Origin of the sequence: Pantoea sp. B9002, assembly GCF_013385945.1 — a bacterium.
In the GTDB taxonomy this organism is placed as follows: domain Bacteria; phylum Pseudomonadota; class Gammaproteobacteria; order Enterobacterales; family Enterobacteriaceae; genus Pantoea.
The window spans coordinates 1-57,671 of sequence record NZ_JACAPA010000011.1 but is presented as its reverse complement, the minus strand read 5'-3'; the positions used below and the strand labels follow the sequence as shown (position 1 = coordinate 57,671).

At 56.1% G+C, this 57,671-nt stretch carries 54 protein-coding genes and 1 pseudogene (1 of these 55 running past the window's edge); 21 read left to right on the top strand and 34 right to left on the bottom strand.

Translation table 11 applies throughout. The features are described from left to right. Positions 1 to 209: the end of a cell envelope integrity TolA C-terminal domain-containing protein gene (locus tag HX773_RS08895; RefSeq protein WP_176971238.1), read on the top strand. It extends 211 nt beyond the left edge of the window; only the last 209 of its 420 coding nucleotides appear in the window; its start codon lies beyond the left edge, outside the window; it ends in the stop codon at positions 207 to 209. Here HX773_RS08895 and HX773_RS08890 read toward each other — a convergent pair. Together HX773_RS08890 and HX773_RS08885 are read right to left on the bottom strand one after the other, a co-directional pair. Then, the gene (locus HX773_RS08890; RefSeq protein WP_370463592.1) at positions 139 to 1,230 is read right to left on the bottom strand and encodes an AraC family transcriptional regulator; all 1,092 of its coding nucleotides are present in this window, start codon (positions 1,228 to 1,230) and stop codon (positions 139 to 141) included. The genes HX773_RS08895 and HX773_RS08890 overlap by 71 nt on opposite strands. 295 nt (positions 1,231 to 1,525) lie before the next feature. Beyond that, the gene (locus HX773_RS08885; protein WP_176971237.1) at positions 1,526 to 2,530 is read right to left on the bottom strand and encodes a phosphotransferase enzyme family protein; all 1,005 of its coding nucleotides are present in this window, start codon (positions 2,528 to 2,530) and stop codon (positions 1,526 to 1,528) included. 259 nt (positions 2,531 to 2,789) lie between these two features. Here HX773_RS08885 and eat point away from each other — a divergent pair, with 259 nt between their 5' ends. Beyond that, positions 2,790 to 4,154, top strand: a complete 1,365-nt coding sequence (gene eat / locus HX773_RS08880; protein WP_061717487.1) for an ethanolamine permease — start codon at positions 2,790 to 2,792, stop codon at positions 4,152 to 4,154. A gap of 221 nt (positions 4,155 to 4,375) precedes the next feature. Here eat and mak read toward each other — a convergent pair whose 3' ends face one another. Continuing rightward, positions 4,376 to 5,287, bottom strand: a complete 912-nt coding sequence (mak, locus tag HX773_RS08875; RefSeq protein ID WP_110867766.1) for a fructokinase — start codon at positions 5,285 to 5,287, stop codon at positions 4,376 to 4,378. A gap of 145 nt (positions 5,288 to 5,432) precedes the next feature. On the opposite strand from mak, the gene rdgC reads away from it, so the two are divergent. Further along, positions 5,433 to 6,344 (top strand): recombination-associated protein RdgC, encoded by a 912-nt coding sequence (rdgC, locus tag HX773_RS08870; protein ID WP_101762465.1) that lies wholly within the window; start codon positions 5,433 to 5,435, stop codon positions 6,342 to 6,344. A gap of 153 nt (positions 6,345 to 6,497) precedes the next feature. On the opposite strand, the gene ppnP is transcribed toward rdgC, so the two are convergent. The 7 genes from ppnP to aroL form a co-directional block, all read right to left on the bottom strand. After that, a complete protein-coding gene (ppnP, locus tag HX773_RS08865) occupies positions 6,498 to 6,782 on the bottom strand; it encodes a pyrimidine/purine nucleoside phosphorylase (protein WP_101762466.1) in 285 nt (94 codons plus the stop codon). Positions 6,783 to 6,886: 104 nt separating this feature from the next. After that, entirely contained in the window at positions 6,887 to 7,564 is a 678-nt protein-coding gene (locus HX773_RS08860) for an AroM family protein (protein ID WP_176971424.1), read from the bottom strand. 2 nt (positions 7,565 to 7,566) lie between these two features. Continuing rightward, positions 7,567 to 8,499: a DUF1177 domain-containing protein gene (locus HX773_RS08855; RefSeq protein ID WP_176971236.1), complete on the bottom strand. Its 933-nt coding sequence runs from the start codon at positions 8,497 to 8,499 to the stop codon at positions 7,567 to 7,569. Between the two features lie 15 nt (positions 8,500 to 8,514). Next, positions 8,515 to 10,074 carry an OPT/YSL family transporter gene (locus HX773_RS08850; protein WP_176971235.1) on the bottom strand — a complete coding sequence of 520 codons (1,560 nt, stop codon included), beginning with the start codon at positions 10,072 to 10,074 and terminating at the stop codon, positions 8,515 to 8,517. A gap of 189 nt (positions 10,075 to 10,263) precedes the next feature. Further along, positions 10,264 to 11,016, bottom strand: a complete 753-nt coding sequence (locus HX773_RS08845) for an IclR family transcriptional regulator (protein WP_176971234.1) — start codon at positions 11,014 to 11,016, stop codon at positions 10,264 to 10,266. 307 nt (positions 11,017 to 11,323) lie between these two features. Further along, positions 11,324 to 11,515, bottom strand: coding sequence for a YaiA family protein (locus HX773_RS08840; protein WP_061717492.1), 192 nt, complete (start codon positions 11,513 to 11,515; stop codon positions 11,324 to 11,326). Between the two features lie 108 nt (positions 11,516 to 11,623). After that, the gene (gene aroL / locus HX773_RS08835) at positions 11,624 to 12,148 is read right to left on the bottom strand and encodes a shikimate kinase AroL (protein WP_176971233.1); all 525 of its coding nucleotides are present in this window, start codon (positions 12,146 to 12,148) and stop codon (positions 11,624 to 11,626) included. Between the two features lie 283 nt (positions 12,149 to 12,431). Between aroL and HX773_RS08830 the strand changes: the two genes are divergently transcribed. After that, entirely contained in the window at positions 12,432 to 13,127 is a 696-nt protein-coding gene (locus HX773_RS08830; RefSeq protein ID WP_176971232.1) for a DUF2076 domain-containing protein, read from the top strand. Here HX773_RS08830 and HX773_RS08825 read toward each other — a convergent pair whose 3' ends face one another. Then, positions 13,128 to 13,571, bottom strand: coding sequence for a YaiI/YqxD family protein (locus HX773_RS08825; protein ID WP_176971231.1), 444 nt, complete (start codon positions 13,569 to 13,571; stop codon positions 13,128 to 13,130). Between the two features lie 147 nt (positions 13,572 to 13,718). Between HX773_RS08825 and proC the strand changes: the two genes are divergently transcribed. Beyond that, complete coding sequence (gene proC, locus HX773_RS08820) at positions 13,719 to 14,531, top strand: pyrroline-5-carboxylate reductase (RefSeq protein WP_064740399.1); 813 nt, start codon at positions 13,719 to 13,721, stop codon at positions 14,529 to 14,531. Between the two features lie 151 nt (positions 14,532 to 14,682). Here proC and HX773_RS08815 read toward each other — a convergent pair whose 3' ends face one another. From HX773_RS08815 to HX773_RS25780, 7 genes are all read right to left on the bottom strand, one after another. Beyond that, positions 14,683 to 16,212 (bottom strand): FAD-dependent oxidoreductase, encoded by a 1,530-nt coding sequence (locus HX773_RS08815; protein WP_176971230.1) that lies wholly within the window; start codon positions 16,210 to 16,212, stop codon positions 14,683 to 14,685. A gap of 125 nt (positions 16,213 to 16,337) precedes the next feature. Continuing rightward, positions 16,338 to 17,507 carry an N-acetylglucosamine-6-phosphate deacetylase gene (locus HX773_RS08810; protein WP_176971229.1) on the bottom strand — a complete coding sequence of 390 codons (1,170 nt, stop codon included), beginning with the start codon at positions 17,505 to 17,507 and terminating at the stop codon, positions 16,338 to 16,340. Then, positions 17,500 to 18,273, bottom strand: a complete 774-nt coding sequence (locus HX773_RS08805) for a 6-phosphogluconolactonase (protein ID WP_176971228.1) — start codon at positions 18,271 to 18,273, stop codon at positions 17,500 to 17,502. The genes HX773_RS08810 and HX773_RS08805 overlap by 8 nt, the downstream gene beginning before the upstream one ends. Position 18,274: 1 nt before the next feature. Continuing rightward, positions 18,275 to 19,798 carry a sodium:solute symporter family protein gene (locus HX773_RS08800; protein ID WP_176971227.1) on the bottom strand — a complete coding sequence of 508 codons (1,524 nt, stop codon included), beginning with the start codon at positions 19,796 to 19,798 and terminating at the stop codon, positions 18,275 to 18,277. 287 nt (positions 19,799 to 20,085) lie between these two features. After that, entirely contained in the window at positions 20,086 to 20,388 is a 303-nt protein-coding gene (locus tag HX773_RS08795) for a PsiF family protein (protein ID WP_176971226.1), read from the bottom strand. Positions 20,389 to 20,490: 102 nt separating this feature from the next. Then, positions 20,491 to 20,745, bottom strand: coding sequence for an anti-adapter protein IraP (gene iraP, locus HX773_RS08790; protein ID WP_176971225.1), 255 nt, complete (start codon positions 20,743 to 20,745; stop codon positions 20,491 to 20,493). Between the two features lie 210 nt (positions 20,746 to 20,955). Then, positions 20,956 to 21,099 (bottom strand): hypothetical protein, encoded by a 144-nt coding sequence (locus HX773_RS25780; protein WP_218168197.1) that lies wholly within the window; start codon positions 21,097 to 21,099, stop codon positions 20,956 to 20,958. Between the two features lie 253 nt (positions 21,100 to 21,352). Here HX773_RS25780 and HX773_RS08785 point away from each other — a divergent pair, with 253 nt between their 5' ends. Further along, positions 21,353 to 24,433: a beta-galactosidase gene (locus HX773_RS08785; protein ID WP_176971224.1), complete on the top strand. Its 3,081-nt coding sequence runs from the start codon at positions 21,353 to 21,355 to the stop codon at positions 24,431 to 24,433. Here HX773_RS08785 and HX773_RS08780 read toward each other — a convergent pair. Beyond that, positions 24,372 to 25,676, bottom strand: a complete 1,305-nt coding sequence (locus tag HX773_RS08780; protein WP_176971223.1) for a multidrug efflux MFS transporter — start codon at positions 25,674 to 25,676, stop codon at positions 24,372 to 24,374. The genes HX773_RS08785 and HX773_RS08780 overlap by 62 nt on opposite strands. A gap of 392 nt (positions 25,677 to 26,068) precedes the next feature. Between HX773_RS08780 and HX773_RS08775 the strand changes: the two genes are divergently transcribed. Next, entirely contained in the window at positions 26,069 to 26,320 is a 252-nt protein-coding gene (locus HX773_RS08775; protein ID WP_101762483.1) for a biofilm development regulator YmgB/AriR family protein, read from the top strand. Positions 26,321 to 26,332: 12 nt separating this feature from the next. Here the strand turns inward: HX773_RS08775 and HX773_RS08770 are convergent, their stop codons facing one another. The 3 genes from HX773_RS08770 to HX773_RS08760 all read right to left on the bottom strand — a co-directional run bounded on the left by HX773_RS08770 (position 26,333) and on the right by HX773_RS08760 (position 30,058). After that, complete coding sequence (locus tag HX773_RS08770; RefSeq protein ID WP_176971222.1) at positions 26,333 to 26,650, bottom strand: hypothetical protein; 318 nt, start codon at positions 26,648 to 26,650, stop codon at positions 26,333 to 26,335. Positions 26,651 to 26,821: 171 nt separating this feature from the next. Then, the gene (locus HX773_RS08765; RefSeq protein ID WP_176971221.1) at positions 26,822 to 27,121 is read right to left on the bottom strand and encodes an I78 family peptidase inhibitor; all 300 of its coding nucleotides are present in this window, start codon (positions 27,119 to 27,121) and stop codon (positions 26,822 to 26,824) included. A 348-nt stretch (positions 27,122 to 27,469) separates the two neighbouring features. Then, the gene (locus HX773_RS08760) at positions 27,470 to 30,058 is read right to left on the bottom strand and encodes an EAL domain-containing protein (RefSeq protein ID WP_176971220.1); all 2,589 of its coding nucleotides are present in this window, start codon (positions 30,056 to 30,058) and stop codon (positions 27,470 to 27,472) included. 219 nt (positions 30,059 to 30,277) lie between these two features. On the opposite strand from HX773_RS08760, the gene HX773_RS08755 reads away from it, so the two are divergent. After that, entirely contained in the window at positions 30,278 to 30,925 is a 648-nt protein-coding gene (locus HX773_RS08755; protein WP_101762487.1) for a CPBP family intramembrane glutamic endopeptidase, read from the top strand. 41 nt (positions 30,926 to 30,966) lie between these two features. Here HX773_RS08755 and HX773_RS08750 read toward each other — a convergent pair whose 3' ends face one another. After that, complete coding sequence (locus tag HX773_RS08750) at positions 30,967 to 31,698, bottom strand: SDR family NAD(P)-dependent oxidoreductase (protein WP_176971219.1); 732 nt, start codon at positions 31,696 to 31,698, stop codon at positions 30,967 to 30,969. A gap of 99 nt (positions 31,699 to 31,797) precedes the next feature. On the opposite strand from HX773_RS08750, the gene HX773_RS08745 reads away from it, so the two are divergent. Continuing rightward, positions 31,798 to 32,178: a helix-turn-helix domain-containing protein gene (locus HX773_RS08745; RefSeq protein ID WP_176971218.1), complete on the top strand. Its 381-nt coding sequence runs from the start codon at positions 31,798 to 31,800 to the stop codon at positions 32,176 to 32,178. A gap of 102 nt (positions 32,179 to 32,280) precedes the next feature. On the opposite strand, the gene HX773_RS08740 is transcribed toward HX773_RS08745, so the two are convergent. Then, the gene (locus HX773_RS08740) at positions 32,281 to 32,448 is read right to left on the bottom strand and encodes a hypothetical protein (protein WP_167391189.1); all 168 of its coding nucleotides are present in this window, start codon (positions 32,446 to 32,448) and stop codon (positions 32,281 to 32,283) included. 212 nt (positions 32,449 to 32,660) lie between these two features. Between HX773_RS08740 and HX773_RS08735 the strand changes: the two genes are divergently transcribed. Continuing rightward, entirely contained in the window at positions 32,661 to 32,831 is a 171-nt protein-coding gene (locus HX773_RS08735) for a hypothetical protein (RefSeq protein WP_007887091.1), read from the top strand. 111 nt (positions 32,832 to 32,942) lie between these two features. After that, positions 32,943 to 33,176 (top strand): hypothetical protein, encoded by a 234-nt coding sequence (locus HX773_RS08730; protein WP_176971217.1) that lies wholly within the window; start codon positions 32,943 to 32,945, stop codon positions 33,174 to 33,176. Positions 33,177 to 33,290: 114 nt separating this feature from the next. Here HX773_RS08730 and yniD read toward each other — a convergent pair whose 3' ends face one another. The 5 genes from yniD to HX773_RS08710 form a co-directional block, all read right to left on the bottom strand. After that, positions 33,291 to 33,398: a small membrane protein YniD gene (yniD, locus tag HX773_RS25895; RefSeq protein WP_021507251.1), complete on the bottom strand. Its 108-nt coding sequence runs from the start codon at positions 33,396 to 33,398 to the stop codon at positions 33,291 to 33,293. A gap of 79 nt (positions 33,399 to 33,477) precedes the next feature. Continuing rightward, entirely contained in the window at positions 33,478 to 33,906 is a 429-nt protein-coding gene (locus HX773_RS08725; protein ID WP_176971216.1) for an OsmC family protein, read from the bottom strand. Positions 33,907 to 33,968: 62 nt separating this feature from the next. Beyond that, the gene (lldD, locus tag HX773_RS08720; protein WP_176971215.1) at positions 33,969 to 35,159 is read right to left on the bottom strand and encodes an FMN-dependent L-lactate dehydrogenase LldD; all 1,191 of its coding nucleotides are present in this window, start codon (positions 35,157 to 35,159) and stop codon (positions 33,969 to 33,971) included. Between the two features lie 23 nt (positions 35,160 to 35,182). Continuing rightward, positions 35,183 to 35,926, bottom strand: a complete 744-nt coding sequence (gene lldR, locus HX773_RS08715; protein ID WP_176971214.1) for a transcriptional regulator LldR — start codon at positions 35,924 to 35,926, stop codon at positions 35,183 to 35,185. A gap of 176 nt (positions 35,927 to 36,102) precedes the next feature. Then, on the bottom strand, positions 36,103 to 37,275 hold the full coding sequence (locus HX773_RS08710; RefSeq protein WP_176971213.1) for a cyanate transporter: 1,173 nt from the start codon (positions 37,273 to 37,275) through the stop codon (positions 36,103 to 36,105). An 87-nt stretch (positions 37,276 to 37,362) separates the two neighbouring features. Between HX773_RS08710 and HX773_RS08705 the strand changes: the two genes are divergently transcribed. Beyond that, positions 37,363 to 38,223 (top strand): LysR family transcriptional regulator, encoded by an 861-nt coding sequence (locus HX773_RS08705; protein ID WP_176971423.1) that lies wholly within the window; start codon positions 37,363 to 37,365, stop codon positions 38,221 to 38,223. Positions 38,224 to 38,310: 87 nt separating this feature from the next. Continuing rightward, positions 38,311 to 39,672, top strand: coding sequence for an amidohydrolase family protein (locus HX773_RS08700; RefSeq protein WP_176971212.1), 1,362 nt, complete (start codon positions 38,311 to 38,313; stop codon positions 39,670 to 39,672). Between the two features lie 205 nt (positions 39,673 to 39,877). Here HX773_RS08700 and HX773_RS08695 read toward each other — a convergent pair whose 3' ends face one another. Further along, positions 39,878 to 40,075: a hypothetical protein gene (locus HX773_RS08695; protein ID WP_039333073.1), complete on the bottom strand. Its 198-nt coding sequence runs from the start codon at positions 40,073 to 40,075 to the stop codon at positions 39,878 to 39,880. A gap of 398 nt (positions 40,076 to 40,473) precedes the next feature. Here HX773_RS08695 and dbpA point away from each other — a divergent pair, with 398 nt between their 5' ends. The 3 genes and pseudogenes from dbpA to HX773_RS08680 all read left to right on the top strand — a co-directional run bounded on the left by dbpA (position 40,474) and on the right by HX773_RS08680 (position 44,981). Further along, the gene (gene dbpA, locus HX773_RS08690; RefSeq protein WP_008105991.1) at positions 40,474 to 41,853 is read left to right on the top strand and encodes an ATP-dependent RNA helicase DbpA; all 1,380 of its coding nucleotides are present in this window, start codon (positions 40,474 to 40,476) and stop codon (positions 41,851 to 41,853) included. Positions 41,854 to 41,993: 140 nt separating this feature from the next. Continuing rightward, a complete protein-coding gene (locus HX773_RS08685) occupies positions 41,994 to 42,956 on the top strand; it encodes a chemotaxis protein (protein ID WP_008105989.1) in 963 nt (320 codons plus the stop codon). 468 nt (positions 42,957 to 43,424) lie between these two features. After that, positions 43,425 to 44,981, top strand: a pseudogene (locus tag HX773_RS08680) (methyl-accepting chemotaxis protein). A 37-nt stretch (positions 44,982 to 45,018) separates the two neighbouring features. Here the strand turns inward: HX773_RS08680 and HX773_RS08675 are convergent. The 4 genes from HX773_RS08675 to HX773_RS08660 form a co-directional block, all read right to left on the bottom strand. Continuing rightward, positions 45,019 to 46,308: an HAAAP family serine/threonine permease gene (locus HX773_RS08675; protein WP_176971211.1), complete on the bottom strand. Its 1,290-nt coding sequence runs from the start codon at positions 46,306 to 46,308 to the stop codon at positions 45,019 to 45,021. A gap of 380 nt (positions 46,309 to 46,688) precedes the next feature. Further along, entirely contained in the window at positions 46,689 to 47,684 is a 996-nt protein-coding gene (locus HX773_RS08670; RefSeq protein WP_176971210.1) for a glycosyltransferase family A protein, read from the bottom strand. Then, on the bottom strand, positions 47,681 to 48,988 hold the full coding sequence (locus HX773_RS08665; protein ID WP_176971209.1) for an oligosaccharide flippase family protein: 1,308 nt from the start codon (positions 48,986 to 48,988) through the stop codon (positions 47,681 to 47,683). The genes HX773_RS08670 and HX773_RS08665 overlap by 4 nt, the downstream gene beginning before the upstream one ends. 16 nt (positions 48,989 to 49,004) lie before the next feature. Continuing rightward, positions 49,005 to 49,982, bottom strand: coding sequence for a glycosyltransferase family A protein (locus HX773_RS08660; RefSeq protein ID WP_176971208.1), 978 nt, complete (start codon positions 49,980 to 49,982; stop codon positions 49,005 to 49,007). A gap of 1,025 nt (positions 49,983 to 51,007) precedes the next feature. Here HX773_RS08660 and HX773_RS08655 point away from each other — a divergent pair. The 5 genes from HX773_RS08655 to HX773_RS08635 all read left to right on the top strand — a co-directional run bounded on the left by HX773_RS08655 (position 51,008) and on the right by HX773_RS08635 (position 57,497). Then, positions 51,008 to 52,648 carry a sensor histidine kinase gene (locus HX773_RS08655; protein ID WP_176971207.1) on the top strand — a complete coding sequence of 547 codons (1,641 nt, stop codon included), beginning with the start codon at positions 51,008 to 51,010 and terminating at the stop codon, positions 52,646 to 52,648. Continuing rightward, the gene (locus HX773_RS08650) at positions 52,641 to 53,333 is read left to right on the top strand and encodes a response regulator (protein WP_176971206.1); all 693 of its coding nucleotides are present in this window, start codon (positions 52,641 to 52,643) and stop codon (positions 53,331 to 53,333) included. The genes HX773_RS08655 and HX773_RS08650 overlap by 8 nt, the downstream gene beginning before the upstream one ends. A 170-nt stretch (positions 53,334 to 53,503) precedes the next feature. Further along, positions 53,504 to 54,592 (top strand): ABC transporter substrate-binding protein, encoded by a 1,089-nt coding sequence (locus HX773_RS08645; protein ID WP_176971205.1) that lies wholly within the window; start codon positions 53,504 to 53,506, stop codon positions 54,590 to 54,592. Between the two features lie 72 nt (positions 54,593 to 54,664). Then, on the top strand, positions 54,665 to 56,434 hold the full coding sequence (locus HX773_RS08640; protein ID WP_176971204.1) for an iron ABC transporter permease: 1,770 nt from the start codon (positions 54,665 to 54,667) through the stop codon (positions 56,432 to 56,434). Continuing rightward, positions 56,427 to 57,497, top strand: a complete 1,071-nt coding sequence (locus HX773_RS08635) for an ABC transporter ATP-binding protein (RefSeq protein ID WP_176971203.1) — start codon at positions 56,427 to 56,429, stop codon at positions 57,495 to 57,497. The genes HX773_RS08640 and HX773_RS08635 overlap by 8 nt, the downstream gene beginning before the upstream one ends. Positions 57,498 to 57,671: the final 174 nt, after the last annotated feature.

The window sequence follows — 57,671 nt, the reverse complement described above, 5'->3', positions numbered from 1 at the left end:
GTCAGCAATGTCTGGTGCGGCTTGAGTGGCAAAACAGCGGGCGCTACGCGGTGACGCAGACGCAAGGTGACGAAACGTTGTGCCTGCGCGCGTGGCAGTTGATTGGTCAAAGCAAAGATTTACCGCCGCCGCCGGACGTTAGCCAGCCAGCGTGGTTCGGTTTTGCCCCGGCGACGCCGATCCATCCTGACGCCACTGGCGCGGGCTGATGCCAAACCAGCGGCGGAAGGCGCGGGAGAAGGCGCTGACTTCGGAATAGCCGAGCAGCAGCGCCATCTCTGAGATCGGCAGCTGCTTCTGTTGCAGATAATGCGTCGCCATTTCACAGCGCACCTTGTCCACCAGCGCCGTGAAACTGATGCCCTCTTCGCGCAGCCGCCGTTGCAGCGACCAGCTCGACAGGCCCATTTTTTCGGCAATCTCTTCCAGCACCGGTTCGCCCTGCATCAGCGACAGATTGACCTGCGATCGCGCCTGTTCCACCACGCTTTGCAGGCTGGCACAACTGTTCAGGCGGCGGATGGCATCCTGCATCACCATCAGCAACATCGGATCTTGTTCCGGCATGCTGCGCAGCAGATCGCGTTTTGGGATCAGTAACGAGTTGAACGGTTGATCAAACCACACTGGCGCATCAAACACTTTGCAGTGCTCGTGCCACTGCTCCGGGCGCGGATGTTCGAAGTGCACTTCACGCGGTGCCCAGTTTTTGCCGGCAACGTGGCGGATCAAGTTGAGGAACATGCCGAGTGTCAGCTCCGCATCCTGACGTCTGGAGAGGATCGCGCCGTGGCGCACCTGATAATCGAGCCGCCAACACTCGCCTTTGTCCACCAGCCGCGTCAGCGTGTCGTGCTGATGCCACGGAAAGGCATTCACCACGTTGTGCAGCGCCTGCTCCAGCGTGGATGAACAGAGGCCGATATAGCCAATTAAGCCTAATGACTGCGGTTTGAACTGCTTGCCGTAATGCAAACCGAAGTTATCAAAACCGGAATGACGCGCCGCCTCTTCCATCACGCGGCAATAGTTTACCAAACCCAGGCTCAGCGTAGGGCTCGCCAGCAGTTCGGAATTGATGCCGCTGATGCCAAAAATACGATCGACATCGCCGCCTTTGTCAGTGATAAACCCGCTCAGTCCGGTGGCGGCCGCCGCCAAAACGCCGCGGTTGCTGGCGCTGACGGATAAGACGCTAAAGGCTTCAGTGGGTGTCATGAGTGATTGCATCGGAACCTCTGCGTGTGGCGCGAGTGAAACAGGTTGAGGATTCCAGCAATATTCGTACCAGGCGGGTAATGTGCGGATTTAAGGTCGCCATGAATGGCGTAAAGCCGATCAGTTAAGCGCCGTATCAAATAAGCGCAGCTTCCGTAGCGGCGCGATTTATCGCGCAATGAATTGCGCCGCTACAATGTGTGCTCTCGGTAATTAGAGGTTTTCATGTCTTAACTGACAAGTATTACGCCATTCATGGCGACCTTTGCTGCGCCGCGACAGCGCAAAGCTGCTCACTGCTGGTGCATCAAACGCCGACCGGCAGCTGATTGGTTTCCAGATAACGTCGGCAGAGGCGCACCGAGTGATCGGCCCAGCGCGGCCCGAGACTCAGCGCCATTTCCGTTTCCGCGTGCGATCCCATCCACGCGGTCATCTGAATGCGGCGCTGGATCAGCAGCGTCGGCACCAGCGCCATCTCTTCATCGCTGATGTGCGCCACTTTTTCGTAACCGAGGATCCAGTTATCCACCCATTCGGCAGCGCGTGGATGATGCTCGACGAAACTGATCGCCGCCGCCAGATCGTGCAGATACCAGCCGAGTCCGCAGTCATCAAAATCGATCACCCGCGTTTCGCCTTTATGCAGCAGCAGATTGGTCAGACGCAGATCGGCGTGGATCAAACCATAACGATCCGCCCCTTTGCCAAAGCTCTGCAGCTCCTGCCCGACGCGCGCCACCGCTTCGGCGACGATGCCGTGATCGCCCGGATTAAGGTTCGGCGCATCCTGCCAGCGTCCCCAATGGCTATGATCGCTGACCATGGTGTGATGATCCCAGATGATGCGCTGGAAACCGGCCGGTTTCTGCCAGCTGCGGCTGTGCTGATGCAAACGCGCGGTGATGTGACCAAGCTGCTGAAACGCTTTAGGATCGACATCGGTGGTGGGCATATCACCCTCGATCCAGTGGAACAACACGGCGTAGCGCTCTGCGCCGTTTGCCATCGGCAGCGTCAGCACGGTTGCGCCATCGCTGGCCGGGATCGCCTGCGGCACCATAATGCCGATGTCACGCAGCGCATCCAGCCACAGCAGCTCGCTCTGAATATCCGCTTTGCTGTGATAGTTAGGACGATGCAGACGCAGCGCGTAGCGTTTGCCCGCCGCCTGCAACAGGAAGGTGGCATTTTCCGACCGGCACAGCAGCTTCAGTTCGCCGCGCAGTGCCGCGGGATAACTGGCCAGCGCCTGATGCGCCAGCAGGGTGATTTCAGCATCGGTTAAGGTATCGGATTGTTCGGCACTCATTCATCAATCTCCAGCATCAAGCAAGTGGTATCAGCATGGGATGACGTCGTCCTGACTGCTTGACCGCAGACAACCCAAAGTTGACCGCAGCGTGCATCTGGCACTTTTCTTGCCTCTGAGTTGACCGTGGAGGACAAAACTCACTGCGCCCGCGTCAAGTTTTCCCGCGCCAGGCAGCGGCATTATCACTTCACTGTAGCGCAAAGATAAAAAAGCGCGGTGAAGCTGCCGCACCAACAATGACGACGGGGAGAAGACGATGACGAATAAGCTCAAACCCACGCTGGGCACCCTGCATTTGTGGGGCATTGCGGTTGGACTGGTGATTTCCGGGGAATATTTTGGCTGGAGTTACGGCTGGGGCGTGGCGGGCACGCTGGGATTTTTGATCACCACCGCGATGATCGCCACCATGTATACCTGCTTCATTTTCAGCTTTACCGAACTGACCACCGCGATTCCGCATGCGGGTGGCCCGTTTGCCTATAGCCGCCGCGCGTTCGGCGAAACCGGCGGCTTGATCGCGGGCCTCGCCACGCTGATTGAGTTCGTGTTCGCACCGCCGGCGATTGCCATGGCGATTGGCGCTTACCTCAACGTGCAATATCCCGATCTCAATCCGAAAACCGCCGCGGTCGGCGCCTATATCGTCTTCATGACGCTGAACATTCTCGGCGTCAAGCTGGCGGCGATGTTCGAATTGGTAGTCACGGTGCTGGCGGTTCTGGAGCTGCTGGTGTTTATGGGCGTGGTTTCGCCGGGCTTCAGCATCGCCAACTTTGCCGCTAACGGCTGGGCGGGCAGCGATCACTTCGGCATGCCAGCGATGTCTGGCATCTTCGCCGCGATTCCGTTCGCTATCTGGTTCTTCCTGGCAATTGAAGGCGCGGCGATGGCGGCCGAAGAGGCCAAAGATCCGAAGCGCACCATTCCTAAAGCCTATATCACCGGCATTTTGACGCTGGTGGTGCTGGCGATTGGCGTGATGCTGCTGGCCGGTGGCGCTGGCGACTGGCGCAAGCTGTCGGACATCAACGATCCGCTGCCGCAGGCGATGAAGATGATTGTGGGTGAAAACTCCAACTGGATGCACATGCTGGTGTGGATTGGTTTGTTTGGCCTGATTGCCAGCTTCCACGGCATTATTCTCGGCTATTCGCGCCAGTTCTTCGCCCTCGCCCGCGCCGGTTATCTGCCGCAAAGTCTGGCGAAGCTGTCGCGCTTCCAGACGCCGCACCGCGCGATTATCGCCGGCGGTTTGATTGGGATCGCCGCCATCTACAGCGATGGTTTCATTAATCTGCAAGGCATGACGCTGACCGCCGCGATGATCACCATGGCAGTGTTCGGCGCGATTGTGATGTATCTGATGAGTATGCTGAGCCTGTTTAAACTGCGTCGCACTGCGCCGGAGATGGAACGCAGCTTCCGTGCGCCTGGCTATCCGATTGTGCCGGGCATTGCGCTGGTGCTGTCGCTGGTGTGTCTGGTGGCGATGCTGTGGTTTAACCCGGTGATTGGCGGCTTGTTTGTGGCGATTATGGCGGTGGGATATGTCTACTTCCTGGCGACTAAAGCCCAGCGCGATAACGCGCCGCAGGATTCGATGTTAGTGGGTGAGTGAGTGGGTTAGTGCTGGCTGTCCCCCATCCCAGCCTTCCCCCGTAAACGGGGGAAGGAGACGCTGCCACATGCAGCTTCCAAACTCACATATAGCAGCATCTTCCTCCCCCATTTATGGGGGAGGACCGAGGAGGGGGACAGCGAGCACATACAGAGGTGCGGGACAGCGAGCACAAACCGAGGAGGGGGACAACGAGCACAAACCGAGGTGCGTGACAGAAACTACCCTTTCAACGGCCACAACCACGCGGCACCGCGCACACCGCTTGAATCTCCGTGAACCGCCTTCAGCACCGGCGTTTCACACTCGCGGCCAAACACCCACTGCTTCATCAGCGCCGGCACGGTTTGATACAGGCGATCGTTATTACTCATGCCGCCGCCCAGCACAATCACATCGGGATCCAGCAGATTCACCACCTGCGCCAGCGATTTCGCCAGACGCATTTCGTAGCGATTCATTGCCAGTTCCGCCACCGGATCCTGCTGCTCAATCAGCTTGATGATCTCCGCGCCTTTCAGCGCTTTACCGCTCAGACGCTGATAATCAATCGCAAAGCCGGTGCCCGACACAAAGGTCTCAATGCAGCCCTGCAAGCCGCAATAACAGGGCACTTCCGCGCGATGGCGCAGTTCATCTTCATCCATCCACGGCAGCGGATTGTGGCCCCACTCACCGGCATTGCCGTTACCGCCAATGCGCGACTCACCGCCAATCGCTACACCCGCGCCCGATCCGGTGCCGATAATCACCGCAAACACCAGCGGCTGACCCGCGCCGGCTCCATCCACCGCTTCGGAAACCGCCAGACAATTCGCGTCGTTGGCGATGCGCACGTCACGATTCAGCGCCTGGGCTAAATCTTTATCCAGCGGCTGACCGTTCAGCCAGGTGGAATTCGCATTCTTCACCCGCTGCGTGTAAGGCGAAATCGTGCCGGGAATGCCGATGCCAACCGTGCCCTGCTGGCCGGTTTTCTCCTCCGCCAGCAGCACTAAATCGACAATCGCCTGAACCGTGGCAGCGTAGTCGTCACGCGGCGTGTTAACGCGATGACGGAACAGCTCCTGACCCTGATCAGACAGTGCAATCACTTCAATTTTGGTCCCGCCTAAATCAATCCCGATACGCACGATTTATTCCTCATTATTCGTTCTGGTGACAAATACAGTAGAAGGCTGAATCGGGAAAGGCAATGAAACCAATCCGATGTTTCGCTATCATGCGCGCTGACTTTGAGACTTGTGCGCCCGATCGCACCCACGGTAAGGAATCCCGATGTTGTGGTTTAAAAATATGATGGTTTATCGTCTGAATCGTGACATTCCGCTGTCCGCAGACGATCTGGAAAAGCAGCTCGACGCCTTCACCTTTTCGCCGTGCGGCAGCCAGGATATGGCAAAAACCGGCTGGGTTTCACCGATGGGCAACCGCAGCGAAGCGCTGACGCATGAAATCAACGGTCAGATGGTGATTTGCGCGCGCACCGAGCAAAAGATTCTGCCGTCGCCGGTGGTGAAGCAGGCGCTGGAAGCCAAAATCGACAAGCTCGAAGCGGAACAGAGCCGCAAGCTGAAGAAGACCGAGAAAGACTCGCTGAAGGATGAAGTGCTGCACAGCCTGCTGCCACGCGCGTTTAGCCGTTTCAGCCAGACTTATATGTGGATCGACACCGTTAATAACCTGATCATCGTCGATTGCGCCAGCGCCAAGAAAGCCGAAGACACGCTGGCGCTGCTGCGCAAAAGCCTCGGTTCGCTGCCGGTGGTTCCGTTAACGCTGGAGAATCCGATCGAGCTGACGCTGACCGAATGGGTGCGTTCGGGTGAACTGCCCGCCGGTTTTGCCTTGATGGATGAAGCCGAACTGAAAGCGATGCTGGAAGATGGCGGCGTGATTCGCTGCAAGAAGCAGGATCTGATTTCCGACGAGATCGCCACGCACATTGAAGCCGGTAAAGTGGTCACCAAACTGGCGCTCGACTGGCAGGAACGCATTCAGTTCGTCATCGCTGATGATGCTTCAGTGAAGCGTTTGAAGTTCAGCGACACGCTGCGTGAGCAGAATGATGATATCGACCGCGATGATTTCGCCCAGCGTTTCGATGCCGATTTCATTCTGATGACCAGCGAACTGGCCGCGCTGATCGGCAATCTGGTCGAAGCGTTAGGCGGCGAAGCGAAGCGTTAATCCTCTCGATCCTGGTCGCCATTAATGGCGACCCTACGACAAACCTGCGCGGATTTTCGTAGGGTGCGCATTCATGCGCACCTATTGCTCAGCAATAAAAAAACCTGCGCTTCAAACAGAAGTCGCAGGTTTAAGATGTTCTAAAGCTTAAGTTTAGAGGTAGCGGCACAGATAAGAAGAAGGCTCTGCCACCTGCAGATGGAATTCGCTTTGGCCTGGCACGTTGAAGCTGGTGCCGGCTTCGTACCATTTCCACTCGGTTTCGCCCGGCAGCAGCACTTTCAGCGCGCCGCTCACCACCGTCATCTCTTCCGGTTGATTGGTGCCGAAGGTGTATTCACCTTCCGCCATCACGCCAACGCTGGCACGGCCAATGGTCACGCTGTCGAAACCAATGGATTTCACTTTTCCGTCGAAATACTCACTTGTATTGAGCATATTACTTCCTCACAGCACATTATCGTGACTGGCAGATTACTAAGGAACTCGCTGATCTGTCACGCGAATTAGCGCCACAGATCGTAACTTGTGATCTCTCTGCGTTAGACGATCAATTCTGCCGCCAGCTTGGCCACCAGCACGTTCGACAGCAGTACCGGAATGCCCAGCATTTTCTGCAGGAAATCGCGGTGCTTCTGGTGATAGCCGATGCAATCCAGCACCACCACATCCGCGCCCTGCTCCTGCAGCGACAATCCCGCTTCCACCAAATCGGCCTGCTCCGCCAGATAAGGACTGGCAACGGCAAAGCACGGCGGAGTGGTCAGATTGCGCCACTTGTTGGCCTGCTCGGCAATCTGCTCTTCCACCGGCACCACAATGCCGACTTTATGATCTTGCACAATCGCGCGTACCAGCGGCGGAATGATGCGATCGGGCTCCAGCAGCAAGGCGGATTGGGTTTTCAGCGCGCCAAACTCACCGGTGCACAGCAGCAAAATGGTGTCATAGCCCTGCTGCTCCAGCGCGTTGATCTTACGTTGCAGTCCCTGCTCCACTTTTGTTACTGACAGGCGCACCTGCTCGCCGCTGGTCATGCGCGACACCAGCACCTTGTCGCCTGGCGCGGGCGCATACTGCTGCTCAACTTCGGCCAGCGTCAGGCCGTCGAGTAAACCGGCATGCGCCACCTGATCGGCGGGCAGATGTTCCAGCAGCAGCGGTAGAATGTCGCTGCGCGGTGATTGACCAATCGTCAGTGTGACCAGGGAGATGTTCATCATCAGGCTTTCCGGGTACGCAGATGGCTGAGACTACCATACAAAGAGAGCAGCAGAGCGTACTCTTGCGGGTCGTAGAAGTGACAGGTTTCACGCCCGAACTCTTTCGCCACTTCCACCGCAAACTTCACCGCTAAGGCGATATCCACCTCGTGGCTCGCGCCGGTACCGCAGCCCGGCACCACCGATTCGGCGCAGATCGCCACGCCGACTACCGGCACATCCGTCGCGGTGGAAGGCTGCAAAATGCTGTTGAGGTGATAAACCCCGTTGCCATATGGCGTGATGTCCTGCGTGGTGATCGGGAAGGTGACCGCCGGTTTGCCGCTGGTCATCTCCATGATGCGTAACAGATCTTCTGACACGCGCAGGATGTAACCCTCTTTCACCGTCGGCGACAGCGCGTAGCCTTTGTGATTGAGGATGCGGTTACCTTTGGTGGTATCGATCGACAAAATCGCATCAACGCCAGCAATCACTTCGTTGTCATTCATGGTGATGTCGTCGCACGGCGAATCCATGAAATCGACCGGCTCGTGCGGACGGGTTGGCGCATCCGGGCAGATGTGGGTGGTGATGATCACATCACCGGCCAGCACGTCGCCTTTAGTCTGCATCTGCGCCAGCTTCAGCGCGCTGCTCACCGCCGCCACCGCGCCATCGGCGTCAGACACCATACCAATGCGCGTTGGACGCGCACCGATACCGCCGAGACGTCCAATAATGCCGAGCGTTGGCGCGTTGCCGCCGTTGCTTTTGCCCTGCGCGCCGGGGATGTCGATGCGAACGAAATCGGTCCGCCCTTTTGGCCCGCTGACGCGTTTGGTGCTGGCGGTAACGCCCGGATAGGCCGCGAACAGATCGACCACCTGTTGGCCATCAATGTAGGCGCTATCGAGTAACTCAAAGACCTGCAGTGTCTGCTGTAAACTCATAATGAATTCCCTGGATTATTTTTTAGTGCCGCTGGCAAAAAGTGAATGGAAGAAGCTGTAGAGCGCGTCGCCCGCGATAAATCCGGCGGCCATCACCTCCATCGGTGAACGTCCACGCTCGCCCCACACGCGCAGGATGATAATGCGCAGCGCGATGCCCACCATCACCGCCCAACCCGCAGCGGCGTTGTTAATCAATAAACCGGTCGCCAGCAGCACGCCAAGCTGACGCTTCGGTCCGCCGATCAACTGAATAATCGCGCCAGGAATCGCCCACATCAGCAGGTTTCCGGCGATCCCCGGCTCCGCACCGGCCTGAATGGTTTTGGCATAGACGCGCGCCACCGGCGGCAGCAGATTCTCGGCAAAGAAAATGGTGTGCGCGTACCACACCACGGGAATACAGATCACAAAGGCGATCATCGCGGCGATCAGCTGAATGCGGCGGCCCCACAGCTCTTGCTGCACATCGGCACCGTTGCCGCGCAGGATAAAGCCGGCTTTCAGGTCATAACCCATATCGGCAAACGCCGGACCGGTGGCGGCGGTAAAGCCGCACAGCAGGCACAACGCCAGCGGCGGGAAGCCGAGCAGAATACCAAGAATCAAGGTGATCAGCGCCACCGCAAAGGCCGGGAACCAGCCAGAATGCATGGCAGCGATACCGACTATCAGTTCATGTACGAAGGCAGCAAAGGCGGCGTAAAGGATAAACAGCACCAGCATCGGCAGGCCCATCTGGCTCCACAAACCGCCCGCCAGCGCCAGCAGCGTGGAGATGACGATGTAGCCCACGGTGCCGAAACCCAGCGAACGTTTGACTTCGCTGTCGCTGCGGCTGACGTTGACCTGATCATTGCGGCGGCTGCGAATCACCTGTACCACCTGAATTAACGCCACCAAACCGGCACCGACCATCACGCCGTGCGGAATATAGAGTGCGTTGATATCAATGCCAGCAACCGGTTGCGCGTAGGCACGCAGCAAGAAACCGATGCCGAGCATGCTGAGCGCCCAGATATTGCCGATAAACGCGGTACCAAATGCCGACATCGGGATCTTCAGCATCGAACCGACGATGCCGCCGACAATCCCCACCACCAGCAGCCATGCCTGACGACCGCCTTTATCACCGGCTTTGATCGCTTCGGCTGCCGCTACGCCCGGCGGCCACGCATTGCTGGCCGGGAAGACGCGCGTATCAAACAGACGATAGAGTAAATAAGCATCCAGCAGCATCGCCGCGCTGACGCCAACAAACAGCGGCAGCACCAATTGCGGTTCGCCCAGCGCCCACGGCACCGCGATCGGCATCAACAGGCTGTTGGCCGCACCGAAGGTGGCAGAGGAGATGGCAGTTTGCGCGAGGTTTTGTACTTCAATGGAGCGATAACGACGAAACCATTGCAATGGAATACGCGCCAGCAGCATGGCAAACAGCGCGCCGATAATAGAGGTATTGGGTGTTACCCCAATGGTGGTAATAAGTTGAACCCCAATGATAGCGCCTGCAACGGACAGCACAACCAGCATTAAGGCAACGCCAACGCTTTTTATTGGATTATTTTGACGCATAAGATCCCCGTATTTTCACCCTGTAGAAAACGCGTTAATTCGAAGCGCCCGACACGCGGGACATCAACGTTTTTATATTAATCGTTCCCTGATTATTGAAATAAGCAGGTCCGAAGACCTGCTATTTCCCTGGTGTGGCGCGAATAAACGCCTTCAAAACTAAAATAGGGTTTCCTGTTTTGGACAGGATTATGCGCCGTACTTTTCGGCCATCAGTGCAGCCGTTGCGCGTAGTTCGCTGAGCAGCATCTCTGGATATCCAGGCGCCGCTTCTTGCGATAAAAACGAGAGACAGAGCGCGGCACTTTCACCGCGATGTTTATTGGTTACCGCGACCGCCAGCGAACTGATGCCCGGCAGCGTCTCATTGCGCGCCAGAGCCCAGCCTTGCTGGCGAATTACCGCTAACTCTTTGCATAACGCATCGACGCTCAGCGGCGAATTCATCGAAGCCGCCTGCCAGTTGCTGGCAAAACGATCGCGAACCTCGTCATCACTGAGCTGCGCCAGCAGCACGCGTCCGGTCGAAGTGCCAGTCAATGAAACACGCGTGCCCGGCGGCGTCACCAGTTGGGTGAAGAAGCGGCCATGATACATACGCATCACCAGCACATCGTCGCCATCCAGCACCGAGATATAGCCCATGCAACCGCTGCTGGCTGCCAGACGCGCCATCGGTGCCGACGCGCTATCCACCAGCGGCGTCGACAGATAGTGCCCCGCTACCGACAGCAGCACGCGACCAATCTGGAAGCAGCGGCTCTCGGCGTCACGCTCAAGTAAGCCTTCACTTTCCATGGTCGCCAGCAGGCGCGATACCGTACTTTTCGGCAAGCCCAACGCATCCACCACCTCGGTAAAGGTCAAGCCGGGATGGCCCTGCGTCACGCCAAAGCGCTGAAATAGCTTCAGTACGGCGGATGCATTTTCGAGTGTGGTCATGGTGTCGGTTTCACTATATGGAACTGAGTTCCTCTATCAAGATCTCGAAAGTAAAACGGCCTGCTTTATGCGTCAAGCGCAAATTTTGATCCGGACAGATCTGAGGAGATTTAAGGCAGCATAAAATCAGGTTTAAATAGGGAATCAGATGACGTTATCAGGCGAGCTAAATATTCAGCAGGAAGGCGTGTAGTTTTATTGGCAGATAAACGATATTTCGCAGGAATTAAAAAAAGCATTTAGCGACGGGAAGTAACAATTGAGTGCTGGCATCCTTGCCAGCCGACATTAATCTTTTTCGAAACCGTCAGTCTTTATCGGCATCTTCGTAGCGCTCTTTGGCATCTTGCGCTTCGGCTTCGGTTTTATGTTCGCTAATTAACGTATCGGGTTTGGGATGGTCGGCACGTAATTCATACCAGGTGACGGTTTGATCCGCCGAACCTTTTTCAACGGCGACAATACGGGCGACTCGCGGATAGGGTGGTTTAGTTGGCATCGTTTTCCCTCTTCTCTCAGTTGTCCACAGACAGCGGTGATCCTCTGCCTAACGCTAAGTATAGACAACAGAGGATCGCTGCGAAAAAACAGAGAGAAATCTGAGGGTTTAGCTGGCGCGCGCCAGAGAGAGCGATTGCAGAATTTGCTCTACTACGCGATCGGGCGATTGCATCGCGTTGACTTCATGATGCGCGGTTTGACGATACAGATGAGCACGCTCACGCAGGATATCGCCCATCTCTTCGGCAATCGGGCGGCCGGTTAACGTGGGACGCTGCGCCGCTTCCGGCTGATGTTCCAGACGATCCGCCAGCACTTCTGAGGGCGCATTCAGCCAAATCACCTGACCGTGTTCGCGCATAAAGCGACAATTCACGTCAGCCAGCACCATGCCGCCGCCGGTGGCGATGACCGTATTCGGTGCGGTGACTGCGCGCAGCGATTCCGTTTCGCGGGCGCGGAAACTATCCCACCCTTCAGACGCCACAATCTCCGCCACGCTGCGTTGCGTAGTGAGTTGCAGATAGTGATCGGTATCGTTAAAGGCATAGCCCAGCGCTTGCGACAGCGCCTGGCCAACAGTGGTTTTACCGCAACCGCGTGCGCCGATCAGATAGATGGGTAATGACATCCGGGCTCATCCTCCGCCGTAATGTGCCGCACGGGCAACGTCATCAGGTCAATAATGCGTCGCATAATACCTGGATTTTATTTTATCAGCCACCCGCGAGGCACGATTTACGCGTATTTCAGTCACATCTTAAGCTAGTCGTTTGATTAAGCAGCGAAAAACAATGCATGAATCGTGCATCAGGCCAAATGTAACAGCGGCCAACATTTCCTTACCAGGCCGCTGATTTACTTTCTTTGGTCGCGCCCTCATATATGAGGCATACCTTAACGGAGGGTTCCCCATGCAAAGCGAAGAACAACAACTTATTGAAAACCTGTTCAGCCGACTGAAACAGGCTGAGACGCAAAGCGGTCCGCGTGATGCGGGCGCAGAGCAGTTAATCAAACAGCATTTACAGAATCAGCCCGGCGCGCCTTACTACATGTCGCAGGCGATCCTGATTCAGGAAGCGGCGCTGAAAAAGCTCAATGCGCAGGTTACGGATCTGGAAAATCGTCTGGCGCAGGCGCAGCAGCAACAGGCACCGCAGCAGAGCAGCGGCGGTTTTCTCTCCAGCCTGTTTGGTGGCGGATCGCGCCCGGCGGCGCAACAGCAGCCAGCGTGGGGGAATCCACCGCCGCAGCCACAACAGCAATATGCGCCACCACCACAGCAGCAATCTGCTGCGCCGGCAGCACGCGGCACCGGCTTCCTCGGCGGCGCGTTGCAGACGGCAGTTGGTGTGGCGGGTGGCGTGGTGATGGCGGATATGCTGACCAGCATGTTCCACCATTCACAGCCGGAAGAGATCGTTAACATCATCAACGAACCGGCGCTGCCGCAGGTGGATAACAGCCTCGACACCTTTAACGGCAACGACAGCAACAATGCGTTCCTGAATGATAACTCGGGCTGGGATAACAACCTGGCGGACAACAATGATTTCGGTGACTTTGGCAGTGGTGGCGACTTTGACGACGATGACAGCTTCGTCTGATTAGCGCTGACGTAACCACTTATCCAGTTCGTTGGCGAACAGTTGGCGGTCGCGTTGGCTTAAGGTCGACGGGCCGCCACTCTGAATCCCGCTGGCGCGCATCGTTTCCATAAAGTCACGCATGGTTAAGCGCTGACGAATGGTGTCTGTCGAGTAACGTTCTCCACGCGGATTCAACGCCGCAGCGCCCTTCTCCAGCACTTCTGCCGCCAGCGGAATATCGCCGGTGATCACCAGCTCGCCGGGCTGCACCCGTTTCACAATCTCGTTATCGGCCACATCGAATCCCGCAGCGACCTGCAAAGTTTTCAGCCACGGCGATGGCGGCACCCGCAGCGGTTGGTTGGCGACAAAAGTCACGGTAATTTTGGTGCGCTCGGCCGCGCGGTACAGCACTTCTTTGATGACATTGGGACAGGCATCGGCATCAACCCAAATCGACATGATGACTCCTTTTTCACAGACAATGGGGCTGATCTTGCCGTGCTGCGGCAGAATGGCAACTGTTTTTGCTGCCCGCCCGCCTTGTTATTAATCCTCGCTGACGTAAGCTTACCCCCACAGAAAATGAACCACTTAGAGGATAAAGCGATGCTGGAGAAGAAAATCGGGTTTGTCGGCTGCGGCAATATGGCGAAAGCCATCATTAGCGGACTGGTCAACAGCGGGCAGATCGCCCCCGCCAATATCTGGGTGTTCGACCGTAAGCCCGCCACTAATCAGGCGATGGCGCAGCAATATGGCGTCACTGCCGCAGACAGCGTGGAAAGTCTGGCGCGCGAAGTGGATATCCTGTTTGGCGCAGTGAAACCCAATGTGATTCTCAAAGTGTTGAAAGATCTTGCCGGCCAGCTGAAAAAAGATGTGCTGGTGGTCTCGATTGCCGCAGGCGTGACGCTTGATTCTCTGGCGTCGGTGCTCGGCCACGATCGCAAAATCATCCGCGTGATGCCCAACACGCCATCGCTGGTCAACGAAGGCATGACCTCGGTGACGCCAAACGTGCTGGTGGAAGCGCATGAAGTGGATGAAGTGGTGGGGATTTTCGAAAGCTTCGGCAAAGCGGCGGTGGTGAATGAATACCTGATTCACGCGGTGGTTGGCGTGAGCGGATCAGCGCCAGCGTATGTGTTTATGTTTATCGAAGCGATGGCCGATGCGGCGGTGCTCGGCGGCATGCCGCGTGCGCAGGCGTATCAGTTTGCGGCGCAGGCGGTCAAAGGTTCGGCGCAGATGGTGCTGGAAACCGGCAAGCATCCGGGCGAGCTGAAAGATATGGTGTGCTCGCCAGGCGGCACCACCATTGAAGCGGTGAAAGTGCTGGAAGAGAAAGGCTTCCGCGCCGCGGTGATTAACGCGATGCAGCAGTGTATGGCGAAGTCAGAGGCGTTGAGTAAGCAGTAATCGGTGCGCTTTGCCCCTCACCCTAACCCTCTCCCGCAAGCGGGAGAGGGAACTGATCGAGCATGTGGCAACCTTCCGCAAGCGGGAGAGGGAACTGAGGGCATGTGGCTGCGTCTCCCTCTCCCTGTGGGAGAGGGCCGGGGTGAGGGCATCAGGCCGCAGAGTACGCCTCATACAACGCAATCCCTTGCGCCAGCGTCATGGGCTGCTGCATCTCCTGCATCAGCGCGGCCGTCAACTTATACAGCCCGGCAGAACACACCGCCGCAATCATCCCTTCCTGACAATAGAAAGCGATAAACTGCTTATTCTGCAGCGATCCCAGCAACCGGTAATCATCCCACTCTTCCGCATGCCCCAGGTACTCATAGCGGGTACCGTAATGCGCGGTCCAGAAGAACGGCACGCGGTCATACAGGATCTGTTTCCCTAACATATTCAGCGCCGCGATGCGCCCTTGCTGGTGCGCCACGCGATAGTGCTCAATGCGTTGCGGGCCCTGCACCGACGGATAACTGGCGATATCACCGGCCACCCAGATGTTATCGGCCACGCGCAGCTGGCTGTCGGTCAGCAAACTGCCATCCTCTTCCAGCGGCAGGTCGTGGATGAACTTGGTCGCCGGCACCACGCCTGTGCCAAACAGCACTAAGCTGGCATCGACTTTTTTGCCACTCTTCAGACGCACGGCGCTGACGTTGCCCTCGCCTTCCAGCGCCACTGGATCGCCTTCCACAAACGTCACGCCGTTGCTGCGATGCAGATCGTAGAAGTGGCGGCCAATCTCTTCGCCAAACTGTTTAGCGAATGGCAGCGGATGACGCGCAATCACCGTGACATCGATATCACGATTACGCAGCGATCCCGCCATCTCCATGCCAATAAAGCTGTTGCCGATAATCACCAGTTGCTCGGTTTTATCGACCTCTTTGAGTAGTTCATCAGCCTGATTAAGCGATCGCAGCAGATGCACGCCGTTGAGATCTTTACCCGGTATATTGAGCGGTTGCGGTACGCCGCCGCTGGCAATCAGCAGTTGGTCAAACTTCACTTGCTGACCGCCTTTGAGGATCAGCGTTTGCTCAAGTGCTTTAAGCTGCTCGACATCGCCCTGAATCCGCTCTACCGTGCCCAGCACATCCTGCTTTAGCAGCTTCGGTACATCCTCAATCGCCATTTTGCCTGACGGCACGAATTTGCTCAGTGCGGTGCGATCGTAAGGCGCGGCCGATTCCCGCTCGATCAACAAAATATGCCCGCTAAAACCTTCATCGCGTAGCGTCCAGATCGCCGCGCTGCCCGCCGCGCCCGAGCCGAGAATCACGCAGACCGGTGACTCGCCTTGTGCCGAGGGCGCACTGGCGGGCGACATCGCTTGCGGGCTGACCAGCACTTTGCCTTGTTCGATGCGCACCGGATAACGCTTGAGATTCGCCAGCGCCAGCGGCTCGCACATCTGTCCATCCTGCAGCTGAAACACCGCTTTGTGCCACGGACAGATCAGCTTGTCGCCACACACCGCACCCTGCTCTAACGGCGCACCGGCGTGCGGACATTTGGCCTGAAACGCCTGCACACGTTCATCGTCACGAATCAGCACCACATCGGTGTCGCCGACGGTAAATTTGGTGGGTTTGCGCTGCGCCAGCGACTTGAGTTCCACGACTGTTTGATAGCTCACGTTAGGCCTCCTTTCTTCTGGTTTTTGATGTGAACAGCAAATCCCTACAAAGAGTAAGCCTGGCAAAGCGTGGTGATTTGTCCGCAACAACAAAGCGCAGCGGCAGGTAAGTGTTTGTTTACTATCTAAAGATAATCTGCATTATCCCGCCACACCGCAGCACCTTGCTTCACACAGCCGCGTAACGCCACGCTGCCATCCGCCTGAGCAGCAAGCAGCAGCACATCGGCGGGTGCGCCGCAGGCCAAACCTTGTTGCTGCGGCAGATTGAGCTGCCGCGCCGGACGTACTGACGCCATCTCAATCGCCTGCGCCAGCGTCGCCAGCTGATGGCGCAGCAGGAAGTTCACGCCCTCCAGCAAACCACGCGCCGATCCCGCCAGCAGCTGCGGCGCATCGGCGATGCTCAGGCGTCCGCTGGCGCTGAGCTGCACGCGGCCGCCAATCGCGGTGTCGTAGATGCCCGGCGGCTGCCCGGCGAACGAGGTGACGTCACTGACCAGCAGCGCCTGCTCGCCTTTGGCACGCAGAAACACTTTCAGCACGTCCGCCGGCAGATGATCGCCATCGGCAATCAAGGTGGCCGTCAGCGCATCTTCCGCCAGCTGCTGCCAGATGTAATTGGGATGGCGTGGCAGTTGCAGATGCGCGCCGTTGCCGAGATGGGTGGAGAGCGTGGCACCCGCGTCAACCGCCGCATGAATTTGCGCTGGCGTGGCAGACGTGTGCCCAATGGCGACACGCACCTGCTGCGCCACACAATGTTTGATCAGCGCATCGCTGTGCGGCCATTCGGGTGACAGCGTTAGCAGGCGAATATGCTGCTGTGCGGCCTGCTGCCAGCTGTCGTACAGCGCGATATCCGGTGCCCTAATCGCCTCGCGCGGATGCGCACCGCGCGGCCCATCTTCAGGCGACAGAAAAGGTCCTTCCAGATGAAAACCGGGCACGGCGCGTGCCACGTCAGGATGATGCTGGCGTGCGCTGGCGAGTCGCTGCATCGCCTGCGTAATCTCCCCCGGCATGGCGGTGATCACCGTCGGCAGAAAGCTGGTGACACCCTGCTGCCACAGTGCGCGCGTGGCGTGCAGCACATCCTCTTCGCTGAAAGGAAAATGGTTGAAATCGACGCCCTGAAAGCCGTTGACCTGCAGATCGACCAAGCCCGGCGCGAGGATGACCTCATCTTCCAATTCGTTTAGCGCGCGCACATCCATGATGGTGCCGTGCTCAATCTCCAGCTCAATCGGTTGCAGCGTGCGGTAATCGCGGCCGCGCAAAATGAGGTTAGTCAAAGGTCACCTCCGGGCAGGCATCGCTGTCGGTATAGAGCGTGCAATCGGCATGCTGGCGCAGGCACGTCGCCGGACACGCGGTGGAGATCGCATCCTCAAGCGTTGCGCGCACCGCCGCGCGTTTGCTCACACCCGGCACCATGCAGAACAGCCGCGCGCCACTCATCAAGGCGGGAATCGTTAGCGTTACGGCATGCGTCGGTACCGCCTCGAAAGTGGCGAAACAGCCATCGTTGACCTGCTGCTGGCGGCAGGCATCATCCAGCTGCACCACCTTAACGGTGAAAGGATCGCTGAAGTCAGCCACCGGCGGATCGTTGAAGGCTAAATGGCCGTTCTCGCCAATGCCAAGGCACACCGCATCAATGGGCGCGGTGTTAAGTTTTGCCGCGTAATCCGCACAGATCGCGGCAGGATCGCCGCAAGATGGCATCAGATGGACTTCGCCAGGCTGCACCACATCAAACAGCTTCTGGCTTAAAAAGTGGCTGAAACGCTGCGGCGCATCCGCATCCAACCCGATGTACTCGTCCATATGAAAGGCGTGAATGCGCGACCAGTCGATATCTGTGGCCGCCACCAGCGCGGCGAGAAACTCGTTTTGCGAGGGCGCGGCGGCAAACACCATGCGCACCACATGCTGTTCACTCAGGCGTTGACGCAGAAACGCGGCCACATCCTGCGCCGCAGCCGCACCCAATGCCGCGCGGCTGGCGAAGCGTTTGATGCGTAAGCGATCTCGGGTTCCCTGTTGTAAGAGCGTCATGTTATCCCTCCTGAGAGACGTTGCTTTTGTGCGCCCAGCGCTGTTCGGCGGGCGCATCCTGATCCTGATTAAGTGCGTTCAGCAGTTGATCCACTTCCGGTCGCACCGGCGCGCGGCGTAACCAGCCCATCACCACAAACAGCACCAATGAAGACATCACCGGCGCAGCCACCACGGTGGCGGTGCTGACATCGGTAAAGACAAATTTCACGCAGAAGAAAGTGCCCACACCGATCGCCCAACTCACCAGCGCGGCGGCGCTGCCGCTGCGACGAAATGCCGGCAGCAAACCCAGCAGCATGGGAATGGAGATCGGGCCGACTAAGCCGCCAAACCAGATGATCAGCAGCGACAGCACGCCGCCGAAGTGGCTGGCGTTCATGGCAATCACCAGCGTGGTGATAATGAAGATAAAGGCGGTAAGTCGCGCCACCAGCAGCGAGCTTTTACCGCGCTGAAAGTGTTTCGGCAGCATGCCGGGCAGGATATCGCGCGTCACCACGGCGGTAATGGCGTTGGCGTCCGACGAGGTCATCGACAGCGTGTGGGTAAACATCGCCACCAGCACCAAACCCACTAAGCCATTTGGCAGCAGTTCCATCGCCATCATCGAATAAGAGCGCGACGGATCGCTGAGATTGGGAAACAGCAGCGGCGCCGCCCACATCGGCCAGAACAGAATCAGCGGCCAGATGAGATAGAGCGCGGCGGAGAGGCGCGCTGCTTTGCGCGCATCACGGCCAGCGGGCGCGGCAATAAAGCGCTGCGCCAGATTCCAGGTGCCGCCGTTGTAGCTCAGCGTATAGATGACGAAATAGGCGAGAATAAAGCCGATGCTGTACGGCTCCTGAATGATCTGCGTATGGGTTGGCGGCAGCCGCTGCCAGATGGTGAACAGCTCAGCAAATCCGCCGAGATGCACCGCCACCGCTACCACCATCACAATCGCGGCGACAAACTGCACCACGAACTGACCGAAGTCGTTGCAGGCATCCGCCCACAATCCGCCCATCACGGTGTAAAACAAACTCAGCGCGCCAGATACACAAATGCCAATCAGCGGATCGAGTCCGGTGAAGACGTTGATGATCACCGCAATCGCCGCCCACTTCGCGCCGACGTCAAAGGTTTTCAGCAGCACCCCGCTCCACGCCAGCACCATTTGCGTTGGCAGGTTGTAGCGCGTGGCAAGATATTCCATCGGCGATTCGATGTTCATATAGATACGCAAGCGCGCCCAGCGCGGCGCAAACAGGCGTGAACCTATCAACACCGCGATAGCGATGGGAAACGCCCACCAAAAATAGATGGTGATGCCCATGTTGTATGCCACCGCCGCATAGGCGACAAACACCGCCGCGCTGTAGCCCGACATGTGATGCGACACGCCCGACAGCCACCACGGCATTTTGCCGCCGGCCGCAAAGAAATCACGCGTGCTGCCCACCTTGCGCATCGCCCACAGGGTTATAGCCACAATCATCAGCGCATAAAGCGCCATCACAGCATAATCAAGCACATTCATAGCAGACTCCACAGGTAAAGGCTGCCCAACGAACGGTCTGGCTTCGCGGGGATTGAGCGGATGGAATAATTAGTCACCACTTAGGACTAAAGCATCCTGGCAGCGTTATCGGTGCGATTTTGTGATGAGGATCCTGATATGAGTTTTTCCTCTGACGTGATAAGTAAAATTGAATATGTCTGCGCCGCAGCTTACAGCAATAAAAAAAGGGTTCACGCTAAACATGAACCCTTATTACTTTTCACGCATGAGTGATTTAAAATGGCGACGATTTATCGCTAATTAAATCAGCTTTTCTTCAGGCACGAACTCATAAACGTTTTACGTGCATCGCCGGTGAGCTTTTTATCGCCCGCATCAGCATTACAGGTTTTCATCTTCATTTGTTGCGGCGTCATACTGCCCATTTTGCTGTCTTTTTTCAGACAGTCACTCATAAAGCTTTTACGCGCATCGCCTTTCAGATTTTGTGTACCGGCGCTCTGGTTACACAGGGTCATTTTTTCCTGCTGTGCAGTTTTCTCTGCCGCACTCGCTCCGCCTGCAATCAGCAAGCCTGCTGTCATTATTGCCAAAAGACACGATTTCATTACCGGATTCTCCGTAGCATTATTGCTCTCTAAGCATGGCACGGAATAAGCAAATACGAGAAATCGATAATGACAATTGCCTGCAAAAACAGGCGATAGTCGTTATACGCGGGGATGATGCAGCAACTTCTCTACGTAATTACGCAGCATCGTAGTATCGGGCGTTTCAGCAGCGGGGGCGATGGGCGGCATGGCTACTTTAATAGCGGCCTCAATATCGTGGAATTGTTCGGGATTCAGTTTGCGCAGCATCGCGGTTAACACGATTTCTAGCGCCTCAACCTGAACCACTAATTCTTTAGACTCTTCTTCTTTTTCAGCCAGCTTTAGAAGGAGTTCCGCAATCAGGTTTTTCATGCGACAAGCTCAATGAGAGAAGAAAAACAGACGTTAGCATTGAGCTGAATAAAACAACAAGGATTTTTAAGTGTTTTCAGAAAAAAACAGCCAAACGGCAGAATAAAAAAAACCGGCTAGATTTCAATATGTAATGGCGAAACGTTTCTCTGAACGCTTAATGGCGAATTGAAACGTTTCGCTTATTCTATTTATTAACGTTGGTGCTAATTAGCGGGGCCCCATAAAGCCGCGTCCCGGACCGCCGCCACCATGACCGCCGCCCCAACCGCCGCCACCCGGAGGTGGGAAAATACAACCGCTCAGCGCGGTAACCAATGCCACAACTGCGGCGATTTTAAACATACGGACCATAATTACCTCGGAATGGTGAAATCGGGCTGAGTGTATGAGGCCGCATCGGGCACGACAATACAGAATTCTCCGCAACCCGGCGCTATTCATCTCTGCTCACCACGCTTAACAATTTACTGGCACTAAAGCGGCAAAAACATCACACGGGCGGCCTAGATTGATGCCAACGCGCTGCGCAAAATCGTTTTTGATCGCTTTACAGCCGGTGCAATTTCACGCAATGTGAGCGCATTACAATAAATGAGATCTTATCATGAGCTTATCTGCTGTCTCCCTGAGTGAAATTCTGGCGCGCCGTGACTGGGAAAACCCGGTGATCACCAGCCTTAATCGGCTGGATGCGCATCCGCCGTTTGCCAGCTGGCGCGACGAAATCAGTGCGCGCGACGATCGCCCTTCGCCTTCGCGCCAGTCGTTGAACGGCCAATGGAACTTCAGCTACTTCACACAGCCGGAAGCGGTACCGCAAAGCTGGCTGCTGCAGGATTTGCCTGGCGCACATGCGCTGCCGGTGCCCGCAAACTGGCAGCTGCACGGCTTTGACGCGCCGATTTATACCAACGTGCAGTATCCGATTCCGGTGACGCCGCCTTTAGTACCGCAACAGAATCCCACTGGATGTTACTCGCTCACATTCAATGTTGATGCTGGCTGGCTGCAACAGGGCCAGACGCGCATCATCTTTGATGGCGTGAATTCGGCCTTCTTCCTGTGGTGTAACGGTCAATGGATCGGCTATTCGCAGGACAGCCGCCTGCCCGCCGAGTTTGATCTCACTAAGGCTTTGCAGCCCGGCCAGAACCGTTTAGCCGTTATGGTGCTGCGCTGGAGCGATGGCAGCTATCTGGAAGATCAGGATATGTGGCGCATGAGCGGCATCTTCCGTGATGTCAGCTTGCTGCATAAGCCGGAGACACAGCTGGCTGATGTGCAGATTGAAACTGCGCTGAGCCCGGAATACCTGCGCGGCGATCTGCGCGTCAGCGTCAAAATCCACGCCGGCGATCGTCAGCCCGCGCAGTGCCGCTTGCGCGTCAGTTTGTGGCGCGGCGATAGCTGCATTGGCGAACAGGAACAGTCACCCGGCAGCGCGATTATCGACGAACGCGGACATTATCCCGAACGCGCCCTGCTGATCTTGCCGGTCAACCAGCCGCTGCTGTGGAGCGCCGAAACGCCGCATCTCTATCGCGCGGTGGTGACGCTGCTGGATGAAAACGGTGCCGTGATCGAAGCCGAAGCTTACGACGTCGGTTTCCGCCGCGTCAGCATTGAGCAGGGTCAACTGTGCCTGAACGGCAAGCCGCTGCTGATTCGCGGTGTGAACCGCCATGAACATCACCCGGAAAACGGTCAGGTGGTTAATGAAGCCAGCATGCGCCGCGACATCGAGCTGATGAAGCGCCACAACTTTAACGCGGTACGCTGCGCGCACTATCCTAATCATCCGCTGTGGTATCGCCTGTGTGATCAATACGGTTTGTATGTGGTGGATGAGGCCAACATCGAAACGCACGGTATGCAGCCCATGAATCGCCTCTCCAGCGATCCCCGCTGGTTCGCCGCCTACAGCGAGCGCGTTACGCGCATGGTGCAGCGCGACCGCAATCATGCCTGCATCATTATCTGGTCGCTGGGCAACGAATCGGGGCACGGCAGCACGCACGATGCGCTCTATCAATGGGTGAAAAGCAGCGATCCAACGCGTCCGGTGCAGTACGAAGGCGGCGGCGCCAATACGGCCGCGACCGATATCGTCTGCCCGATGTACGCGCGCGTCGATCAGGATCAGCCTTTCCCGGCGGTGCCAAAGTGGTCGCTGAAAAAGTGGATCGGTCTGCCGGGCGAAACGCGGCCATTGATTCTGTGTGAATACGCGCACGCGATGGGCAACAGCTTTGGCGGATTCGCTAAATACTGGCAAGCCTTCCGCCAGTTCCCACGCTTGCAGGGCGGCTTCGTCTGGGATTGGGTCGATCAAAGCCTGACGCGCTACGACGACAACGGCGAAGCCTGGCAAGCCTACGGCGGGGATTTTGGTGATACGCCGAACGATCGTCAGTTCTGCATGAACGGGCTGGTTTTTGCCGACCGCTCACCGCATCCGGCGCTGTTTGAAGCTCAGCGCGCACAGCAGTTCTTCCAGTTTCAGCGGGACGCTAACAAGGCGTATCGCTTTACCGTCAGCAGCGAATATCTGTTCCGCCGCAGCGATAACGAAGTGCTGCGCTGGTCAATCGAGCAGGATGGCGTTGCCATCGCCAGCGGTGAATTGCCGCTCGATCTCGCCGCACAAGGCAGCCAGACGTTTACGCTGCCGGCGAATGAAGATTTGCAGGGCAACGCGTGGCTGAATCTGGCGGTGCATCAGGTCAACGCCACGCCGTGGTCCGAAGCGGATGCGCGCGTCGCCTGGGATCAGTGGCCGCTGCCCGCTGTGCTGCCGGTGCGCGTTGTGGAGATCGGTGCCACCGCGCCGGAACTGATCGCCAATCACGATCTGGTGGCGGTGGTTGTACCGCAGCAGCGCTGGCACTTCTCACGCCGCAGCGGCGAGCTGGTGCAATGGTTTGTTGATGATGAAGAAACGCTGCTGACGCCGCTGCAGGAGTGCTTTATTCGTGCGCCGATTGATAACGATATCGGCACCAGCGAAGCCGCCAATGTTGATCCCAATGCGTGGGTCGAGCGCTGGAAACGTGCGGGCTACGATGAGTTGGAATCGGTGCTGGTGGATATGCAGGTCGATAGCCTGAAACACAGCGTGCTGATTGAAACCTGGCATCAGTGGCTGGCCAACGGTCAGCTGGCTTTTACCAGCCACAAACGCTATCAGATCAATGCTAACGGCGAGTTATCCATCAGCGTCAATGTGCAACAGGCCGCCGGTCTGCCGCCGCCGGCACGCATCGGGCTGCGCTGCCAACTGGCGAAGTCGCCGCAGCAGGTGAGCTGGCTCGGTTTGGGCCCGCACGAAAACTATCCGGATCGCCAGCTGGCGGCGCAGTTCTCGCGCTGGCAGTTGCCGCTGGCGGCGCTCAGCACTGCGTATGTGTTCCCCGGTGAAAATGGCTTGCGCTGCGGCACGCGTCAGTTACAGAGCAATGGCTTGCAGGTGAGCGGCGACTTCGCCTTTTCGCTCAGTCGCTTCAGCCTTGAACAGCTGCGCGCAACCTCGCATCGCCACTTACTGCAGCAAGAGGATGGCTGCTGGCTGCATCTTGACGGCTTCCATATGGGCGTCGGCGGTGATGATTCATGGAGCCCAAGCGTTAGCCCGGAGTTTTTGCTTTCTCAGCAGCGCTGGCACTACGCGCTGACGTTGCGTCAGTAGGTTTTTCCACGCTTTCACGCTGGCTCAAAGGTGGAGTCAGCGTGGTTTTCGGGCGGCGATAGAAGCGGCGCAGGAAGATCACGTTGACCAACACCACCATCGCCGTGGCGAAGAACACCCAGCGATAGCCGGTTGCCGCCGATACCGCCGCGCCCAGCAACGGACCCGCCACGTTACCCAGATACATAAACGATTGGTTGTAACCGAAAATGCGCCCGGTGACGTTATCGCGTGAATGCCGCACCAGCAGCGTTTGCACCGCCGGCATCATCGCGCCGTCGGCAAATCCCAACAGGAAACGCAGCACGCCGAGCTGCGTCGCGCTGGTGACAAACGACATCGCCACCAGCAGCAATAACGACACCATCATGGTGGCGAGCAGAATGCGTTGCGTGCCAATACGATCGCCGAGTTTACCCAGCCGTGGCGCGGAGATCAGCGCCGATACGCCCGGCAGCGCGGCGATCACCCCGCTGAGAAACGCGATGTTCTGCGCATTCGGTGCCAGCTCGCGCACGAACAGCGTCAGAATGGGATTCACCGATCCATTGCACATCTGAATCACCATGGTGGTGAAGAACAGGCAGATCATTAAGCGCGGATTATCCAGGGTGCGAAACACGTCGCGCCCGCTCAATTTGTCCTGCTTGCTGACCGGCGTATAACCGGTCTCTTTTATCAGGAATAAAGTGACGAGGAAGCTCACCATCAGCAGCACGGCGGTGACGATAAACACCATGCGCAAACCGAGCCAGTCCGCCAGCAAACCGCCAATCATCGGCCCGAGAATAACGCCGCTGATCTGCCCGGTGGAGACACAGCTCAGCGCCCAGCCGCTGCGTTCGCGCGGTACCTGCGCCGCCACCAGCGCCATCGCATTGGGAATGTAGCCGGACGTGAGGCCCATCAGCGCACGCAGCAGCAACAGTTGCCACGCCTGAGTGACAAACGCCTGCAGCAGAATCACCGCGCCCATGCCGAACGAGGCGCGCAGCAGCATCAGCTTGCGCCCTTTACGGTCAGCAAGGCTGCCCCACAAGGGCGCGACGGCGGCAGAAACAATGAAGGTGACGCTGAAGGTGAGCCCTGACCATACGCTGAGCGCGTTACCGCCACGAATCCCGAGTTCTTCTACATACAGCGGCAGGAAGGGAATGATCTGACTGATGGCGAGTCCGGTAAAAAAGCAGCCAAACCAAACGGATATCAGATTAACTTTCCAGGACTCGATGGAGCGTAACATGGGCGTGGGCATCAGCAGAATGAAACAGGGGTTCAGTCTAACAATCTCATAACATTACCGGACGGCAAAACATGGCATGGACGAAAAAACGCAGTTTTACACTGTCGAGCGTGATTCTGCTCACAGCAAATCATGTCTGAGTGCCGTTTTTTAGTGTCTTTATGTGCTGAAACCCTGCTTGCCGCAAGATAAGCGCATCGCAACTGCAGGCAAACGTGAAAAAATATGTCTACACGTTACTGACAATATTCCACACCGCATCTATGTTTAAAAAACCACCAGTTATCACTGGCGACGCGCTGTCTGTTCTGGACAGTCCGCATGATTAAACCCAATTTCCCCATGCTGCCATTATCCGGCGGTGGGCATCGTTGTCTCTGCGGAGGTCAGCTATGAGAACCCAGCCAAACAGCGCCAGTCGGGCGATTACCGACTACTTCAATAGCCCAGCCTGGCATGCACCGCATGAGAGCGACATGTTGGCGGCGATCATGCGCGAACTGATGGATGACGGACAGCCAGCCACCAGCAAAGCGATTATTGCGCGCGTGATCGATAAGCTGGAATTTGAAGGGGATGAACAGCAGCTGCAGAGCTATCGCAACTTACTGGCAAAACTACTGGAATCGGGGCCGCAGAAATAGCGGCCCACGCCACTATTTTACCGCACGCAGATGGTCGGCTTCGCTGACAAACGCCTTGCCGCTCTGACGCTGGTACAGGCAGAGTTCGCGTCCGACCTGATTTTTCATGTGCTTTTGCGGATAGCGACCTTCCAGCAGCAGCGCATCAAAGCCCACGCTGTCGTCATACTGAATCGGCTTACCCACCACTTTCACTGTCTTCAGGCCGCTGGCCTTGAGACAGCTTTGCTGCATATTTTTGTCGTTTTGCTGCCATGCGGCTTCGCTCGACGCCTGCGCTAACGGGCTCAACAACAGCGTTAACAGCAGCAATTTTCCACTCTTTCTCATCATCACTCCTCCATCAGCCTTGCAGGCCGAAAGATAAAAAAATTCCCGCCGAAGCGGGAAGAAATAAGACGAGCATTGCATATTCGAGAGTGACGAGGAAATCTCCGTAGTGCGCAGTTATCCTCGCCCGGCGCTGTGACAGCCAGATGACAATGCAATGTCGTTTTGGTGTTATCCGCAGTACACCCGGGAAATCTTACCGCTTTGATCCGCCGCGAAATTCACCCGACGCAGATTGAAATCCATCGTTACCGCTGAATTCCACGGAATAGCACGCACCGGGACGTCGAAGCGTTTGTTGTCGAGCGTCGATAATGGCTGACCAACGTAGTTTTGGTATTGCGATGCGCCGCACTGATCGGTTTCCGGATCGTGGCTGGCAGCAGCGCTGGCGTCAGGTTTGCTGGCGGACTGGCAGGCGGTCAGGGCAAAAAAGGCCGTTACCAGTAGCGCTTTTCCATAATGGGTCACAAGTTTCTCCTCCTGGATAAATAGACAACCGGTTTTTGAGAGTAGCAAAGCGTGACCGTGAAGCGGAAATTTTTACAGCAGATTGGTCGCATAAATCAGCTTAAAAGCGCGATCTTCCTCTCAAAAGTTAGGATTAATCGCACGCACTGTCTAAAAATCAATCTGCCAGCCACTACAATTGACTAAGAATTTTCTTAGCGAGGAGGCAATGATGGAACTGGTGATTTTTGTTGGCTTCGCGGCTCTGATGACGTTTGTTGCGATCAGAGTGCGTTAATAAGCCACCGCACATTTCGTAGCGGCGCGATTTATCGCGCAATGAATTGCGCCGCTACAATGTGTGCAAAATTAATTGACGGTTTCCTCTTCCTGTAACCGCGCATTAAATGCTGCCAGCGGCATCGGGCGGCCGAGGAAATATCCCTGCCCTTCTTCACACGACAGCGCTTTCAGCTCCTTCAGCTGTGCTTCGGTTTCAATCCCTTCTGCAGTAATGGTCAGCGCAAACGCGCGTGCCAGGCCGACAATCCCCGCCACCACCGATTGCGCCTGCTGCGATTCCGGGAACTCCTTCATCCAGGAACGATCAATCTTCAGGCCGTTGAACGGGAAGGTTTTCAGATAGCCCAACGCCGCATAGCCGGTACCAAAATCATCCACCGTCAGCCGCACGCCGAGCGCGCGCAGGCCTTGCATGATCTCCAGTGCGCGATCCGGATTCTCAAAGGTGACGTTTTCGGTGATCTCCAGCTCCAGCCGCGTGGCCGGTAATCCACTCACCTCCAGCGCATGCGCCACGCGCTGCACCAGATCGTTATTACGAAACTCCACCGGCGAAATATTCACGGAAACATAGCGCTGTTCGCCCCAGTCGCGGGCGTCCACGCATGCGCGCATCAGCACCCAATCGCTGATCGCAGCGATCAAGCCGTTCTCTTCCGCTAACGGAATAAAGCGATCGGGCGTGATCCATTGATCGTCGGCTATCTGCCAGCGAATCAGCGCTTCCGCGCCGGCCAGCTGCCCGCTTTGCAGCTGATAGCGCGGCTGGTAATGCAGCGTGAAGGCGTGATTGTGCAGCGCGCCTTCAATCGCCTGCACCATGTCGCGTTTTGACTGCAGATGGTTCGCCATATCGGTGGAGTACCAAACCCACTGATCGCGTCCGGCACTGCGCGCCTGAGCCAGCGCAATATCGGCCAGGCGTAACAGCGCTTCCGGATGAGCCGCATCCTGCGGTGCTGATACGATGCCCATGCTCGCGGTGAGGCTGATCTGATGCGATCCGCTGATGATCGGTTGATGCACCATGCGCTGCAGCGCACGACAGCGATATTCCACGCCAGCACGCGTGCTTTCGCGCAGCAGCAAAATAAAGGCATCGCCGCCGAGCCGGGCCGCCAGTTCATTCGGAGCCAGCAAGCTTTTCAGCCGTTTCGATATCTCATTCAGCACCTCATCACCCACCGCGTGGCCCCATGTATCGTTGATCGGTTTGAACTGATCGAGATCGAAACTGATAACAAACAGCGGATCATCCGCGCTGACGCACTCCAGATACGCGGTTAAATACTCCTGCAGCTGCATGCGGTTCGCGAGGCCGGTCAGCATGTCATGACGTGACAGAAACTGAATGCGCGCTTCGGCATCCACTTCATGGGTGATATCCGACACCGTGCCGCGAAAACCCGAGCGCAGGCCGTTACGCCGAATGGCTTTGGCCATTAACTGCCCAATGCGGCGCTCGCCGTTGGCCGACATAAACTGACAGCGCAGCGGCACATGTTGCACCTCTTCGCCCTGACGCATCAGCCAGGAGACCAGCGAATGGCTGGGATGGCTCAGCAGTTGATCGAGCGGACGACCTATCCAGCTTTTCACTTCATGGCCTGTCACCGCAGCAAAGCGCGACGAGAGATAGCAGAGACGGCCCTGCGCGTCGATTTCCCAGATCCAGTCCGACGCCGCTTCCGCCAGATCGCGAAAACGCTCTTCGCTGTTGGCTAACTCACGCTGACTGATCGCCAGCATTTCAAAGCGACGATCGGAGATCACCGCGTTGTGCAGCGCATGGCGCAGCACGCGACGCGTCACCAGCGCCACCGCCAGCGCGGTGAACAGCAGCAGCGGCATCATCAGCCAGATCACGCCGAAGCCGGGATTTTTCGGCTGCCAGCGCAGCACCAGCGGTTCGCCCTGCAGCACCGGCTCCACCAGCCGTGGCTCAAACAGCGCATCGTTTAAACCGCTGGCGATGCGCGGTTCAATTACATTCAGGGATTTGCCCAGCGTTTGCAGTTTCTGTGGATTGAAAATGTTGACAAACACCATCACCGAAGCGGGGCCGGGAATCGTCGGCAAATCTGGCACTTTGCCCGGCGTAATCGGCGCGGCCACCAGAATGGCCGGATTGTTCTCCACCAGCGCATTACGCGCTACGGCGTCATGCAGTGAGCGCGCGGTGCTCAGCAGCACATTGCTTTGTGCGCCGATCCAGCTCTCTAAAGTAACATCGGATAATTTGCCGCGAATCACCGCATAGCGGGTTTTCCCTTTGCCATCCACCACGAACACGCCGTCGTAGTGATACTCCTTGTAAAGCCCCGGACCAAAGTTCTCTTCGTCCCACGCCCAAACCTTATTCACCGTCAGATGCAGGTTTTTCCAGCCTTCGCCCCAGTTAGCGTAATCGCGCGCATCGACCAGCATCTCCTGCTGCTGTTGCTGCCACGCCTGACGCATCAGATTGGCATCCTGCTGGATCGAGTCGATGTTTTGTCGATGGGCGATAACCAGCACCATCACCACAGAGAGAAGCAGTACGCCAAACAGCAGCGAGGACAAAGTGCGCAGGCTGCGCCGCGTCACCCGTACCGTGTGTGCTTCCATATTGGCCCTGGCGGCCAGCGCCGCGTGCCGGTGAAACTCAGAATTCATGCGCATTGCTCGTAGAATACAGGCAGCAAAAAAAGGCGGATGACAACGCAGACTGCGCACATCTCCACCCTGTAAGGGTTTGATCGGTTATCGGCCCCGAGCGCCGCAGATTTAGTCTTGTTGGTGGAATATTTGAGCAGCGCAAATGTGCAGCACGCCACCTCGACAGGGATGATCGGCGTTGCTACTATGCGCTCTCCTCTGCTCGCTGAGTCGCCTATGGACACCCAATCCGACAAAGTTACGTTAACGCTGTTCTACGTTGGTAGCTTTGTGGTCTATTACCTTGTGACCATGCTGGTTACGCTGTTTCCCAATTACGGGATGCTGCGTACCAACGGCTTGCTGATGCCGGTGCTCTGCCTGGTGGAGTTTGCGGTGATCTATCCGCTGTACCGTTTTTACTGTCAGCGTCGCAGCGACATTCCGCTGGGCTTTGTGCGTCCAATGCAGGCGCTGCTGTTTATCGGTTTGCTGTTTGCTTTGATGGTGGCGCAGACGCAGTTTCTGCAACCCGAAGGCTGGCTGATTGCGCAATCGCAGCAGGGACGCAGCTCGATGCTGATTCTGCTGCTCACCGCTGTATTGCTGGCACCGGTGTTTGAAGAAGTGCTGTTCCGGGGATTTTTACTGCAAGGTTTTCTGCTGTGGGCGCCGAGAAGTCGTTTTGCCTGCATGCTGCTCACTTCCCTGCTGTTCGCCGCGATGCATACTCAATATGTGCACTGGGAAACGCTGGTCGCCTTAACGCTGTTTTCTATGCTGCTGTGCTACGCGCGTTTGCGCAGTAATAGCCTGGCGCTGCCGATTTTCCTGCATACGCTGAACAACCTGATCGCTATCCTGCCTGCCTGGTATTTCGCCTGATCAAAGCAAAACAGCCATCCTGAGATGGCCGTGAAGAGTGCTTACACCTGCGTCAAACCGCCATCCACACAGATTTCTGCGCCTGCAATGTAGCTGCTCTCGTCACTGGCGAGGAACAACGCGACGTTGGCCACTTCTTCAGGTTTGCCCATTCTGCTGAGCGGAATAGTGCTGGTGATGCCGTTGCGCACCTCTTCAGAAGCCGCCTGCATCATATCGGTATCGATCGGGCCGGGCGCCACCACGTTAATACGGATGCCGCGTGCAGAGAGTTCGCGCGTCCAGGTGCGGGCAAAGGATCGCAGCGCGGCTTTGCTGGCGCTGTAAACGCCGTAACCCTGGGTGCCAATCACATCGGCAATCGATCCAATCAATACCACGCTGGCGCCCGGATTCAGCAGCGGCAACGCCGCCTGCAGGGCAAACACCGGCGAGCGCACATTGAGGCCGAAGATTTGGTCAAAATGCTCAACGCTAATCTCATCAATGGTGGCGTACTCCGCCATGCCCGCGTTGATCACCAACACATCCAGCTGGCCGGATTCACGCTGGATGGTCTCGATAATGCGCGTCAATTCACTCTGCTGGCTCACATCGGCACGCAGTGGATGCGCATTGCCGCTGATGCTGCTACTGGCGGCCTGTAACTCTTCGTCACGGCGCGAGGTAAACCAGGTCGTAGCGCCCTCACTGGCAAAACGCTGGCTGATTGCCAGACCAATTCCCTTTGCGCCGCCCAGTACCACCGCCACTTTGTTATCCAGTCTGCTCATCTGCTCTCTCCTGTTTGGGTAGAAAGTAGATGGTATATATTTTATACTTAATAACAATTACGCACTTTGTTTATACCAGATATCGCGGAGTATATCGCCATGGCAGAGATCGACGGTAACAGCTTGAGAGATGTAGGAAAAACCCGGCCGGTGCTGGAGCACATCACCAATAAATGGTCGATTTTAATTCTCACCGTGCTTTGTACTAAGCCGTCGCGTTTTAATGAGATTCGTCGTCGGCTGGATGGCATCACTCACAAAGCGTTGGCGGATGCGTTAAAGCGGCTGGAGCGCAATGGGCTGGTGAATCGCGAAGTGCTGAACACCGCGCCAATCGGTGTGGAATACAGCCTGACGCCGCTGGCGCAGACACTGCAACAACCGTTTATCGCGCTGTATGACTGGGCGCTGGAGCACGGTCCATCAATGGAACGCGCGCAGGAAGAGTACGATCGCACCCACACGGATGAGCTCGCGTAGGGTCGCCATTCATGGCGACCCGGTGCGCATTAATGCGCACCCTACGAAAATCATGCTGCGGTGTTTTAGGGTCGCCATTCATGGCGACCGCAGGTGAAAAAATTACTCTTTTTCCGCTTCGAAATGGTTTTTGAACTGCTCGTAGATAGAAATCATGTTGGAAGCATCACCGTGCAGCGGGCTCAGTTTTCCCGCGCGCACCAGTTCAATCACCAGTTGCAGGGCGGCTTGTTTTGGGCTGCTGGCTGGTTGGGCAATTTCGTTCGACATGTTAATTCACTCATCGTTTTTATCAGGGCCGCATAGTTTAGCCCAGATTGAGCTACGGTTGCGCGCTGCGATGGGTATAATCTTGCCAGCCGGACAAGAAAGCCGCTCAGGGTGATAATTGACTCTCAACGCGTTTAGCTATACTGGATCAAAAAAGGGAACGACCAGCCACACATTCCGTACCAGCGAGAAGGTGTTAAAGGAGTCTGATTATGCTGATTGGTTTTGTTTTATTAGTGAGCGCGTGTGGGCATGATGCCTGTGATGCCTTGCCGGTTTCGGAGCGTATCTATCCGACCAAAGTGGCCTGTGAGCAGATGGCCGATCGCATCCATAAAGTCCGGCCAAACGTGGTCTTACTTTGTGGCGAAGTGCACCGTTAATTCGGTGCCAGTTTTATTACAGTCGCGCAAATATTAGCCAAACGGCATTGCAAGAATGGGTTGTAGCGTTCAAAATATAAGCTGCTTTTCACTATCACCGTTGTGAATCCAATGAAAACATCTCGCCCCCGTCGTCCAAACGGACGCTGGGTTTACTACATTTTGTATGATGGCATTCTCTGGCCCTGCCCCGTACGTTGGGAATGGGAAAGCGGCTTCGGCGGCTGGCTGCCATTCTATTTCTCGCCCACGTTTGAGTTCGTGGCGGGCGATCCACGCAAGGCGTATCGCATTGCGCGCAGCAGCGTGCGTAACGCGCGCCAGACAGACGGTGAGTTCGCCTGATTGATTAGCCAATCTGCCACGGGAACCACGACGCCGTAAGCAGGTAATGCAGTAACTCCAGTACCAAAATCACCATCACCAACACGCCAAGCTTGTGACTGCTGATCCACTCCTTCAGCCCCATATCATCGCCGCCCAGCGAATCAGCATCAGCGCACCGCAGATGCACAACAGCACCACGATCATTTTCCAGTGTTTGGTTGCAGCCAGTTTTTTTGCCACGCATCCTCCAGACGACAGAAAGCAACGATGCGCCCTAAGGCGCACCGTTGATTCTAACGCTGGTCACCCATTTGGGCGATTATTTATTCAGCGTGTAGTCGAGCGTGATTTCAGCATTCAGCACCTGAGAGACCGGGCAGCCCGCTTTGGCTTTCTGGATAATCTCATCAAACTTCGCGTCATCAATGCCTGGTAAGACGATGGCGCTGGTCAGCGCGATTTTAGTAATGGCAAAACCGCCGTCCTTTTTATCCAGCGACACATCCGCGGTGGTATCAATGCTGGTCGCCTTATGGCCTTCATTGCCCAACATCAATGACAACGCCATTGAGAAGCAAGCGGCATGCGCAGCACCAATCAGCTCTTCCGGGTTGGTGCCCTTCTCGCCTTCAAAACGGGTGTTGAAACCGTAGGGTTGATTGCTCAACACGCCGCTTTCGGTACTTACCGTACCTTTGCCTTTAATGTCGCCTTCCCAATGGGCCGATCCTTTCTTATGAATGGTCATGTCATTCCTCCTGTTGTGTTCGACAGGTATTGAGTATAGACAACATGACTCATTCTGCTGGATTAGCTCACCGCGCGTGGACGCGCCGGACTCAAGCCCGCCTCGCTCAACAGCGCGTTAACCTGCACCAGCGAAGCCTGAGTAATCTCTTTAATCGATTTCGCGCCGGTCAGCGTCATCGCCACTTTCATCTCTTTCTCAATCAGGTTGAGCAGATTTTCAACGCCGCGCTGACCGTGCGTTGCCAGCGCATAGACAAACGCGCGTCCCAGCAGCACGCTGTCGGCACCCAGGGCGATCATGCGCACCACATCCAACCCGCTGCGAATACCGCTGTCGGCGAGAATAGTGATATCGCCTTTCACCGCATCGGCAATCGCTGGCAACGCGCGCGCCGACGACAGCACGCCATCCAGCTGACGCCCGCCGTGATTCGACACCACAATGCCATCGGCACCAAAACGCACCGCATCGCGCGCATCTTCCGCGTCGAGGATGCCTTTGATCACCATCGGGCCATCCCAGAATTCACGAATCCACTCCAGATCTTTCCAGGAAATCGTTGGATCGAAGTTGTTCGCCAGCCAGCCGATGTAATCTTCCAGCCCAGTCGGTTTGCCGAGATAGGTAGAGATATTGCCGAGATCGTGCGGACGGCCATGTAAACCGACATCCCACGCCCATTGCGGATGCGTTGCCGCCTGCCAGTAACGACGCAGCGGCGCATTGGGGCCGCTCATGCCGGAGTGCGCATCACGATAGCGTGCGCCCGGCGTCGGCATATCGACGGTGAACACCAGCGTGGTACAACCGGCGGCTTTGGAGCGCTCCAGCGCATTGCGCATAAAGCCGCGATCGCGCAGCACATAGAGCTGGAACCACATCGGACGATTAATAGCCGGAGCCACCTCTTCGATTGGGCAAACCGACACGGTTGAGAGCGTAAACGGAATACCTTTCAGCGCCGCCGCACGCGCCGCCTGCACTTCACCGCGTCGCGCGTACATGCCGCACAAACCGACCGGCGCCAGCGCCACCGGCATCGACAGCGTTTCGTTGAACAGCTTGGTTTCGAGGCTCAACTCCGACATGTTTTTCAGCACGCGCTGGCGCAGCGCCACGTCGGAGAGATCGGCGACATTGCGCTTCAGCGTGTGCTCGGCGTAAGCGCCGCCATCCAGATAGTGAAACAAGAACGGTGGCAAGATGCGTTGCGCCGCGGCGCGATAGTCACTGGCAGCAGAAATGATCATCCGTTATTTTCCTTGTGCTGAGGTCATTGGTGGCCCGGCAGACGCGTAATGCGCGCCTGCCGCGCCTCATCTTCATGCAGGGTTTTCATAGTGGTGTGAACAAAACCGAGGTGATCCATCGCCGCCTGGCGCGCCGTTTCAGCGTCACCGGCCATCACCGCATCAAACATCGCCTGATGCTGTTCGTTTAGACGATTGAAAATCACCGGATGGGTATACATGCGCTGACGGCTGTGCAGCACCGAGGATTGCAGCAGATCGAAAAAGCCGCGCATGGTCTGCAGCAGCACCACGTTGTGCGAGGCTTCGGCGATGGCGAGATGGAAACGCAAATCGGCCTGCGCCGCGAGATCGGCATCGTCACTTTGCTTAATCTTCAGCAGCGCATCAAAGGCGTAAGCCAACCGCTCTTTATCGGCTTCGGTGGCGCGCAACGCCGCGTGCCACGCGGTGCTGGCTTCTATCGCGTGACGCGCTTCAAGGATGTCGTAGCGATAATCGGGATCCTCCGCCAGCAGCTGGCGAATCGGCTCTACGATGCGCTGTTCCGACCACGGCTGCTGCGGCTGACGCAGCCAGGTGCCGCCGCCGCGTTTACTGATCAACACGCCGCTGCTGATCAGTTGCTGGATCGCCTCGCGCAGTGACGATCGCGACGAACCAAACTCCGCCGCCAGCGCGCGTTCGGACGGCAGCCGCATGCCCGGCTCCAGCTGATGCTCGGTGATCCAGGCGCAGAGCCGCGCCCGCAGCGTGTTTTCGGTCATCGCATTATCCTGTGTGAAGCACGCCCGCCACGCTGAATTGGTAGGACCAAAATGCAGCGTGGCGGGCTTGGTGGAGGAGAATGGTTAATGCTTTGTTATTTCGATGCAACGAAACAGGTGGGATTTTTCATGTTATGTGACGACGCGGCCACATTTGAATCTTTTGGTAGGACCAATTACGGCGCAGTCCGACCAAAGGCCCGACCATAACTGCGTGGGTGAAAGCGCAGGTTCAGCAAAATCAGCCCGACAGTCACCGCCGCCTGCATCAGCCAGACGCTGGAAAAACTGTGGGTCAATGCCTGCAGCTGACCGGCGATAAACGGCATGCAACCGGCGATGATAAAGCCTGCGCCCTGCATAAACGCCACCAGCCGCGCACCGGCCTGCGGATGCGGCAGGTGATCAAGCGCCAGCACCATCGCCAGCGGGAACGCCGCGCCCAGTCCAAATCCGGCAATTACCGCCCACAGCCACGGCGCGAACAGCGGCGCAAACAGAAAGCCGCTCATGCCGATCAGCTGACAAACCAGGCTGATAATCAGCTGCGGACGTCGATCTGCCTTACGCGCCAGCAGCGGCATCAACAGCGCACCTGCAACCTGACACAGAATCATCGCGCCGAGCAGCGATCCGCCGGCCTGCGCCGACCAGCCAAGATGATGATAAGCATCCGGCAGCCAGGCAACGCAGGTGGCATAACCGCCGTTCACCAGGCCAAAACTGATCGCCAGCGTCCAGGCGCGCGGTGTGCGCCATAGCGACGGCAGCGCAACCTTTTCCGTGCTGGCCGCGGTTGGCACGCGCACGTAAAGCCACAGTGCAATCGCCAGCAGCACCGGCAGCGCCCAGCCGGTGAGCGCCAGCGTTCCGCCAAAATGATCGCTGAGCCACGGCGATAACGCCGCCCCCAAACCACCGCCGCCCATCAGCGCACCGGCCCACAATCCGGTGACCGGCGCGCTGCGCTGCGCAAAGCGCTGACGAATCAGGCCCGGCATCGCCATCTGCACCACGCCCACGCCGAGGCCGCCAAACAGCGCGCTGATCACCAGCCAGCTCCCGTCGTGGATCATGCCACGCGCCGCCAGCGCCAGCAGCAGCAGCGTCAATCCGGCCAGCAGCAAGCGTTGCAGCGGCACGCGCTGCATCAGCGAAGCGCTCAGCAGCGCGACCGCGCCCATCATTACCATCGGAACCGCAGGCAGCAGCGAAGCCGCCAGTGAAGAGAGTCCCATTGTCTGCCGAAGCTGGCCGAGTAATGGACTAATAGAAGTGAGTAACGGTCGCATATTCAGCCCAGCCAACACCAAAGCGCCGAGCGTTAATCCGTCATAATGTCGATTCATACACAATCCTGCTGCAAAGAGGTTGTCAGCATCGCAGCAGTCGTTACTATTTGGAAATGAAATAACACCATAATGACCAGTGGAAAAATGAATCGTCAGCCGATGTTTACCCCGCAGCAACTGCTGAGTTTTGTCGCGGTGTGCGAAACCGCCAGCTTCACCCGCGCCGCCGATCGCGTGCATCTGTCGCAATCCACCGTTAGCCAGCAGGTGCGTCGGCTGGAAGAGATGATCGGCAAACCGCTGCTGGAGCGCACGTCGCATCAGGTGGCGCTCACCGAAGAGGGCGAGAAGCTGCTGGGCTATGCGCGCCGCATCATCGCGCTGAACGGAGAAGCGCACGACGTGCTGAGCGATAAATGGCGCGACGGCGTGTTGCGCCTCGGCGTGCCGGAAGATTTCGCCGCGCCGACCGCCGGTTTGCTGGCGGAGTTCAGCCGCGAACATCCACAACTGCGCCTCGATGTGATGAGCGGCATGTATGTCGATCTGCATCGCGCCTGGCAGCGTGAGGAGCTGGATATCATGCTGATCAAACAGCCGGGCGGCGAACGTCCGCTGGCTTCGCGCCCCGAGCCGCTGCTGTGGCTGGACAGCGCCGCACATCCCTGTTTTGAGCAGACGCCGGTGCCGCTGGTGGTGTTCCCGCAGCTCGGTTTGTATCGCGAAGAGATGTCGCAGACGCTGGATAGCCTCGGTCGCAGCTGGCGCATCAGCTACAGCAGCTCGAGTTTGGTGGCGCTCGCCAGCGCCAGCGCCGCCGGATTGGGCTTAACGCTGCTGCCCGCCAGCTGCCGCTTGCCTGAGCATCGCGTGTTAGGTGAAGCCGACGGTTTACCCACCATCAACCATTTTGAACTGGCGCTGTTTTGCCGTGCGCCGCAGGACGATCTGCAGCAGGCGCTGGCCGCCGCGCTGGTGACCTTTTGTCAGTTGCAGTGGCAGTGATTTTTCCACTGCTAACCAGTGGCAAATATCGCAGCGCGATGAGTTGAGTTTTGCCAGATTAGGCTTTTCACTTTAGCGGAACCTCTGATGCAACTCACTTCTCCTAGCCGTCGCGAATTTCTTACCTTAACAGCCGCTGGCGGCCTGCTTGCCGCCGGACTCAGCCATGCCGCACCCACGTCGCCGCTGTTAACCGACAATACGCAGCCGCACACGCCACCGCCGCGCGTTGCGCATTACCAACTGCTCAACGTACGTCTCGAAGAGGGCTTTGAGCGCGACGGTAAAGAGGTGATCGCCACGCGCACCGCGCTGTACGACATCACCATCAAAGACGGCACTTTTGCGGCAATGGATGCCGCAGGCAAAGCGCGTAACGCTGCCTTGCCACAGTGGGATGCCAACGGCGCCCTGCTGCTGCCGCGCACCCGTGACATGCATATCCATCTCGACAAAACCTTTTACGGTGGTCCGTGGGAAGCGCCGCGCCCGCGTCAGGGCAAAACCATCATGGATATGATTGCGCGCGAACAGGTGCTGATCCCGCAGCTGCTGCCAACGTCGCAGGCGCGTGCCGAAGCGATCATTGGTTTGCTGCACAGTAAAGGCACCACCGAAGCGCGCAGCCATTGCAACATCGATCCGGTTAGCGGCCTGAAAAGCCTTGAACATCTCAAGCTGGCGCTGGCTAATCATCCGGAATTCCCGTGTGAAATCGTTGCCTTCCCGCAGCACGGTTTACTGCACTCGAAGGTCGATGGCTTGATGCGCGAAGCGATGCAGATGGGCGTGCAGTTTGTCGGCGGGCTCGATCCGACCAACGTGGATGGCGCGATGCAGGCGTCGCTGGATGCGATGTTCCAGATCGCCATCGATTTCCAGCGCGGCGTGGATATCCATCTGCATGAAACCTCGCCATCCGGCGTGGCGGCCATTCAGTACATGATCGATACCATCGCGAAAAACCCGCAGCTGAAGGGCAAAGTGACGCTGAGCCACGGTTTTGCGCTCGGCACGCTGGAAGGCAAAGCGCTGGATCAGATGATTGCGGGCATGGCCGAGCAGCAGATGAGCGTGGCGTCGACCATTCCGATTGGCAAGCTGACCATGCCGCTGCCGCAGTTGCAGGCGGCAGGTATCACGGTGATGACCGGCACGGACAGCGTGATCGATCACTGGTCACCGTTTGGCACCGGCAGCATGCTGGAGAAAGCCAATTTGTACGCGCAGCTGTATCGCGGTTCCGATGAGTTCGGTTTGAGCCGCGCGCTGCATATCGCCACCGGCGGGATTTTGCCGCTGTCGAATCAGGGCGAACGTCAATGGCCGAAGGTAAATGATGAAGCCAGCATGATGCTGGTCGAGGCCAGCTGTTCCGCCGAAGCCGTCGCCCGCATCTCCCCGGTCCGCGCCACCTTCCACCGCGGATTACCCGTGTTCAGTGCGTAAGCCGAAAAACGCACATTCCCGTAGCGGCGCGATTTATCGCGCGTCTTAATGGCGGCATCGCGCCCTTCACGACATGGCGCAATAAATTGCGCCGCTACAATGATATGCAGCTTGTGGCTAAAGGTACCAACAAAAAAGCCTCCGCAAGGAGGCTTTACGTACGACATAAACAGGCGGCATGCGCACACCCGATGAGTGCTGGATTTTACGAAAGCATCTGAATCGCCAGCGCATACAGCCGCTGGTTTTCATCGTCGCTGACAGGCTCTTCTTCCGCGTAACAGGCAATCATGGAGCTGACTTTATCCGAAGATAAGGTTTCTCCATGCAGATGCAGGGTTAACACGGCGCGGCCGACGATTTTCAGAATGTCTTCGTTTTGTCCCTGGACATAATGACTCAAAATGACCTCTGAAATATTATGGGTATTTACTAATTAGCCAAATGGCGCGCTAAATATAAAGCAAATCGACCGTTCGTTTTAATCAGAATTTTGCCTAACCGCAGCGACTCATAAGCGTAACATCTATAATCACGCGGCCAAAAGGCGTGATAACGCTTGTTTATAAACGTTAATTCCACCTTTTTGTTAGAGATGTCTTTTTTTGTCACAGCGCATAAAAAGAAAATCAACCTTAAAAGCATTAGAACTTCGCAACATTAAGCGCATAAAAAAGAGACAAGTCTGGTATAACGCTAACTGATTTCAGGCAGGAACCAGAGGCGCTTTTGCCATTGCCGATCACGCCCCTTTCTGCCAGACTGACCGCCGCAATCCTACCCGCAATTAGAGACTTTCCCGTGACTGCTTTTTCTACCCTGACGCAACTGCCCGCCAGCCAACTCGATAACCTGCGCGAGATGGGTTTCGACGCCATGACGCCGATTCAGGCCGCTTCCCTGCCCGCTATTTTGGAAGGGCGCGACGTGCGTGCGCAGGCGAAAACCGGCAGTGGCAAAACCGCCGCCTTTGGCGTGGGTTTGCTGAACCGCATCGATAACAGCCAGTTCCACACCCAGGCGCTGATTTTGTGTCCGACGCGTGAACTGGCCGATCAGGTCAGCAACGTGCTGCGTCAGCTGGCGCGTTTTACCCGTAATATCAAAATCCTGACGCTGTGCGGCGGCCAGCCGATGAGCGCGCAACGTGATTCCTTAGTGCATGCGCCACACATCGTGGTCGGCACGCCGGGCCGTTTGCTCGATCACCTGAAGCGCGACAACCTTGATCTCAGCCAGCTGCAAACGCTGGTGCTGGATGAAGCCGATCGCATGCTGGAAATGGGTTTCCGCGACGACATGGAAGCGATCATCGGCTTTACGCCGGAAACGCGCCAGACGTTGCTGTTCTCTGCGACCTGGCCGGATACCATCGCCAGCCTCAGCCAGCGTTTTCAGCGTGATGCGCTGGCGGTCGCCACCGAAGATAAAACTGAGTTACCGACCATCGAGCAGCAGTTTATTGAAGCCAGCGCCAAAGAGCGCCACAGCCTGCTCGGCGCGCTGCTCAGCCAGCAGCAACCGGCTTCCTGCGTGGTGTTCTGTAACACCAAGCGCGAGTGTGACGATGTTGCCGCCGCGCTGAACGAACGCGATATCAGTGCGTTAGCGCTGCATGGCGATCTGGAGCAGCGCGATCGTGAGCGCGTACTGATTCGCTTCGCCAACGGCAGCATCCGCGTATTGATCGCCACCGACGTCGCCGCGCGCGGTTTGGATATTAAATCGCTGGCGCTGGTGGTGAATTTCCAGCTGGCGTGGGATCCGGAAGTGCACATTCACCGCATCGGCCGTACCGGTCGTGCGGGTGAAAAAGGCTTGGCGGTGAGCTTTGTCGCCCCCGACGAAATGGTGCGCGCCAATGCGCTGGAAGAGTATCTGCAGCAGAAGCTGAACTGGGTTTCCTCCAGCACGCTGAAAGGCACCAGCGCCAAATCGCTGCCGGCGACCAAAATGACACTGTGCATTGATGGCGGCCGCAAAGCCAAAATCCGTCCGGGCGATATTCTGGGTGCGCTGACCGGTGAAGCCGGTTTCAGCGGCGATCAGATTGGTAAGATCGATATGACCGCCACCCACGCCTATGTTGCCATCGACGCCGCGCAGGCGAAGAAAGCGCTGATCAAGCTGAAAGAGGGCAAGATCAAAGGCAAAAGCGTGCGCGCCATTCTGCTGAAGTAAGCTGTACCCGCGTGAGGGCGATCGCTCTCACGCTAAAATTTCCGTTATCTCCCCTTCATTTTTTTTCTCTTCTGCCGATAAGTTAATCATGGCGATATTGCCCTGCCCTTTACCCAGCCCAGATCTGCTCCGAGGCCATGATGGATAATTTTCAGAAAGAGATCGATGAACGCGCCAACCTTGCGCTTTCCAATAAATTCGAACTGCTGTTGTTCCGACTGGGTTCCGATCAGCTGAAAGGCAAATCTGAGCTGTACGGCATCAACGTGTTTAAACTGCGTGAAATCGTGCCCATGCCAACCATCACCCGCGCCGCTGGCATGCAATCGCCGCTGCTTGGCATGGCGAGTATTCGCGGCCAGTTTATTCCGGTTATCGATCTACCTGCCGTCACCGGGTGCAAACCAGAAACCGGCCTTAACCTGCTGCTGGTGACCGAATATGCGCGCAGTACTCAGGCGTTTGCGGTGGAATCGGTGGAGAACATTGTGCGTCTCGACTGGAGCCAGGTGCATACGGCGGAAGCGGGCATCGGTAGCCGCAACATCACCAGCATCGCCTGTCTGGATACCGACGGTCAGAGCAATAATCTGGCGATGGTGCTGGACGTTGAGCAGATTCTGTATGACATCATTCCTTCGGTGCGCGGCGTTGAACCGAGCGCAGAAACTGCCAAAGACTTCAATCTGAAGCCTGGCCAGGTGGCGATTGTCGCGGAAGATTCCAAAGTGGCGCGTCAGCTGCTGGAGCAAGGCCTGAAAAGCATGGGCATCCCGGCGATTATGCACAACACCGGTCTGGAAGCCTGGATCAAGATTAACGAGATGCAGAAAGAGGCGGCTGCTAATGGTGAGTCGATCCACGACAAGATCGCGCTGGTGCTGACCGATCTCGAAATGCCGGAAATGGATGGCTTTACCTTAACGCGCAATATCAAACGCGATAACAACCTGCGCCAGATTCCGGTGGTGATCCACTCTTCGCTCTCCGGCAGCGCCAACGAAGATCACGTGCGTAAAGTCGGTGCCGATGGTTACGTGGCGAAGTTCGAAATCAACGAGCTCTCGAATGTCATTCACGGCGTGCTGAAAAAGCCGCGTTAATTCCCATATCCAGGTGCGCATAAATGCGCACCCTACGAAAAATCTTCCCGTCTGTCGTAGGGTCGCCATTTATGGCGTAATACTCGTCAGTTAAGAGATTAAAACACAAATTACTGCGCGCACAAATCGTAGCGGCGCAATTCATTGCGCGATAAATCGCGCCGCTACGAAATGTGCCGTGATGCGATGCTTAACTGATCGGCATTACGCCATTTATGGCGACCGCAAAACCCTTCCCATTCAGATCCAACAAAAACCAACTTCATTACTGTTAACCAAACTGTGACGTACCTCTAAAAAATTAAAGTTAAAACATCAACAACCGATAACTGATAGCGCCGGTGCTGCCATACCAGTTTTGTCACGCTGCGCAACGATTTTCATCTTAGAAAACATCAACCTGATGCGGGCGCCTTGCCTGCTTTTCCGTCTTGAAAACAACAATTTTTGGCATTACGGGGAGAACCAATGTTGAGCTTAAAGAATATGAAGGTCGGCGTCCGTTTGGGCATCGCCTTTGGTTTAGTGGTGGCACTGTTGGTCATCGTCGGCATAACGTCGATTACCAAAATCAACAACATCAAAACCGGCATTACGTCGATCGTCGAAGATCGCTACATGAAAGTGCGTCTCGGTTTTGACGTGCGTGACGGTGTTAACGAACAGATCAAATACCTGCGCGGCATCGTGATTGATACCACGCGCCCGCAATTTAACGAAAAACGCTATCAGCAATTAGCGGACGCCACCGATAAAACCAACACCGCGATGAATAAAATCAAAGCGGTGTAGGTAACTGAAGTAGGTAAAAAGAAAATTGCCGGGCTGCTGGCCGCCAGCGACAAGTTTGAAGCTGAGAAGAAAGAGCTGCTGGATCTGGTGCGTGCGGGCAATGCCGAAGCCGCCAGTACCTATGTGCTGAAATCCATCACCAGTACGCAGAATGCCTTTCTCGATAGCGCCGTGGCGTTTGCCAACTCGCAGTCACAACAGCTGGAGCAGGAAGGCGCAAAAATCATTGATAACGGATCGTTAGCCATCGAAATTACGCTGATCTTCTCCGCTATCGCCATTGCCGCCTCCATCGTATTAGGCTTTATGCTGACGCGTTCAATTGTGCGTCCGCTGAATGAAGCGGTGGAAATCGCCGGGAAAGTCGCAGCAGGCGATCTCAGTTCGCACATTGAAATCAGCGGAAAAGATGAAACCGCCGTACTGATGCAAGCGCTGCAGGCGATGAACGACAATCTGCTGACCATCGTTTCCGATGTGCGCGCCGGTTCCGATACCATCGCCGTCGCCTCGAATCAGATCTCCAGCGGCAACATCGATCTCTCATCGCGTACCGAACAGCAGGCCAGCTCGCTGGAAGAGACCGCGTCGGCGATGGAACAGATGACCGCCACCGTCAAGCACAACGCCGAGAACGCGCGTGAAGCCAATCAGCTGGTGGCCAACACCTCCAACGTGGCGAAGCAAGGCGGCGTGGTGATGGAACAGGTGATCGAGAAAATGGAAGCCATTACCCTCTCTTCAAAGAAGATCGTCGATATTATCAGCGTGATCGACTCCATTGCCTTCCAGACCAACATTCTTTCCCTTAACGCCGCGGTCGAAGCCGCACGCGCCGGTGAACAAGGTCGCGGTTTCGCCGTGGTTGCTACCGAAGTGCGTAATCTGGCGGCGCGTTCGGCGTCTGCCGCGAAAGAGATTAAGGTGTTGATCGAGGATTCAGTGGCGCAGGTGGATGAAGGTAGCCGTCTGGTGACGCACGCCGGTTCAACCATTGGTGAAGTGGTTAACAGCGTGAAGAGCGTGGCGGATATCATGAGCGAAATCACCATTGCCAGCAGCGAGCAGAGCAGCGGGATTAGCGAGATCAACTCAGCGATTACGCAGATGGAAGCGGTGACGCAGCAGAACGCCGCGTTGGTGCAGGAAGCCTCAGCGGCGTCGCAGGCGTTGCAGGAACAGGCGGATCGTCTGGCGCAGTCGATGAGTGTGTTTAAAACGGCTGCGGTTTAACGCTATTAGGGTCGCCATGAACGGCGACCCTACAATGCTAACTTACCAATGAATACGCAATCGACGAAATCGCCAGCACGCCGACAATCACCACAAATACGTTACTGATCTTCCCGCTGTACTGACGCATTGCCGGCACTTTCTGAATGGCATACATCGGCATCAGGAACAGAATCATCGCAATGATCGGCCCACCCAGCGTTTCAATCATGCCCAGAATACTGGGGTTCAGCGTCGCCACCAGCCAGGTGGTCAGCAGCATAAACGCGGTAGTCAGGCGATTCAGACGCTGCGGCGTGACGGTTTTCCCGCGGCTGCGCAGCGACTTCACCACGATGCCGTTAAACCCTTCACGCGCCCCCAGATAATGCCCAAGGAACGATTTGGTGATCGCCACCATCGCCACAATCGGCCCCATCCACGCAATCATCGGCACATTAAAGTGGTTCGCTAAATAGGAGAGGATGGTGATGTTCTGATCTTTCGCTGCCTGCAGATCGGCTGGCGACAGGCTCAGCACGCAGCTGAACACAAAGAACATCACCGTCACCACCATCATCAAATGCGCACTGGCCAGAATGCGGGAACACTTCTTCTCCGCGCCTGCGCCGTATTCGTCGCGCTTGGCGACGGCAAATGAGGAGATGATCGGCGAATGGTTGAAGGAGAAGACCATCACCGGAATCGCCAGCCACAGCGTCATCCAGATACCGTGACCGCTGCCGCTCTGGCTCAGCGACAGGGTTTCCAGCGCCGCGCCATGCCAATGCGGTACCAGATAAGCCGCCAGCAGCATCAGCACCGCCACAAACGGGAACACCAACACGCTCATCGCTTTCACAATCATCTGCTCGCCAAAGCGCACCACCGTCATCATGCCGATGATCAGAATCAGCGACAGCAGCGCACGCGGCGGCGAAACCAGCCCCAGCTGATGCACGATAAAGCTATCAACGGTATTGGTGATCGCCACGCTGTACATCAGCAGGATCGGATAGATAGCAAAGAAGTAGAGCAAGGTGATGATCTTGCCAGCGCCCACGCCGAAGTGCTCTTCCACCACTTCGGTAATGTCTTCGCCGGGATTTTTACCGGAGAGCACAAAGCGCGTTAACGCGCGGTGCGCGTAATAGGTCATCGGGAAGGCAAGAATCGCCATGATAATCAGCGGAATCAGCCCGCCTGCACCGGCGTTAATCGGCAGGAAAAGCACGCCCGCACCAATCGCCGTACCGTACAGACCCAGCATCCACACGGTATCACTCTTACGCCAGCCCTTAGCCGCCGTTTCAACGGTGCCAAGCGTACCGGTTTGTGAGTTGTCCATCTGTCTCTCCAGAATTTCAAGCTTTATCAACATGCAGCCACAAAGATGGCTGCCAATCATGGCGTGGGCTGCTCCGCCCGGCCGGAACGCAAAGGATGACGCTTCATGAGATGAAATTCACGCATCCTGATGTTTTGCGCCGCAGTAAATGCACGAAACATGCGCGCAATCGATTGCATGGGGCGCTATTTGACATGAGACGCGTGATGAGTGCAAGAAGGAGTAACGGGGAGTCAGCAGAAAGGCGTGAGGAAATTGGAAAGGTGTGGCAACGCTGGGCTGTTGCCACGGGTAGAGCTGAGAACATCAAGAGAAACTCCCCCGGCAACTAGCCTCTGATACCGCAAATGCGTCCAGAGGCTAACGCCGGGAGAATTTAATTAGAATGCGCGCATTCTGTAGAGTGCATAAAGAAAATAGTACGCTGTGAGTGTATTCAAATTCATAATCATGTACTTCAGTTTTTCATTTTTATTCAGCAGGATGAAAATACCTTTTGAGTATTTACCCCGCTTTATTTCATTAATTTCCTGCGCAATATCCGCAGGTGAAAACGAAGAGTGATACATTGCGGTCACGATTTGCATATCCAGCGCCAGCACACGTTTGGAGATGCCTTTAAGGAAATAGTCGAGATCGCTGGCCTGATATTTACTGATGATCGCATCATACAGTGCGGTGAGAAACTGTTTACGTACTTTCAGTTCACTGTATTGCACTTTACGCTTCGATAATGAACCCTCCACATCTTCATAATGATAAGCCGCACCCGGCGTCACCAGGAAATTGCTAATGCAGCTGAAGAATTTAAGGTTAAACAGCAAATCCTCGCTCATGGAGATACCTTCCAAAAAGCGCAGGTTCAGCTCCTCAATAATCTGACGGCGATAACATTTGTTATGCAGATAACCGATGTTATCACTCATCTCCAGCTCTCCAAGCACATAAGGAATGTCCTCCTGGCTGAAGAAGCCCGCCTGCGACACTTTGCCCACGCGGTTGTCGTTCAGGTTACCTACCATCAAATCGACAGATTCCGCCGGCCAGGCATCGAGATTCTGTTTGAAGATCATCAGGAAGTTATCATCGACCCAATCATCTGCATCGAGGAATAACACATATTCACCGCTGGCCTGCTGCATTCCGCTATTTCGTGCGGCGCTGACACCGGCATTAATCTGGTGAATCACCGTGACCTGCGAATAAGCACTAAACTCCTGCAGAATATTCGCGGTTGAATCGCTGCTGCCATCATTAACCACAATCACTTCGTAACTGCTGAATGTCTGTTTAAGCACGCTCAGCAAGGTCCGTTTAATGGTTTTTTGTGAGTTATAGACGGGAATGATAAGACTAAACAGGGGTTTTTCATTCATGATAAACTCTCTTTACTGTCTGAGGTTTTGATATTGTTAAATAACAGCCATAGTTTCCTGGGGTTGATAAAGACTTGATGAATACGCATTACGGGTTGAGCAGGGAAAAAGTAATTAAGCAGGGAGAAAGATAAAAACTCGGTTAATACCACGCTCATGGCCGCGCCATTTAAACCGAAATAAGGAACCAATAATAAAGAGGAGGCCACGCAAATTAATAACACCACGAAGGTTTTCTTCACTAAATAGCGATATCCGTTGTACTTAATAATGAAACGGTCCATCACGCTGCTTAGCACCGCGCACATCGCACCCACGCTGAGTAACAGCGTTGGCGCTACCGCATCGAGATACTCCGCACCGTAGAAGTCACGGATAAACCATCCGGACATTAACCAAATCGCCAGAATCACCAGCGAGGAGACACCAATCACCAGCAGATGTAATTTCTGCGCTTTGATAATCGATTGCCGATCGTCACGCTCGGCAAAGAACGCCGGGAAAAAGGAAGCCAGCAATGCATTGGGTAAAAATACCCACGCGGTGGCGAGCGTCAGCGCGACGGAGAAAATCCCCGCCTCTTTCACGCCAAGGAAATAGGACACGCTGATTTGATTAACGCGGGTATAAATCGCTACCGCAATCACGGAAAACACCAGTGAAATACCGGACGCCACCATATAGCGTGAATATTTCTTCATCTGGCGCAGTGCCGGAATCGGCACCTGACGATGGTATTTCAGGAATATCGCCAGCTTGATGGCAAACGGAATAAAGGTCGCCAGCACGATAGGAATCGATAACAGCTGCGGATCCAAACCGTAATACGAAATAAAGAAGCGCACGGTTAAACTAATGGCCAGCCCCGCCAGATTGGCGATCACATTCAGGCGTGCATTGAGCATCGCCTCGTTGTAGATATTGACCAGATCGAGCGAAGAGAACAGACAGGCAATTGCCGCTGCGCAGATAAATACCCGCGCTTCAGCACTCCACTCTTCGTCCATAATCAGCATGCCGCTGGCCGCCAGCACGCCGTAAATCACTAACACCAGCAGAAAGGTCGCCATCATTAAGCGCATGCCGGAGTGATGATTTTGCGATAAGCGTTTCAGCAGAATTACATCGCTGCCCATCAGCGCGATGCTTTGAATGAACTGAAAGACCAGCATCGAGATCGAGATAATGCCGAAGGTGGTAGGCCCAACATATTTTGCCACATAGGAGGTGACAAATATCAGGCCGAACACCGCAATCAGCTTTTCAGCGATCATCCACATGGAGTTTTTTAATTTATCTTTCACAACTCAACCTCAGCGTTTATTTCTGTGCCAGGCGGCGCAGACGCGATACCAGTCGTGGACTGACAAAAAACAGCGCAAAGTACAGGCTCCACGGATTGAGCATCAATCCTGATGTGAAATAGGACTTAAAGCTGCGACGGTAGAGCGAAATATATTCATCAATAAAGGCGCGACTGAACCCGTCGCTGTGCAGCGCTTTATAGATATAAGACGAGGTGACTTTTAAATAGAGATGGTAATAACAGCGGCTGTGCTGCGCGGATAAAAATGCCTGCATGCCATTAAACGAGCGCGCAAAGGAGAAATGCTTTTCACGTAACGCCGATCGCGTGGCGGAATTGGTTGATTCCACGTAGTGATAAACCACCTGCTGGGTGAAAATCACCTGACGATCCTGTTGCAGGTGCAGGTAATTGATCACAAACAGCAGGTCTTCGAAGTTATAAATCTCTTCGTTAAATGTGAGCTGATGCTGACGAATCACATCACCACGAAACACCTTGTCGCAGATGCCGTGACGCGGATTGAAATAGAGCAGATCGTTGATCGCCGCCGAAGCGGTCAGCTGGCGCGCGTCACTGCTGTTGGCCGGGAAATCGAGCGGCTCACCTTGCGGCGTGAAGTGCTGCGATTCCCCGCCCACCATGGCGATGTTGTTTTGCATCAGCCGCACATAGGTGGCAAACGCGCTGGCCGGCAGAAAATCATCGGCGTCTAAAAAGCACAGCAGTTTGCCGCGCGACGCGCGAATGCCCTGATTGCGTGCCGACGAGACGCCGCCGTTGGTTTTGTCGATGATGTGAAAATGTGGGTAATGGGCGTAATTCTGTAATATTGCGAGCGAGTTATCGCTGGAGCCGTCATTAATAAAGATCACTTCAAAACGGCTTTCTTCCTGCTGCAGCAGGCTATCAATGCATCGCTCCAGATACGCTGCGGCGTTATACACCGGCACGATGACGCTGATTAAAACGTCGTTAACGGGATTTTGCATATAACCTCTGGACTCTGTCGGAGTAAAAGTTGCGGGCGGAAAAAGTATTCGCTGAACATTGCAGTGATTAACACTGCACGTTGCTTGCGCCCGGCTTAACATTTATTGCCTGTCTATTTCAGAGTTTCCTCAGGTCAAATAAAACTGGCCTTTAATTCTCTGTAAAAAGATCGCTAAATAAGATAATCGCCAAATAAACCGTGCAGATTTATTCTGCTTTCAGCAGGTAAAACAGGCAGGCTACCGCCCCAGGCTTGCAGCTACCTGTTTACTGACTACACAAAAACCCACTATTCAGGCGTAAAAAGGCTGCGCTGCGCTCGTGAGAGTTCAGTTAATTATCAGCCAGTTACGTTTTATCTTGCGGTGATTTGGCTTAATAGCGTCACCACGCCATTCACGGCGTACTTAAATTAAATTTTTTATCTGTCTGGTAATGAGAATTAAAAAACGTTGGCGTTTTTATCGCGCTCACCATCAAAAACAAGAAATGCCGACCGGGGCTGAGTAGGTGCATCAAAAGACGGGCCTTCTCAACGAACGTCACGACATTAACGATATTTGCTGTGTGCCCTGCACTTTTATAACTTCGGCGCGTCTTTCACGTTCCGCTGAGTGCAAGTGGCGTTAATTCAGTGCGGCGCTTGCGGTCGCACTGCAACGGGCTTAAAGCCCAAAATTTGCGATCTAATTCAAAACTTTTCCCGGCATTCTCACCACTCGCGGTAATAAGGTCAATGGTTGCCGGGCCAAACCGGAATTTACTCAGAGAAAGGCTGGATTAAACAACGGCGCATAGATTAGCCATGGTGAATTGGTTTTTTGCCGATTGATTAGCGCCGCAGCAGGCGAATACCAGGAATAAGATGGGAATATTGATGACATGGTGCCAACAGAAACCAGCGCCTAAGCCGCGCCGAGAGTGAAGCCAGCTCACAACTCTGATGATGGCCTGTCACCGCGCGCATTTTCGCGTGCTAGTCTCCAGCCATGCCTCTCTCCAGTTTCTCTTTACTGCAGGTTGTATGAAACGCAGATTATCTTTCCAGGTAAAACTCTTCCTGTCGCTGGTGCTGTTTTCCTGCCTGCTGCTCGCCTTGCTGGGCACCATTCTGTTTCATTTTATCGATCGCCAACTGCATCACGATCTTGGACAGCGCGCGCGGGTGCAGGCCAGTGAGATTGCGCTGATGCCCGGACTGGCGGAGAAAGTGGCGCGCCGCGATATCGCCGGCATCGCCGCGCTGATCCAGCCGCTGCGCAACCAAAGTGATGCCAGCTATATCGTGATTGGCGACACGCAAGAACAACATCTCTATCATTCGGAATCACCGGAGCGCCTCAATTTACCCATGATTGGCGGCGACAATGCCGAGGTGCTGCAGGGCAAAACCATTATTTCGGTGCGCAAAGGCGGCATCGGCGTGTCGCTGCGCAGCAAGGCGCCGATCTTGAATGCCGAGCATCAGGTGATTGGCATTGTCTCGGTGGGTTATCTCACCTCCTATATTGCCAATATCAACGTCAGCCTGCTGTGGCAGGCCAGTTTGTATGGCGTGGCGCTGCTGTTGCTGCTGTTTATCTTTTCCTGGATGTTTAGCCGCAACCTGAAGAAACAGATGTTCTGGCTGGAGCCGAAAGATATCGCCCTGCTGGTGCTGCAACAAAAGGCGCTGCTGGAAGCGATGTATGAAGGGGTGTTTGCGGTGAACGCGGAGCGGCAGCTGATTCTCATCAACCGCGCCGCGCGCGAGTTGTTGGATATCCAGCAGAGTGAGAGTGAACTGCTAGGGAAACCGCTGGATGAGGTGTTGCAGATCCATCCGGCGTTTTTGCGCCAGCATGAGGTGAAAACCCACGATCACGTTACCGTGCTCAATCAGCGTCAGGTGATCGTTAACCGGGTGGCGATCGAGCTGGAACCCGGCGAACCTGGCGGCTGGGTGTGCAGCTTCCGCGACAAAAACGACATCAATACGCTGAGCAGCCAGCTCAGCCAGGTGAAACGCTACGCGGATAATTTACGCATCATGCGCCATGAACAGCTGAACTGGACCGCCACGCTGGTCGGCTTGTTACAGATGCAGCGTTACGACGACGCGATGCGCTACATCCACGCGCAATCGGCTGGCGCGCAGCAGGTGCTGGATTTTGTCTCGGCGCGCTTCACGTCGCCTGCGCTTTGTGGGCTGCTGCTGGGGAAATATGTCAGCGCGCGCGAAAAAGGCGTGGAGCTGAAATTTGATCCGGCCTGCCAGCTGAGCCGCATTCCTGCCGCGCTGAGTGAAACGGCGTTGATGTCGGTGATCGGCAATCTGCTGGATAACGCGGTGGACGCCACGCTCAATGCCACAACGCCCGCCGCACCTATTGAACTGTATATTTCTGGCCGTAATCAGGAGCTGTTAATCGAAGTGGCCGATCAGGGTTGCGGCGTGGATGACAACATCAAACCGCATCTGTTTGAGCAAGGCGTTAGCAGTAAACCCACCAGCGGCGACGACCTGCTCGGTTCCGAACACGGCATCGGCCTCTATCTGGCGGCAGGTTATGTGCAGCAGGCGGGCGGCAGCATTGAGATCAGCGACAACTCGCCGCAGGGCACCATCTTCTCTGTGTTTATTCCGTTCCAGCCCGCTGCGTTAACAGGACTTTCCCATGAATAATGCCAAACCGCTTGATGTGGTGATTGTGGAAGATGAGCCGCATCTGGCCGATCTGCATCGTGAATATATTGAGCAGAACTTTCATCTGCGCGTGGTCGGCATTGCGGCCACGCTGGCGCAGGCGCGCGAGCTGATTGCAGCGCATCAGCCACGGCTGCTGCTGCTCGATAACTATTTACCGGATGGTCAGGGCGTGACCTTGATTGACGATCCGCTGCTGAAGCGTTTTGAGTGCTCGGTGATTTTCATCACTGCCGCCAGCGACATGCAAACCTGTAGCCACGCGATGCGCAGCGGCGCCTTCGACTACCTGCTCAAACCGGTGTTTTTCCATCGCCTGCGCGCGTCGCTGGAGCGCTTTATGTTGCTGGTACAGACCATGCGCCAGATGAAGAATGTCGATCAGCAGGCGCTGGATAAACTGTTCAATCTGCCAGCCAGTGACGCGCCTGCCGCGCCGTCCACCAAAGGGATTGAGTCCATTACGCTGGATCGGGTGAAAGGCTTTTTTAGCGCAGCGCCGGACAGCAGCTGGTCGGTTGAACAAGTGGTAGAGAGCGTCGGTATCAGCAAAACCACCGGCCGCCGCTACCTCGAATATTGCGTGGAGATCGGGTTTATTGGCGTTGAGATGCAGTACGGCAACATCGGCCATCCGCGACGGCTGTACCGCAAAATCCTGTGATCTTGCGCAACTCCCGCGCGCGGCCGCTTGTGGTTTTTATGGTGTTAATTGCCCAAACGATGCCAACAATCACACTTCGTGAAGATAACATTCCGGCACCTCTTGTGTGGAAAAGTCGATAGGCTATGTTGACCTTTAGTTCCTCAAATGTAACTAAAAGGTTAATTATAATGTCGAACACTTTCCCTCTGTCTCTGATTGCCGCTACTGTTTTTGTTTCCATGTCAGCCGTTGCTGCCCCGCCGCAAGGTTACCCTTCGGACTATCAAAGCGTGATTGATGCCGCCACCAAAGAGGGCAAAGTGGTGGTCTACTCCACCACCGACACCAAAGCCGCCGGGCCGCTGATTAAGGGCTTCGAAGCCACTTATCCCGGCATCAAAGTTGAATATAACGATATGAACAGCACCGAGCTGTACAACCGTTTTATCAGCGAACAAGCGTCGGGCGGCACCAGCGGCGATGTGGTGTGGAGCTCCTCGATGGATACAGGCCTGAAGCTAGCAACCGACTATGCGCAGGAGTATAAATCCCCCGAACTGGCGCAGCTGCCGAAGTGGGCGGTGTGGAACAACAAGGCTTACGGCACCACTTACGAACCGGTGGTTTTCATCTATAACAAGCGCTTGATCCCGGCCGGTGACGTGCCCGATTCGCACGCCGCGCTGGCTAAGCTGATCGCCGGCCAGACCGACAAATTCAAAAGCAAAGTCACCACCTACGATATTGAGAAATCGGGCCTCGGCTTTATGCTTTCGGTGCAGGATGCCAAAGCCGATCCCAACTACTTCAAAACCCTGGCTGACGTGGCAAAAGGCGGTTTAGCCGTGCAGTCCTCCACCGGCACCATGATGGAAAGGGTTTCATCCGGCGAAAACCTGATTGGCTTCAACATCCTCGGTTCATACGCCGAAGCGCGCGCCAAAACCGATCCGTCGCTGGGCATCTCTTATCCAAAGGATTACACGCTGGTGCTGTCACGCGTCTCCTTCATCAGCTCACAAGCGCAAAACAGCCATGCGGCCAAACTGTGGCTCGATTATGTGCTTTCTGAGAAAGGGCAAAGCATTCTGGCCAATCAGGCTGACATCCCTTCCCTGCGCAACGATATCGAAGGCAAAAACGACATTGATGGCATGACCAAAATGTTGGGCAACGCGCTGAAACCGATCCCGGTTGATGAAAGCCTGCTGGAATATCTGCAACCGAAAAAACGTCTGGATTACATCAAACAGTGGCGCACAGCCGCCGGTAAATAACGGCAGTATCAAGCGCGGCCGCTGCGTCGCGCTTCTCTTTCTGTTATCTGATTCGCCATTCAGGGTCTCAATATGCGTGCATTGCAGAGAAAGTGGCAAAGCCTGCCGCGCGGCATTGTGGTGCTGATAACCGCGCTGGTTATCTACATTCCGCTGTCGTTTATCGTCATACAAAGTTTCTTGTCCGCGCCGTTCTTCTCGCCGTCGAAAGAGTGGAGCCTGGAATCGTTTGAGTTTATTTTCACCGATCCCGATTTCTACAAAGCGCTGCGCAGCGGATTTATTCTCGCCTTCGGGCTGGTGATTATCGCCATCCCTCTGGGCGGTATTCTGGCGTTTCTGATGGTGCGCACCGATCTGCCCGGCAGACGCCTCATTGAGCCGCTGATCCTCGTACCGATTTTTGTCTCGCCGATGGTGCTCGGCTTTGGCTATGTGGTGGCGGCGGGCCCGGTGGGATTTTTCTCGCTGTGGGCGCAATCGCTGCTGGGTTTTGTGCCGTGGAATATCTACGACATGTCGAGCATCGTGGTGATCGCCGGGCTAACGCACGTCCCGCACGCCTATCTCTATATCTCTTCGGCACTGCGCAGCGTGGGATCGGATGTGGAAGAAGCGGCGCGTATCGCCGGCGCTTCCCCGCTGCAGGTGATGACGGCGGTGAGCTTGCCGATGGTACGTCCGTCGATTCTGTATGCCATCGTGCTGCTGTTCTTCCTTGGGCTGGAAGTGTTCGGCCTGATGCTGGTGCTGGGCGATCCTGAAGGCAACATGGTGCTGGCGACCTATCTCTATCAGCTCACCAACAAACTCGGCACGCCGTCTTATCACCTGATGGCTGCGGTGGCGGTGGTGCTGATCTGTATCACCATTCCGCTGGTGATGCTGCAACGCCGCCTGATGCGCACCGCCAATCGCTTTGTCACCGTGAAAGGTAAAGCCTCGCAGGCGCGAGCGCTGCCACTGGGCAAATGGCGCTGGGTGGCCGGTGCAGTTGTCGCCTTCTGGCTGACGGTGACCATTGGCGTGCCGCTGCTGGGCGTGGTGCTGCGCGCGTTTATCTCTAACTGGGGCGTTGGCGTCTCGATCTGGGATGAGCTGTCGATCAAAACCTTCCAGACCATCTGGGCGCAGCCTAACCTGCTGCGCGCTATCGTCAACTCAATGGCGATTGGCGTGCTCGGCGGCGCGTTGGCGGTGGTGTGTTATCTGTTTATTGGTATCGCCATGCACCGTAAGCCCGATAACACCACGCGCTTCCTCGACTACAGCGTGCTGGTGCCGCGTGCGGTGCCGGGCTTGCTGGCCGGTCTGGCGTTTCTCTGGGTGTTCCTGTTCCTGCCGATGTGGCTGGATAACTCGCTCAAATCGGGCTGGCTGTCCGATTTCGTCTGGTCGCAGTGGCTGCGCGATAACCTGATCGTCTGGCTGCGTTCGCTGCGCAGCACCATCTTCAGCGTTTGGTTGGCTTATACCGTGGTGTGGATGGCGTATGGTCTGCGCCTGATCTCCTCAACGCTGTTGCAGGTCGGGCCGGAACTGGAAGAGGCGGCGCGCAGCACCGGCGCCACGCGCGGACAGATCACGCGTCACGTCACCATTCCGTTATCTCGCTACGGTCTGATTGGTTCATGGCTGCTGATGTTCCTGATTTTCGAGCGCGAATATTCCACCGGTGTGTACCTGCTTTCGCCCGGCACGGAAACCATCGGCTCAATGCTGGTTTCTCTGTGGGCGGCGGGCGCGATAGATATCGTCGCCGCACTCTCGTTTATTAACATCCTGCTGGTGGTCGTCGGTTTGGGTATTGCCTTGCGATTTGGAGTCAAATTACATGATTGAATTATCGGTCGAGAACCTGCACTTAACTTACGGCGACAATCCGGTGCTGAAAGGCGTGTCGATGAATTTGCAGCGCGGCGAAGTGGTTTCCCTGCTTGGACCGTCCGGCAGTGGCAAAACCACGCTGCTGCGCGCGGTCGCCGGGCTGGAGAAACCGACGCAAGGCACCATTGTTATCGGCAACAACACGGTTTACGCCGGTACGCCGCGCAGTGAGATCCCAGCGGAAGAACGTAATCTGGGATTGGTGTTCCAGTCCTACGCATTGTGGCCGCACAAAACCGTGTTCGAAAATGTGGCGTATCCATTAAAGCTGCGCAAAGTGGCAGCGGCGGAGATCACCCAACGCGTGCAGGATGTGCTGAACCAACTTGGCCTCGGCCACCTTGGTAAACGCCATCCGCACCAGCTTTCTGGCGGTCAGCAGCAGCGCGTGGCGATTGGCCGGGCGCTGGTGTACAACCCGCCGGTGATCCTGCTGGATGAGCCGTTATCAAATCTCGATGCCAAGCTGCGTGAAGAGGCGCGCGTGTTCCTGCGTGAGTTGATTATCAAACTGGGCTTGTCGGCGCTGATGGTAACGCACGACCAAAATGAGGCAATGGCGATTTCCGACCGTATTTTGCTGCTCAATAACGGCAAAATCGAACAGCAAGGCACGCCGCAGGAGATGTACGGCTCGCCGAAAACCCTGTTCACCGCCGAGTTTATGGGCAGCAACAACCGGCTGCACGGCAAAATCACCGAACTGCGCGACGGCAAAGCGCGTATCGAGGGCAAAGGCTGGGCGTTGTGGGGATTGGCGGGCTCGGGCGTGCAAAACGGTCAGGAAGCCACCGCGGTAATTCGCGTCGAGCGCGTGAAACTGGTTGAGGGGCCGGGCGAAAATCAGCTGGAACTGCCGCTGCTCACCAGCATGTATCTCGGCGATCGCTGGGAATATTTGTTCCGCACCTCCGGCGATGATTTTGTAATTCGCGCCTACGGCACCGACGTCCGCGATCCACAGCATTGCCATCTGGCGCTGCCGGAAAACCATGTGTGGATCTTCCCGAAAGGGTAAACCTGCCTTGGACTAACTAGCGGTTTTGAATGGCGTAATGTTTGTTAGTTAAGCCAACGATAAGCGCGCTGGCCGGGGTCACTTTTGGTCCGGCGGTCCTCGCGCCGCTATCGCGGTACCTTCACTTCGCTCGTCTGCCTGACGGACCGGCGAAGATGAACTGAACCCAAAATG

Bases quoted from the DNA above. Each gene is read 5' to 3' on its own strand.
- aroL (WP_176971233.1), bottom strand. From the start codon at position 12,148: ATGTCATTACCCATCTATCTGATCGGCGCACGCGGTTGCGGTAAAACC.
- HX773_RS08795 (WP_176971226.1), bottom strand. From the start codon at position 20,388: ATGAAATCGTGTCTTTTGGCAATAATGACAGCAGGCTTGCTGATTGCA.
- HX773_RS08725 (WP_176971216.1), bottom strand. From the start codon at position 33,906: ATGACCATTCATAAGAAAGGATCGGCCCATTGGGAAGGCGACATTAAA.
- ppnP (WP_101762466.1), bottom strand. From the start codon at position 6,782: ATGCTCAATACAAGTGAGTATTTCGACGGAAAAGTGAAATCCATTGGT.
- HX773_RS08730 (WP_176971217.1), top strand. From the start codon at position 32,943: ATGAAAACATCTCGCCCCCGTCGTCCAAACGGACGCTGGGTTTACTAC.
- HX773_RS08760 (WP_176971220.1), bottom strand. From the start codon at position 30,058: ATGAATTCTGAGTTTCACCGGCACGCGGCGCTGGCCGCCAGGGCCAAT.
- HX773_RS08780 (WP_176971223.1), bottom strand. From the start codon at position 25,676: ATGTTACGCTCCATCGAGTCCTGGAAAGTTAATCTGATATCCGTTTGG.
- HX773_RS08800 (WP_176971227.1), bottom strand. From the start codon at position 19,798: ATGAATGTGCTTGATTATGCTGTGATGGCGCTTTATGCGCTGATGATT.
- HX773_RS08640 (WP_176971204.1), top strand. From the start codon at position 54,665: ATGCGTGCATTGCAGAGAAAGTGGCAAAGCCTGCCGCGCGGCATTGTG.
- HX773_RS08670 (WP_176971210.1), bottom strand. From the start codon at position 47,684: ATGAATGAAAAACCCCTGTTTAGTCTTATCATTCCCGTCTATAACTCA.
- HX773_RS08855 (WP_176971236.1), bottom strand. From the start codon at position 8,499: ATGAGTTTACAGCAGACACTGCAGGTCTTTGAGTTACTCGATAGCGCC.
- HX773_RS08675 (WP_176971211.1), bottom strand. From the start codon at position 46,308: ATGGACAACTCACAAACCGGTACGCTTGGCACCGTTGAAACGGCGGCT.
- HX773_RS08755 (WP_101762487.1), top strand. From the start codon at position 30,278: ATGGACACCCAATCCGACAAAGTTACGTTAACGCTGTTCTACGTTGGT.
- HX773_RS08750 (WP_176971219.1), bottom strand. From the start codon at position 31,698: ATGAGCAGACTGGATAACAAAGTGGCGGTGGTACTGGGCGGCGCAAAG.
- HX773_RS08700 (WP_176971212.1), top strand. From the start codon at position 38,311: ATGCAACTCACTTCTCCTAGCCGTCGCGAATTTCTTACCTTAACAGCC.
- proC (WP_064740399.1), top strand. From the start codon at position 13,719: ATGCTGGAGAAGAAAATCGGGTTTGTCGGCTGCGGCAATATGGCGAAA.
- HX773_RS08770 (WP_176971222.1), bottom strand. From the start codon at position 26,650: ATGAGAAAGAGTGGAAAATTGCTGCTGTTAACGCTGTTGTTGAGCCCG.
- HX773_RS08685 (WP_008105989.1), top strand. From the start codon at position 41,994: ATGGATAATTTTCAGAAAGAGATCGATGAACGCGCCAACCTTGCGCTT.
- HX773_RS08655 (WP_176971207.1), top strand. From the start codon at position 51,008: ATGAAACGCAGATTATCTTTCCAGGTAAAACTCTTCCTGTCGCTGGTG.
- HX773_RS08825 (WP_176971231.1), bottom strand. From the start codon at position 13,571: ATGTCGATTTGGGTTGATGCCGATGCCTGTCCCAATGTCATCAAAGAA.
- eat (WP_061717487.1), top strand. From the start codon at position 2,790: ATGACGAATAAGCTCAAACCCACGCTGGGCACCCTGCATTTGTGGGGC.
- lldR (WP_176971214.1), bottom strand. From the start codon at position 35,926: ATGACCGAAAACACGCTGCGGGCGCGGCTCTGCGCCTGGATCACCGAG.
- HX773_RS08705 (WP_176971423.1), top strand. From the start codon at position 37,363: ATGAATCGTCAGCCGATGTTTACCCCGCAGCAACTGCTGAGTTTTGTC.
- HX773_RS08840 (WP_061717492.1), bottom strand. From the start codon at position 11,515: ATGCCAACTAAACCACCCTATCCGCGAGTCGCCCGTATTGTCGCCGTT.
- HX773_RS08645 (WP_176971205.1), top strand. From the start codon at position 53,504: ATGTCGAACACTTTCCCTCTGTCTCTGATTGCCGCTACTGTTTTTGTT.
- HX773_RS25780 (WP_218168197.1), bottom strand. From the start codon at position 21,099: ATGGTCCGTATGTTTAAAATCGCCGCAGTTGTGGCATTGGTTACCGCG.
- HX773_RS08710 (WP_176971213.1), bottom strand. From the start codon at position 37,275: ATGAATCGACATTATGACGGATTAACGCTCGGCGCTTTGGTGTTGGCT.
- HX773_RS08885 (WP_176971237.1), bottom strand. From the start codon at position 2,530: ATGAGTGCCGAACAATCCGATACCTTAACCGATGCTGAAATCACCCTG.
- rdgC (WP_101762465.1), top strand. From the start codon at position 5,433: ATGTTGTGGTTTAAAAATATGATGGTTTATCGTCTGAATCGTGACATT.
- HX773_RS08890 (WP_370463592.1), bottom strand. From the start codon at position 1,230: ATGCAATCACTCATGACACCCACTGAAGCCTTTAGCGTCTTATCCGTC.
- HX773_RS08775 (WP_101762483.1), top strand. From the start codon at position 26,069: ATGAGAACCCAGCCAAACAGCGCCAGTCGGGCGATTACCGACTACTTC.
- HX773_RS08860 (WP_176971424.1), bottom strand. From the start codon at position 7,564: ATGAACATCTCCCTGGTCACACTGACGATTGGTCAATCACCGCGCAGC.
- HX773_RS08850 (WP_176971235.1), bottom strand. From the start codon at position 10,074: ATGCGTCAAAATAATCCAATAAAAAGCGTTGGCGTTGCCTTAATGCTG.
- HX773_RS08745 (WP_176971218.1), top strand. From the start codon at position 31,798: ATGGCAGAGATCGACGGTAACAGCTTGAGAGATGTAGGAAAAACCCGG.
- HX773_RS08635 (WP_176971203.1), top strand. From the start codon at position 56,427: ATGATTGAATTATCGGTCGAGAACCTGCACTTAACTTACGGCGACAAT.
- HX773_RS08805 (WP_176971228.1), bottom strand. From the start codon at position 18,273: ATGACGCTCTTACAACAGGGAACCCGAGATCGCTTACGCATCAAACGC.
- HX773_RS08740 (WP_167391189.1), bottom strand. From the start codon at position 32,448: ATGTCGAACGAAATTGCCCAACCAGCCAGCAGCCCAAAACAAGCCGCC.
- HX773_RS08845 (WP_176971234.1), bottom strand. From the start codon at position 11,016: ATGACCACACTCGAAAATGCATCCGCCGTACTGAAGCTATTTCAGCGC.
- HX773_RS08660 (WP_176971208.1), bottom strand. From the start codon at position 49,982: ATGCAAAATCCCGTTAACGACGTTTTAATCAGCGTCATCGTGCCGGTG.
- HX773_RS08735 (WP_007887091.1), top strand. From the start codon at position 32,661: ATGCTGATTGGTTTTGTTTTATTAGTGAGCGCGTGTGGGCATGATGCC.
- HX773_RS08785 (WP_176971224.1), top strand. From the start codon at position 21,353: ATGAGCTTATCTGCTGTCTCCCTGAGTGAAATTCTGGCGCGCCGTGAC.
- iraP (WP_176971225.1), bottom strand. From the start codon at position 20,745: ATGAAAAACCTGATTGCGGAACTCCTTCTAAAGCTGGCTGAAAAAGAA.
- HX773_RS08830 (WP_176971232.1), top strand. From the start codon at position 12,432: ATGCAAAGCGAAGAACAACAACTTATTGAAAACCTGTTCAGCCGACTG.
- HX773_RS08650 (WP_176971206.1), top strand. From the start codon at position 52,641: ATGAATAATGCCAAACCGCTTGATGTGGTGATTGTGGAAGATGAGCCG.
- lldD (WP_176971215.1), bottom strand. From the start codon at position 35,159: ATGATCATTTCTGCTGCCAGTGACTATCGCGCCGCGGCGCAACGCATC.